We start from the raw sequence: 54,553 nt of genomic DNA on the forward strand, positions 1-54,553 counted from the left end.
ACAATCCCGGACGGACGAAGCTCAAGACCCTGTGATTGATTCTATGACACGCTCGTAAATATATCCAAAATCCAGCCAAGCCATCCGACCCACTTTGCAGCAAAGTAGTTCCGAAGATACGTATATTTCACAGACCATTTACGAGAAGTAGCCTGTTTGAAAATGGGGACTCTTTCCTGAAAATTAATATCATAATCATCTGAGCGGTTAGACATGGCTAATAACATTGTAGATTATGCTGCCTGATAAATACAGTTAAATTCGGATACCGTGGGTCAGATAGGTCAATAATTCTCCAATGACCGCTAGATGTTACTTAACACCCCTTTATGAAGTAACTGTATTCAGATAGTAATTCACCCCCACACCTCGCTCGCTTCCTCGTTCAACTGCACACCACTATATTCGATGTACGTATTCGCGCTCGACAGATCGGCGTGGCCCATTGTTTGCCGAATGTACTGCGGCGTCGCACCCTTCGAGGCGATTAATGTACCGTAGGTATGCCGAAGAACGTGCGGTGTCACCTTCTTCTGAATCCCAGTCTCGTCGGCGACGCGCGTCACTCGGTAGTAGACCGCCTGTCGGCCCACGCCCACGGCTTCGTTCCGCTTGAAGAACTCGCGGATCACTCGAAGCGTATCGGGATCCCGGACGGGAATCGTTCGAGCTGCGTGTTCGGTCTTGGGCGTCCACCCGTCCTGTTCGGCAGGCACTCGTAGCTGTTCGTTCTGCCAGTCCATCCAGTCGCTCCGGAGCTGCGAGAACTCGCCCGCTCGAAGTCCGGTGTGAACCAGCGTCCGGATCGTGAAGTCGTGGGCCAGGTCAAACGTCTCGACGATGTCGAGCAGCTCGGTCAGTTCGTCTTTCTCCAGGGGCTCGCGTTTCCATGTCATTGTACTTCGACGCGAGCGGTGTGCAAAACAATCTACAATGAAGCTTGGGATTCGGGGGTTTCGAGGGGGAATCCGGTGATCCGTTTAACAGATTAAGAAGACTGTAAAGCGATATTTCAAATACAGGGAGATGGGTTATGAGGATGAGAGTAGACGAGTCTCGTCAAGATAAACTCGATACTCTAATCCATCATCCACTTCAACGACTTGTTCATCAGCGGCCTCAAACCGATAAATACACTCCGTATCGTCCATTTTCTCATCATCAGTTATCTCATTGGCCAACTCGTCGGTGCTTTTAGCCACATTTTGGTATGATCGGAGAACAACCCCGTCGTGCTTATTTGGCGAGAGAGCGGCTTGATAATATCGGGCTTGCCCATCGATATCACTACTTGGCCCTACAAAAGCAGAGAGGTATTTTTGATCATCATGTTGCAAAATATCCGGGTCGTTATCTAGCTCACTCTCTGTCTCTTCAGGTTCCCGGCGTTCCTCAACACGACTATCAATCTCAGAACGGACCCATGAGGTTTGTTCCTGCATTTCCTCAGACCAGTCAGAGTCATTTTCGTCTGGAGAAATAGCAATTTTAAACTCTCGATCTCCATACCACTCAACCACACCCAGCATTGAGATTCGATACAAGTCTTGGTTTATAGATGACTCATCAGGGACGTCTTCAGGATCCTTGGCTCGTAGTAACTCTGTTTCTAGGTCACTGGCTGAGAAGCGTTCATAACCAAAATTTTCCCAAGCGTCTACGTAGCGGTTCGTAATCCTCTCAATATCTGGTCTCTTTCGACTGGGTGACATACAATATAAAAACTCACCACTATCATATAGTTCATTTCATTTGATAGATTATGGTTATGGTTGGTTTCCATATACCAGTCAAGCTCAAAGAACCGCCTGTATCGATATTTTTGCTTGTTCCGTACCGCGGTGGTCACCTCCACCATGCCACCGAATTAACTGAAGATCCCCCACTCTAACCATCTTATCGTCGAGCACAGTACATCCGGATCGTCCGTGTGGTCGGTACACAACGAAACAGTACCAGCCGTCGTGACGTCGAAGCTTCTCGTGGTACTTCTGATAGATCTTGAAATTACCTGGCTGGCCATCTGAGTGCTTGACCATCGTACTCTTAATCTCGACTGGCGTCCCGTTCTGAAACCGAGCATCGTGCCAGCTCGCCCGCTCCAGAGAGAACCGCCGCTTCTTCGCCATTCGCTTCTCACAGATCGTCCCGAAGTGATTCGCTCGCTTCGAGCGGTTCACGCACACCACGCGCCTCGCGCGCCGATATATATACTACTCCACTGGTTGCTCGACGTCGCGCCCATCGCTGGCGCTCGTCGCCCGACAGGGTGACGAGCGCGGCATGGGCTTTCAGCTATACTAAAGGGGGGCTGCCTGAAGTTGAAACGTTGAAAATCCCGACGCTGTCATCCAATCACCCGGTCGACTGTTTCAACCCACTCCCGCTTCTCCGGATCCCCGCTCTCGTAGGCATCCAGCCAGTCGTAAACGGTCGTGTGAGAGTACGGAACGTACTCTGCAGCCTGATTCGGGCTCATCCCCTGCTCGCGCACACACGTTTTGATAGTCCACATGGCGACGCGCTTCACGCCGCCGCTTTTACCGCCGTGACGCAGATGGCTGTGTCCACCTACACATCGCAGAAGGTGTAGCTACCAGTTGCGCAGAGGGCACACCATTATTGCTCGATGATATTGGGTTCCGGACTTTCCTGATGGTCTTCAGGACAATTACCGTCTTTCACCTCAAGGTCCCGCCATATGGACACAGGAGCGTCATTCTCCTCTGTATCAAACTTCTTTTTTTCCATATTCTTTCCACCACCAAGAACTAATACCCAGCCCATCGTGGCCGAAAATATGCAAGTCAAAGACTGTATGACCTCGCCCGTGGTGACCGTGTCTCCAACTGACACAGTCCACGATGCGATGGGAACGATGCTTGCAGAGCACGTCGGAAGCGTCGTCGTGGCGGATTCGGATCCGATCGGGATCCTTACTCGGTCGGACGTGTTGCGGGCTGTCTATCGTAACGGTGCAGACGTCACAGACCAGCGAGTAGAGGATAGGATGAGTGCTGATCTTGTGACCATTTCACCCTGTGATTCGGTCGACAAGGCACTCCACGAGATGGAGATACACGATATCAAAAAGTTACCAGTCGTAGGACAACAACTCGTCGGTATAGTTACCTTGACCGATATCGCCCGTAATCGATCGGAGCGGGTGGTCAGGGTCAAGGACGGTCGGACTAACTGAATGTTCTGAAACGGGGTCTCTGAGTCAGGTAGTGTCGTCGGCTCAGGCGAACGTCTTCGAGACGTCCTCGTCCTCGGTTTCCTTCTGGATCTTCTCCCAGGCGTTGCGGAAGTCGGCCATCCGAATGTCTGTGCGATCCTCACGGATAGCGAACATTCCGGCTTCGGTACAGATCGCTTTGACGTCCGCACCACTTGCTTCGTGGGCCATCTCGGCAAGCTGACCGAAGTCGACGTCCTCTGCAACGTTCATATCTCGAGTGTGGATCTGGAAGATGATCTCACGGCCCGTACGGTCTGGTTTCGGCACCTCGATAAGTCGGTCGAAGCGGCCGGGGCGGAGGATCGCACGGTCGAGCATATCGAAACGGTTCGTCGCTGCGATGATGCGGATGTCGCCGCGGTCCTCGAAGCCGTCCATCTCCGAGAGGAGTTGCATCATCGTCCGCTGGACCTCGGCGTCACCGGAGGTTTTCGACTCCGTTCGCTTGGAGGCGATGGCGTCGATCTCGTCGATGAAGAGGACGGCGGGCTGGTTCTCGCGGGCGACCTCGAAAAGATCACGGACGAGTTTCGCGCCCTCGCCAATGAACTTGTGAACGAGTTCGGAGCCAGCCATTTTGATGAAGGTGGCGTCGGTCTGGTTGGCCACCGCTTTGGCGAGCATCGTCTTGCCGGTTCCCGGTGGACCGTACAGGAGGACGCCGCTCGGAGGTTCGATCCCGACATCGTCGAATGCGTCGGGCTTTTTCAGCGGCATCTCGACGGTCTCGCGGACCTCGTTGATCTGCTCTTCGATGCCGCCGATATCCTCGTAGGTGACGTCAGGGGATTCGTCGACTTCCATCACGCGGGCGCGCACGTCGGTCTCACTGTCGAGTTTCTTGACGATCGACAGGGAGTTGTTCACCGCGACGCGGTCGTCGGGCTCCAGATCCGAGCGCATCTCCTGGGTCACCTCGGTGAGGGCCTCCTGATTGTTGCCGTGCTGTTTGATGATGACGCCCTCCTCGGAGAGCTCCTGGACCGTCGCCACGAACAGCGGCGACTGTTTGAGTTTCTTGTTCTCGTGAGTGAGCCGTTCGAGCTTCTGCTGGTATTTGTTGTTCTCTGCGTTCGCGTCGAGTAGCTTGTCCCGCATCTCCTCGTTCTGTGATTCGAGGACTTCGAGGCGTTCCCGAAGTGCCTCGATTTTCTCCCGCTGTGACGCCTCCTCCTCATCGTAGGGAAGGTCGACGTCCTCCACAGTGTCGGTCATTGTCGGTGTTAGGGCGTTGGTTCATAAGAGGCTTCGGGTCGGCAGAATCCGGGGCGGCAAAGCCATCCGGGGACGCAAAGGTGATATATCTCAGCCACAATTGATTCTTCACAGTAATAAATAGAAAGGAACAATATTATTACCCTGTATGTCCAAGCGTGGAGTACTATGAGTGCACCAGAGCCTGTTCAGATCGATACTCCCGAATCCGAAGCGAGCTGGGACGACGTTCGTGACCTGCCGCCGAGCGCCAAACTCGTCGCGAAAGTCCTGGAGTACAACGGGACGCTCACCCAGAGCCAGCTGGCGGAGGAGACGCTACTCCCTGCCCGCACCGTCCGATATGCGCTGAACCGACTCGAAGAGCGCGATGTTGTCGACTCGCGGTTTTCCTTTTCGGACGCGCGAAAGCGGATCTACACGCTCGATATCGAGTAGTCACCGCTCCCGAATCGGCACCTGTCCTCGTCGTTTCAGTTTCACTACGGTCGCGGAACCGTCTTAAGAACGCCAGTACAAGAGGCGTCTATGACACGGGTGATCCACACCGGCGACACCCACATCGGGTATCGGCAGTACCATTCGCCGGAGCGCCGTCAGGATTTTCTTGACGCGTTCCGACAGGTCGTTGAGGACGCTATCGCCGACGACGTCGACGCCGTCGTTCACGCTGGCGACCTCTTTCACGACCGACGGCCCGACCTCCCCGACATACAGGGGACGGTAGCCGCCCTACGAGAGCTCGACGATGCCGACATCCCGTTTCTCGCAGTCGTCGGGAACCACGAGACGAAACGCGACGGACAGTGGCTCGATCTCTTCGAGGATCTCGGCCTGACGATCCGGCTCGGGGCGACGCCGGAAGTCGTCGGGGATATTGCATTCTACGGCCTCGATTTCGTCCCCGAATCACAGCGTGATGAACTCGACTACGAGTTCGACGGGGCCGACGATGCCGACCACGCGATGCTGGTGGGCCACGGGCTTTTCGAGCCCTTTGCCCACGCCGACTGGGACACCGAACGTGTCCTGACTGCCGCCTCGATCGACTTTGATGCCCTGCTGCTCGGCGACAACCATGCGCCCGGGAAACGGGAGCTACTGGACACCTGGGTCACCTACTGTGGCTCGACGGAACGGGCGAGCGCGTCCGAACGGGACGAACGGGGCTACAACATCGTCACGGTCGACGGGGACGGGGTCTCTATCACCAGACGCGCCGTTGCCGATACCCGCGACTTTCGCTTCGTGGACGTAGAGCTGGCTGAGGGAGAGGGGACCGACAGGGTCCGCGAGCGCGTCCGCCAGCACGACGTCGAGGACGCGGTCGTCATCGTCACGGTCGAGGGCGAAGGTGAACCGGTGACGCCCGCGAGTGTCGAAGAGCTCGCGCTGGATAATGGCGCGTTGATCGCCAGAGTCAACGACCGCCGCGAGATCGACCAGGAGACGGATGTCAGCGTTAGTTTCGCGGATCCCGACGACGCCGTACGGGAGCGACTGGGTGACCTGGGTCTGAGTCCCGCCGCCCGAGATATCGACGAGACGGTCCGCGAGAGCAAGGTCGCCGACTCGAACGTCCGAGAGCGTGTCGAGTCGCTCGTGCGCGAGCGCGTGGACGAGGGGCTCGACGCCTTCGAGAGCGCCGAGACCGATAGTGGCGGCGAGGCGGCCGACCAGTCCGATGAGGACACTCAACCGGACGAAACCGACGACCACCCGGTCGAGGAGCCGGCCGCGGACGATGACAGCGCGGCTGAGGATCCGACCGGAATCGACGCCGACCGGACGGATACAGACAACGCCGGAGACACGGACTCACAGCGATCCATGGAGGAGTATCTATGAGGTTTCGGCAGGTTCGGATGGAGAACTTCAAGTGCTATGCCGACGCCGAACTCGATCTCGATACCGGCGTCACCGTGATCCACGGGGTCAACGGGAGCGGCAAGTCCTCGCTGCTGGAGGCGTGTTTCTTCGCCCTCTACGGTTCCAAGGCGCTTGACGACCGGACGCTCGACGACGTGATCACGAACGGCGCTGAGGACGCCGAAATCGAACTCGTCTTCGACCACGCGGGCGAGTCCTACCGGATCGAACGCCGCCTGCGACTGAGCGGCGAGCGCGCCCAGACGGCAAAGTGCGTCCTGGAGACGCCGGAAGGGAGCGTCGACGGGGCACGTGCGGTGCGCGAGCACGTCACCGAACTGTTGCGGATGGACGCCGAGGCGTTCGTCAACTGCGCGTACGTCCGGCAGGGAGAGGTAAACAAGCTGATCCACGCCTCGCCGAGCGATCGCCAGGACATGATCGACGATCTGCTCCAGCTCGGGAAACTGGAAGAGTACCGCGAGCGGGCGAGTGAAGCGCGGCTAGCGGTCAAAACAGTTCTCGACGGCCAGCGCGACGTGATCGAGAGCCTCGACACCCAGATCGAGGACAAGGAACAAAAGGAGTTACACGCACAACTCAACGAGCTGGAGACCGAACTGGAGGAGAGCAACGCCGAGATAGACCGGCTCGAAGACCAGATCGAGTCCGCGCGTGAGACGAAAGCCGACGCGGAGTCGGTGCTTGCGGAGTACGAGGAGAAACGTGAGCGGATCGACGACCTCGAAGCCGATATCGAGGAGCTCCGCGACAAAATAAGCGACACTGAGGAGGAACGCGACCGTCTCAAATCCGAGATCGGCGAGTATCGCGACCGACTCGACGACCTGCACGAGCGCCGCGACGAGCTGCTGGCCGACGCGAGCATCGGCGACGATGCGGACACCACGGCGGTCGAATCGACCCTCGACGACCTCGAAGCGCGAGATGACGAGCTCCGCGACGATCTCGAATCCATCCGGGGAGAGATCGGCGAGTACACCACTACGGCCGAGAACGCCCGAGAACGTGCCGAGGAACTCGAAGCGGAGGCCGAAACCGTACGGGAGGACGCCACCGATCTCGAAGCCGAACTCGACGAGGACGAGACCAAACTCGACGAGCGCCGCGACAAACTGGACGAGATCGACGACGAGATCGCGGCAGCGAACGAAACCCTTCAGGACGCACCGGTCGAGTTCGGTGAGGCGACCGACCACGCCGACACGCTTGAGGCCGAACACGAGGAGCTACGCGAGGAACTCACGGACGTCCGGACCAAACTCGAATCCGCCAGAGGGTCGGTCGAGGAGGCCGAAGCTCTGCTGGAGGAAGGCAAGTGCCCCGAGTGCGGCCAGCCGGTCGAGGACTCACCACACGTCGACACACTCGCCGACGATCGCGACCGTGTGGCGGAGCTGGAGGCAAAGCGCGAGGAACTGGCCGAAGAGCGCTCGGCGGTCCGCGAGCGCCGCGAGGCAGCCGAGGCGCTCGTCGAAGCGGAGCGACGTGTAGAAGAACTTCGTACGAACCGTCAGAATGTCGAGCAACTGATCGAGGAACGGGAAGCGACGCTATCGGACAAACGCGAGCGGGTCGACGACCTCGAAGAGCGTGCAGAAACCCTCGACGAGCGCGCGGAGGAAAAGCGGGCGGCTGCATCCGAGGCCGCGACGGATGCCGAGGAGCTTCGCGGGGAGATTGCCGAGATCAACGCCGAGCGTGCGGAGATCAGGGACCGCCGCGAGCGGCTCGAATCGCTCGAAGAAACCCTTGATGAGATCGAGGAGCTACAGGATGCCATCGAGGAGCACCGCGAGCGCCGTACCGAAAAGGACGAGTTGAACGACGAGCGACGCGAGCGGCTGGCCGAGAAGCGCGAGCGCAAAACGGACCTGCAGTCGGCGTTCGACGACGACCGCATCGAGGCGGCCCGTGAGGACCGGGAGCGTGCCGAGAAGTATCTGGAGCAGGCAGAACCGGCTGCCGAGGAAGAACGCGACCGTCGCGACGATCTGCTCGACCGGATCGGTGGCGTCAAAAACGAGCTGAGCGAGCTCGAATCACTGCGCGAGAAACGAGAGAGCGTCGCTGCACGACAGAGCGCCCTCGAATCGTTATACGACGAAGCTCAGCAGCTACAGGAGACGTACGGGGACCTGCGGGCTGAGCTCCGCCAGCAGAACGTCGAGACGCTCGAACGGATGCTCAACGAGACCTTCGATCTGGTCTACCAGAACGACTCGTACTCCCACATCGAACTCGACGGCGAGTACGAACTAACTGTCTATCAGAAAGACGGCGCACCGCTGGCCCCGGATCAGCTATCGGGTGGTGAGCGCGCCCTCTTTAATCTCAGTCTCCGGTGTGCGATCTATCGCCTCCTCGCCGAGGGGATCGATGGGGCCGCGCCGATGCCGCCGCTGATCCTCGACGAACCGACCGTCTTCCTCGATTCGGGACACGTCTCACAGCTTGTGGAACTGATCGGCTCGATGCGTGATCTCGGCGTCGAACAGATCATCGTCGTGAGCCACGACGACGAGCTGGTGGGTGCAGCCGATAGCGTTGTCGAAGTACGGAAGGATCCGACGTCGAACCGCTCGTCCGTGGAGCGCCGCGAGGAGGTCGGGGCGGCAGCGCTCGCCGAGTAAGCGGGTGATTAGTCCTCAGCGCGGAGGGTTGCGAGCGCCTCGACAGTAAGCTCCGTGGCGTCGTAGCCCCGCTCGCCCGCCACCCGACATTCTTTGATAAGCCCTGCCGCGCGCAACTCGGCCAGACGACCGTGGAGATCCGATTCGCACTGATCGTACTCATGCATCATGTCCCGAACTGGAACGGGCCCGCGATCGGTAAGATCCGCGAGCAAACCGAGTCCGACGTCGTCGTGGACACCTGCGAGAAGCTGCCGGACAGGTGCCGAAACGCCGCTTGCAGCCGTTTCCAGGGCTGATGCTCCGTCGATCGGTTCGAGCCGATCGTTGTCGATGTAGCGCTCGCTCCCGTCGTCGGGATCACGAACCAGACTACTGTCCGTCGAGGACTTCACGACGACGTAGTATTTCCCCGAGCTGTCACGGACTGTTCGCATGGCTCAGTGTAGCTGGGGGCCGGTGATAACCGCAACGATCAGTCGATCGTTGGGTTTCCCGTTAACTATACTTCGACCGTCGATACTTCACGTACGCGTGGGCAAGCGAGAACAGACCGAGGGCAAGTGCAGCAGCGCCAACCTGTCGGTAGGGCGTAAGCGCGAGGAGGAGCGCACCGATGCTCCCCGACAGGAGACCGACCTTCACCAGCAAGAACACACCCCAGAACGTCCTCTTGACCTCGGACGGCGCGTTCGACCCGTCCGGAACCTCCGGTCCGAGGTTCTCCTCGGTATCCAGGACGCCGAAATCCAGTTCGTCCTCGGGATTAGGTTCGTTGGGTTCGATGTCGAGTGGGTCGTCGAGGTTCACTGTGGATGGCTTGGGGATACGAAGTGAAAAAGTCGGCGTCCGGGGCTGTCGATGGGAGGAAGCTCAGACCTGGTTGTCGAGTTCGACTGTCCGTGTCGCCTCTACCCACGCGAGCGGGTTATCGGCATCGAAGAAAACGACGCCCTCGTCCGTCTCATACCGCTCGACAGTTTCGACACCGTCCGCTCGTTCCGTCGCGCTATCCTGCCAGTCGGTTGTTGCGTGGTCGGACACGTTCGTCATCTCTACAACCTTGTTATGTGTTACCACGTTATATGCTTTGTTGCTGCGGCCATACTGGACTCAGTCGAGACTACCGCCCGTATTTTAGTACTCCGCGAAGCATATGTCGGTATGACACGACGGAGCGTGCTGTTCTCGCCGGGTAATCGGCCGGAGATGCTCCGGACGGCAGCGGACTCGGCAGCCGATGTACTCGTGTTCGATCTGGAGGATGCAGTCGCACCGGATCGGAAAGACGCCGCCAGAGAGACGGTCACTGACGTCCTCTCCGATCCGGAGTTCGATCCAGCGTGTGAAGTCTTCGTCCGGGTGAACGAACTACCGGACGGCAAAGATGACCTCGCTACAGTTCTGAGTGAGGACACACGGCTCGACGGACTGGTCCTCCCGAAAGTCAACGAGGCGGAGGAAGTCAACGCGTTTGTGAGCGCGATGCGGGCGCACGGGAGCGAGCTACCGGTGTTCGCGCTCGTCGAGACGGCTGCTGGCGTCTTGCACGCCGAGTCCATCGCCGCGGTCGATGCGACCGACGCCCTCGTGTTTGGGGCAGAAGACCTGACAGCGGACATCGGTGCAACACGATCCAGATCCGGTGACGAGATTATGTACGCCCGTCAGCACGTCGTCCTCGCAGCCCGCACAGCAGGTGTCGACGCGATCGACACACTCTGTACGGCGGTCGACGACACCGAGCGAGTTTACGCGGACGCAGAGCACGGTGTAACGCTTGGATACGACGGAAAATTAGCGATCCATCCCGCCCAGATCGACCCGATTCACGAGGCGTTCGTTCCTGGCGACGACGAGATTGAATGGGCGCGTCGCGTCCTTGCAGCCAGTGAACATCACGACGGTGTCTTCAAAGTCGATGGAGAGATGATCGACCAGCCGTTGATTCGTCGTGCCGAACGGATCAAGGACCGGGCTGGCCGGCAGTTCCATGAACACTGACCAGAACTGACCGTTCGTCGGTATCGGTGTTGAGTATATTCTTCGTTCGTCATCTGCAGTGATCATTCGTGAACCGGAGCTGGGAAAGATCCCATACAACACACACTTTTACGATATCCATCACGTTCTATATTTACGTTTAATCGGCCATTGTACTTGTTTAATGTCTTTCAATCTCTTTGAATATCGCTACACTTAAACTACCGCTGTGAAAAGGCACGGGTATGTCTGACGGTGTCAACCCTTTTGAAAGCCTGCAGGAACAGATCGACGACGCCGGAGCGTTCATCGACATCGATGACGATGTTCTTGCGCGGCTCAAACAGCCCGAGCGTGTACTGGAGACGAACCTTTCCGTCGAGATGGACGACGGTTCCATCGAGACGTTCACCGCATTTCGCTCGCAGTTCAACGGCGACCGCGGTCCCTACAAGGGCGGCATCCGATACCACCCAGACGTCTCCCGCGATGAAGTCAAAGCACTCTCCGGGTGGATGGTGTACAAGTGTGCGACCGTTGGAATTCCGTTCGGCGGCGGTAAGGGTGGCATCATCATCGATCCAGCAGAGTACTCCGAATCCGAACTCGAACGGATCACGCGGTCGTTCGCCCGCGAACTCCGACCGATGATCGGCGAGGACCGGGATATCCCCGCACCGGACGTCAACACCGGTCAGCGGGAGATGAACTGGATCAAAGACACCTACGAGACGCTCGAAAACACGACCGAGCCCGGCGTCATCACCGGCAAGGACATCTCCAGTGGTGGGAGTGAAGGGCGTGTCGAAGCGACTGGTCGATCGACCGTCGTTGCGGCCCGCGAGGCGTTTGATTACCTTGACAAGGACCTCAACGGCGCGACCGTCGCAGTGCAGGGCTATGGAAACGCTGGCTGGATCGCCGCAAAACTCATCGACGAGATGGGCGCATCTGTCGTCGCCGTCAGCGACTCCAGTGGCGGCATCTACAACGCCGAGGGCTTCGACCCCGTCGCCGCAAAGGATCACAAAAACGAGACCGGTAGCGTTGTCGGGTTCGAGGGCGCCGATGAGGAGCTCACGAACGACGAACTCCTGACGCTCGATGTCGACCTGCTGATTCCGGCCGCGCTGGAAAACGCTATCGACGAAGCGATCGCCCGAGATATCGAAGCAGATGTCATCTCCGAGGCCGCGAACGGTCCCATCACTCCAAAAGGTGATGCCATTCTCGAAGACAAGGACGTCATCGTAATCCCGGATATTCTGGCGAACGCGGGCGGCGTCACCGTCAGCTACTTCGAGTGGGTTCAGAACCGCCAGCGATTCTACTGGTCCGAAGAGCGTGTCAACGAACAGCTAGATGAGATCATCGTCGACTCGTTCGACACACTCATCGAAGCATACGAGGATCACGACCTGCCAAGCCTTCGCGTTGCAGCCTACGTCGTCTCGATCCAGCGCGTCGCTACCGCCTTCGAAGAAGGCGGCGTCTGGCCCTGAGGACGGTTCACTGTAGTCGCTCTATCGTCTCTACGAGTGGATGTCGTGCGTAATCGACCACTTCGACATCGTCGAGCCCATCGAGTCCATCTTTCTCCGCGGTCTGTTGCATGCCCAGGTCCAGCTCCTGATCGATGACGATGACGTAGGCATCCATCTCCTCGGTCCCGAGTTGATCGGCCGCAAGGACGCGGTGGTGGCCGTCCGCCAGCAGATACTCCCCAGCGTTGTCGATCACAACGAGCGGTTCCGCCAGTCCGTGCTCCAGTTCGTACTGTCGTCCTTTTAGCTCGTCGGCATAGACCTTCGACTGCGTTGGCATGAGTTTCACCAGCGGGACCGTCCGGCGTTCTTGACGGAGTTCGACACCATGGATGTTCTCCAGAGTTCTGAGCAACTTGCCGACCTTCTTGGGAGTAGCCCGTTCGATCTGACTGCGGATCACGTCCGTGTTACTGATGATCCCGACGAGGTTCCCCGCGTCGTCGACGACGGGCAACTTCTGAATCCCCGATCGCAGAATTACGCGAGCGGCATCCGTGACCTTCATGTCGGGGTGGGCGACGACCAGATCGGTTGTCATCACCTGAAAGATCGGCGTGGAGTCGTCCACCAACAACAGGTCACGCGCGGTGACAAAGCCCTCAACACGTCTGCGTTCACAGACTGGGAACCCATTATGTTCGTCAGTCCCGGCTATCTTCCGGGCCACTTCCGCGACGGTATCGTCCGGTGCGACCGTCTCCACGTCCCGGGTCATGTACTCTCTGACCTGTGCCGACCCACTGACTCCGCTCACGTCCATACTACTCTATGGAGTCACCAGCGGCAAAAAACTGTCTCGGAACTACCGATCTTCGGTCGGGGGGGAGCTATTGGCGGAGAGCAACGGAAATTCGAACTCCGAGACTTCGTCAACGTACTCGTCGGGCAGGTCGAAAGGGCGCTCGTGTAACGCCTCGAAAAAACGGTCTCTGACAACGTCCTCGACGACTGACTCCCTCGTCTCGTTGGTATCTTCGACGGTCCCAAGTACGCCAATTGGAATCTGTGCCCCTGCCATATCGGAATGGCCTCCGGCGCTGCCAATTCGGTTGAACGCCTGCCGCAAGGTCTCACCGAGATCAAGTCCGCCACCGCGTGACCGGGCCGAGACGTAGATCGTATCATCGATGACCCCCCAGACAAGCGTCGCGGAAACGCCGTCCATCTCGAGCAACTGATCGGCTGCCTGGGCCAGTGAGTCCCGATCCGAGATCTCGCCGACGCTCGTCGTCAGTATCGAGCCATCGACCTGACGGCTCTCGATGGCCCGTGCAACGGTATCGAGCGTCTCTCCGGACACGCTGGGCGATTCGACCCGTTCGAGCAGGGACGTATTGGCATGCTTGATCAACTCACTTGCCGCCCGAAAGTCGAGGTCCGATACTTCACGCTCGAAGTCGTCGGTGTCGATGCGAATGCCATACAACAATGCGCTTGCAACTGTCTCGTCGAGATCCAGATCGAACTGTGAAAAATAATCGACCAGCAAGGTACATGTGGCTCCGGCATCGCTCCGAATATCGACGAATCGACCGTCAACCGGCCCCCGTGGTGGGTGGTGATCAATTACAATATCGATGGCCAGTTCTTCCGGGAGCTGATCGTTGATGCCTGGTCTGCTGTGATCGACAAGCGCGACCCCCGAAAACTCACCCAGTTCCTCAGGATCGTTGGGATCTAGCTGTCGAAGGTCGATATCGAGCAAGTTCACCATCGCCTGATTCTCCTGGTGGTTGATGCTCCCATAATGACATGGGACGGCATCGACCCCGACATGCTCCGCCAGACGAGTGAGCGCTACCGCGCTTCCGATCGCGTCCGGATCCGGATTGTCGTGTGCGATCACGGCGAGTCGCCCGTCGATGCTCTGTAACGTCGACCGCAATCGACGCGAGCGCATCGCTTCTGGACCCGTAGCGAATCCGAGCACGTGGCCTGCGAGTTCCGCACTCGGTTCCATCATGCGGTCCGTGAGTTCACGTAGCGTCGACAGTTCGCTGTCGGTTGGACCGGTTCCGGAATACGCCAGAACGAAGGCATTGGGATAGACGTCGCGTGCTGTCTTCGCCATCTGGACGTTGCGCTTCGAGTCGTCATCGGCGATGATGACAACATCAGCAGTCGCTGTAACCTCTGCAAGCAACTTCGGGTTCGTCGGATCTCCTTCCGTTACACTCCTATCCGGACCCCGGAGCGCATCGATCCGGTCCGGATCGTCCGCAATGACCTGTAGAGTACCATCCTTCCCGGCGATACGGCTGGCCAGTGTCTGCCCGACCGTCCCACAGCCCAGCAGTAGCCGGGAAACCATACCGATCCATACCGATCCGTCGGAGTAAAAGCTACCGTCTTCGATCCGTGGAAACAACGTCAGACGCGGGCGGAGAACGCCCGAGTTGCCGATGTCAGGCCAGCAGCGATGCGGCGGCGTTGACGGCCGTGTCGGCGACGGGACCGAATGCGGCCAGCAGCGCAACCGTGACGACGGCCGCGGCGATGATAGCGACGTACAGCCCAGTTGGCGTGTCCGGGAGCGAGAGGTCGTCGGCCGGCTCTTCGAGCCACATGGCCTTCATCAGCTTCGCGTAGTAGTACAGCGAGAGCGCGCTGGCGGCCGCACCGATCGCGGCGAGCCAGACGAAGCCGTTGTTCACTGCACCCGCAAAGAGGACGTATTTGCTCCAGAAGCCGCCGCCAAGGGGCAGTCCGGCGAGGTTTACGAGGAACACCGACATCGCGACCGAGGCAATCGGTGCCTGCGTTGCGAGGCCATTGAAGTCCTCGAACGTCCGACCGATCTCCCAGTGCTCGGTCATCGCCAGGAACAGGAACGCGCCGGTGTTCATGAAGCCGTAGACGAACAGGTGCATCAGGGCACCGCCGAGCACGAGTTCGTTCGCACCACCAGTGTTCGACAGCGCAGCAAGTCCGATCAGCGCGTAGCCAGCGTGGCCGATCGAGGAGTACGCCAGCATTCGCTTGACGTTGTTCTGGACTGCAGCGGCGAGGTTACCGAGGATCATCGTCACCACGGCCAGCACCTGGAAGGCGATCATCCACTCAATGCCCAGATCGACCATCGCCGCGATCGGGAACGCATCGACGAAGATGCGGAACGCGATCACGAATCCGGCAGCTTTCGAGGCCGACGAGAGGAATGCACTTATTGGGGCAGGTGCGCCCTCGTATGCCTCCGGAGCCCAGAAGTGGAACGGAACGGAGGCGGTCTTGTACGCCACCCCACCGATCATCATCAGAATGCCGATACCGAGGATCCCCTCATCGAGAACGTTGTCGAGCGAGCCCGCGATTTCCGGGATCAGCAGGGAGCCTGTCGCGGCGTACACGAGGCTGATGCCATACAGGAAGATCGCCGAGGAGACTGCCCCGATCAGGAAGTACTTCAACCCGGCCTCGACGCTGCCGCGGTTGTGCTTGAGGTACGCGACAAGTGCGTAGGATGGCAGGCTGGCGAGTTCGAGCGCGATGAAGACGGTGACGAGGCTGTTTGCCATCGCCATCGTGACCATCCCGGTCGCCGCGAGCAGCACCAGCGAGTAGTACTCGCCGCGGTGGTGCATGTCGTGGACGTAATCGTAACTGCCGATCAGCACGAGCGAGGTGACGCTGAGGACCACGAACGTGATAAACAGCGCCATCTCGTCGACGACGAGCGCCGAATCAAACAGCAGGAACGGCGTCTCGCCGACGCCGTCGAGTAGATACCACGCTGTAAAGGCAAGCGAGAGGAGCGTGCCGCCGATCGCGGTGCCGGCGATCAGCTCGTGACTCGTCGAGTCGGGATCGATACTATCGATTACGAACGCCAGCAGCGCTGTCCCTGCGAGGAGCAGTAGCGGTGCAAGCGCCTCGTAGGTCGTCACGTCGAGTACGCCGAATTCAGCCATTAGATATCACCTCCGGGAAGGATCGGGTCGACCGCGTCGGTGATCATCTCGAAGATCAGGTCCGGCGCGACGCCGAGCAGGATGATCAGCCCGAGCAGGACGAACAGGGGCAGGACATCGTGTACCGGTGCACGCCCGACCTCGTAGTCCGTATCGAGGTCGTACGGGCCAAAGAGCGTGCGCTGCATCGCGTACAGCAGGTAGCCCGCTACGATGACGATCCCGAACATCGCCAGCGCGGTGAACAGTGGCGCGAGCGAGCCGATGGCGTCGACCGCGCCGAAGGAGCCGAGGAAAATGAAGAACTCGGCCGCGAAACCGCTCATCAGCGGCAGCCCCATGTATCCGAAGGCACCGGCGATGAAGATACCGACCACGACCGGCATCCTGTCTGCCATACCGGACATGTCGGTGACCATCCGCGTGTGCGTCGCGTTGTAGATGACGCCGACCGCCATGAACATCAGCCCGGAGATCAGACCGTGGCTGATCATCTGGAAGGTCGCGCCACCGACGCCGTAGACGGTGTACGCGATCAGCCCGAGGATCACGTAGCCCATCGAGGACACCGACGAGTACGCGACGATCCGTTTGAGATCCTGCTGAGCCAGCGCCAGCATCGCGCCGTAGATCACCGAGACCACGGCGAAGACGGCGATCAACACCGCAAAGTCCGTGGCGACGTCCGGCAGCATCGTGAAGTTGAATCGGAGCAGTGCGTAGGTCCCCATCTTCAGCAGGACGCCTGCCAGCAGTACCGACACCGGGGTCGGCGCTTCGACGTGAGCGTCAGGCAGCCACGTGTGGACCGGAACGACCGGCACCTTCACGGCAAACCCGGCGAACATCGCGAAGAACGCGAAGATCTTCAGCGTGTTCGCGTCGATCCACGGTGCAGCATCGGGTTCAGCGCCATCCAGCACGAGTGCCTGTGCGGTGTCTGCGAGGTTGAACGTGTCCAGACCGAGACCGAACACGAGCGCCACGAAGCCGATGAACATCACCAGGGACGCAACGTTGGTGTAAATGAACATCTTGATCGCGGCGTACTTCCGCCGGGAGCCGCCCCAGACGCCAATCAGGAAGTACATCGGGATCAGCACGGCCTCCCAGAAGACGAACCAGAGGAAGAAATCGAGCGCCGCGAAGACGCCGATCAGTGCCGCCTCCAGGAAGAGGACGAGCCCGTAGAACTGGGACTGACGCTCGTCGATCGGCGTCCACGCGCTGACGATCGCCAGCGTGGTCAGGATCGTCGTCAGGACGACCAGCGGCAGGCTGATCCCGTCCAGCCCGACGTGCCAGTCGATCGTGTACAGGCCACCGAGTTCGATCCACGTCTCGCGCGTGTAGAAGGCGATCTCGGCTGGATCAGCCAGTAGGGCGTTACCGCTTGCATCGAACGTACTGAACATCCAGAGGCTCCCGACTACCGGCAGCAGACTGACGCCGAATGCCAGTTTCCCAGCGTACCTGTTTGGGGCCGCGAGCACGGCCAGCGAGCCGATCAGACAGACTGCAATGAGCGCTTCAATCATCATAGTAACCACCCTCCGTGGAGTCCGAAGCCAACGAGAAGCAAGACGAGTGCCAGGGCAAGCATCGCCGCATAATCAGTGACGACACCGGTCTGGACGCGCCGGATGCGGTCGCCGCCGAAGAGACTCACACTTCCCGAACTGTTGACGACGCCGTCGATGACGCTCTGGTCGAACGTGTTCGCGGCACGGGCGACCGGCATCGTGACGCGCTCGGCGAGTGCGACCTGGAACTCGTCGAGGTAGTAGTTGCTGTACAGGACGTCGCGCACGGAGCCGAGGTTCTCGACGTGGGGCTCGGGTCGCGGGACGTTGTACAGGTAGTAGGCGAGTCCGGCACCGGCGAGCGCGAGACCGAGCGCGAGCGCACCGGCGATCAGCACGGTGACCTGCTCGGACTCCGCAATGAGCGTCGTATCGAGGTCTGCGGCCGCGGTGTAGGCGTCGTACGTCAGCGCCTCGTAGCCACCGACAGAACTCCCGTCGGTGCCCCCGTTGAGCCAGTCGGCGAGGAACGTCGCGTTCCCGACACCGGTCAGTTTCTCGACCGGCGCGAGGTTGGCGACACCGGCGACGGTCGCCAGTCCACCGAGCGTGATCAGTGGCACCTTGACGCTCCAGCCGACCGGATGCGGATCCTCCGCGTGTTCCGAGCGCGGCTCACCGTGGAAGGTGAGGAAGACCATCCGGAAGGTGTAGAAGCCGGTGAAGAACACGGCCGTCAGCCCCATCGCGTATGCCATGAGGAAGACCGGCTCGTTCAGTCCGAGAATGACCGCGTCGTAGAGGATCTCGTCTTTCGACCAGAAGCCCGAGAACGGGATGATCCCTGCAAGCGCGAGCGCGCCCGCGAGGAACGTGTAGTAGGTGACGGGCGCTTTGTCTTTGAGACCGCCCATCTTCCACATGTCCTGTTCGTGGTGCATCAGGATGATGACCGCACCGGCACCGAGGAACAGGAGCGCCTTGAAGAAGGCGTGGTTCATCAGGTGGAAGACACCAGCGACGTAGCCGCCGACGCCCAGTCCGAGCATCATATAGCCGTACTGGCTGATCGTCGAGTACGCCAGCACCTGCTTGACGTCGTTTTTCACACAGCCCATCGTCGCCGCGAACAGGGCGGTAAACGCCCCGACGAAGGCTATAATTCCGAGCGCGGTGGGGCTGAGCGCGTAGAAGCCGAACATCCGTGCGACGAGGTAGACACCTGCTGCGACCATCGTCGCGGCGTGGATGAGCGCGGAGACAGTGGTTGGCCCTTCCATCGCGTCAGGCAGCCAGGTGTGCAGCGGGAACTGCGCGGATTTGCCGATCACACCACCCAGTACGAGCAGGGCGAGACCGGTGATCCACTGGCTCTCGCTGAGGCCGCCGGGTGTCCAGAAGTCACCGGCTTCAGCGACCGAGACGAACGACTCCATACCGCCCGCGGAGACGAACTGTGAGGTGCCAAAGGTCGCGATAATTCCGACGACACCGATGAGGAAGAAGTAGTCCCCAAAGCGGGTCACCAGGAACGCCTTCTTTGCTGCGCTGGCTGCACTGTCTGTGCGGAACCAGAAGCCGATCAGCAGATATGAACAGAGCCCGACGAGCTCGAAGAACATAAACGCCATCAGCAAGTTGTCCGCGTAGACGAAGGCGAGCATGCTGAACGTGAAGAGACCGAGCTCGGCGTAGTACCGGGGGAGCCCCGTTTCGCCCTCGGCGTTCATATAGCCGAGACTGAAGATGTGAACGAGGAAAGCGACCAGCGACACGATCACAAGCATCAGGGACGATAGGGGATCGATCAGTATCCCGAAGGTTAGGTCAACCGGTGCAGAGTCGGTCCAGACCCAGTACGTTTCCTGATGCTGTTGACCGCCCGCAACAGCGATGAATGCCCAGATCGACAGGAGCAAGGAGCCACCGGTGGCGACGATGCCACCGATCGCACCCCTTTTGGGCATATACTTGCCCGCAGTAAGCGCGAGCAGGAACGATACGAAGGGAAGCAACGCGATCGCCGGTGAGAGTTCGAATATCGCCATCTATTACCACCTCATCGTTGTTGCGTTCTCGACGTCCAGATCGCCGTAGTTCCGGACCAGTACCAGGATGATTCCGATCCCGATCGCGACCTCCGCGGCCGCCAGACCGATCGTGAACAGCGCAAACACCTGCCCCGTCACGTTCCCGTAGAAGAACGAGAACGCGATGAGGTTGATGTTCGCGGCGTTAAGCATGAGCTCGACGGAGATGAGAAACATGATCGCGTTCCGGCGAGTCAGGACGCCGAACAGCCCGATACAGAACATCCCCGCCGACAGGAGGAGATAGAACTCGATCGGAACTGTCATTCGTCACCACCCTTCCGTCGGTCGTTCCCTTCGGAACGGAGATCCGTCACGTTCTCGTCTTCACGTCGGGCCAGCATGATCGAGCCATCCAGCGCGGCGTCGAGTGCAAACGCGATGAGGATGAACGCGGCCAGGAACCCTTCCGTCGGGACAGTGCCCTCGGCGTCCGCGATATTGAGAAGCGAGAACCCAATACTTTCGATCACCGATGCATTGCCGAACCCGGCTGGTTCGCCGATCGATGCGGTGAGGAAGACGGCAGCCATCACGCCGAACAGCGCGACGGCGATGACGCCTGGCAACAGATGCCGGCCGATGCGGAAGGATGAGTTACTCATGAATACCCCCCGTAACCGTGTTCCGGCGCTCAGCTACCATGCTGAGTCACCCCCTCAGTTGTTTCGCCGCCACGTGTCAGCATCACGCCGAACGTGATGAGGACCAGAACCCCGCCGATGTAGACGAGTATCTGGATCACTGCAAGGAACTCCGCTTGCAGCATCACGTAGTGCGCCGCGACGCTGGTCAGCGCGACGCCGAGCAGAAGTGCGGCGTGCCAGACGTCCCGTGCCAGCACGGCCCCGGCGCTGCTCGCCAGCGTGACGAATGCAAACAGCGCGAACGCGATGTATTCAAGTGCCATTAGTATCCCCTCGTTGTGGATACCCTTTGAAGATTTCGAGACTGTTCCGTCAGAACGGCTGATTTGCCGCTACTACTGGAAATGACCAGTCAGCGAACGCAATCAAGGCACTGGATAGCCAATTTCCGGGATAATTGTTATACGAATGGGGCCAGTAGCTGCATCCATGGCAGTCCAGAGCAACGAGACGACAGTCAACGAGAGCTATGCTGTAACGATTCCTGCTGCTGTTCGGGAGGACCTAGATCTGGAGCCCGGAGACCGTCTCCAGTGGGAGATTGACGACGGCGCGCTCGTCGCGACGATCATTCGCGAGCGCCACGGTGGCGCGGCCGATCTCGATCCTGTCGATATGGGGAAGACCGACGCGGTTGCGGTGACCGAAGAGTACGAGTGGTCCTGATGGGTGCTGCGCTCGTCGATGCGAACGTCGTATTTGCGTTTCGAAGCGCCAGAGACCAGTACCACGACCAGGCAACCGCAATCGTCCGAGCTATGGATGCAGGCGAGCTTCCGAGAGGCATCATAGCGAACTACACACTACCCGAGATCCTGAATCCGATCACCAAGCGAGCAGGACACGATCACGCCGTAGAAACGCTCGAATTTCTCGAACGGAGCGGGGGGTTCGAGCTACGACATCTCGCGAACGAGGACCTCGCGCGTGGCCGGTCCGTCTTCCGTGAGCAGGCTGGTGTCGAAATAACCGATGCGGTGCTTGCTGCGTATATGGACCGGACGGAAACCGAGTACATCTACAGCTTTGATGACGACTTCGACAGGTTCGATCATCTGACACGGCTGACCTCACCAGAAAATCCGTTCGAGCCCTGACGACTCCGAGTAGCAAGTTCGCCTACTGATAATCCGCTTCGCCTTCTCCCTCAGGCCGCCACCTTTTTTTCGCTTCGGGATGGCCTCGCTACGCTCGGCCACCGCTCACCGAAAAAAATCTGGGCCAAAAAAGTCAGCCGCTCACTGCGCTCGCGGCCGGTTAACTACTGATAGTCCGCTTCGCCTTCTCCCTCGCCGATCCAGGCGTCCCGATCGGGTTCGCGGGAGGCGAGTGGGTCGATGTCCTTGTACCACGGGACGGACTTGAGCTGCTCTTTGTTGTAGACGAGGTCGTCTTTTGTGTCGCCAGTGAACTCGAAGTTCTGGGTCAGCAGGATGGCGTCGACGGGACAGACCTCCTCACAGAGACGGCAGTAGATACACTGGCCGATGTGGAGGTTGTACTGTTCGCCCTGCCGCTGTTCGTCGGTGACGATCTGGATCGTGTCGTTCGGGCAGACGTTCTCGCACTGCCGACACCAGATACACCGTTCCTGGCTGAACTTGTGAACGCCACGGAAGCGTGGGCTCACTTCGGGCGCTTCGTCTGGATACTCGACGGTGAATGTGTTCCCGTCGAGTGCGTGTTTCATCGTCGTCGCCATGGATTTCATGATTCCGATCATAGTGCTAGCACCCCCACGATGACCGCAGTGAGGATCAGGTTAGCAAAGGAAAGGACGAGCAATCCTTTCCAGCCGATCTCGATCAGTTGATCGATCCGAACGCGCGGGATCGCCGAGCGTGCCCACTGGGTGAACAGGAACACGGCCCACATCTTGATCAGCATCCAGAACAGCCCGGGCAGTACAGGGCCATCTGGGCCGCCCAGGAAGACAACGGCGACGATCGCGCCGCCGAGGAAGATGTGAACGAACTCTCCGAGATAGATCAGCACGAAGTACACCGACGAGTACTCGGTCTGGTATCCCGCGACGATCTCGGTCGGGGCTTCCGGCGTATCGAAGGGGTTCCGACCGACTTCTGCGAGGTTTGCCGCCAAAAACAGGACGAACGCGAACGGGTTGACGAAGGCGAACCACGTCGGGATCGCGACGCCAGCGACCGTCACGAGCGTCTCCTGCTGTGCGGCAACGATCTCGGAGAGCTGGAGCGTCCCAGCGAAGATCACGACCGACATCGCGGTGACAATCAGTGGGATCTCGTAGGCGAGGTTCTGGGCGACTGCGCGCAGTCCACCGAGCATCGAGTATTTGTTGTCCGAAGCGTAGCCACACATCACCAGCCCGAGGCTGGCAATTGAGGCGACCGCGAACACGTAGACTAGCCCGATCTCCGGGTCAGCAAGCTGGAAGTTCAGGGGCCCGAGCGATCCCATCGGGATCACCGCGAACCCACCGAGCGCGGAGAGCACGACCAGCAGTGGGCCGATGTCGTACGCCGGACGGTCCGCGCCTTCCGGAATGATGAGCTCCTTCGAGAGCAGACGAACGGAGTCAGCGATGATGATGAACAGCCCAAACGGACCTACCCGGTTTACTGCGATCCGATCGGTGAACGCGGCGGTGATCTTTCGCTTCGCCCACGGTCCGGCGAGCGCAGCGTTGCCCAGCATGATCGACGCGATTACCACTGCGCCGATCAGTGCACCGACGAAGTCACCAGCGACACCAAGCGCGTCAAGCCCAAGCAGGTCGACGAGCTGGTCTGGCATCAACGGGACTTCAGTCTGCAGTGGAACCGAGCTCATCGATCCACCTCCCCGAGGACGATATCGAGGCTACCGAGCGTCGCGACGAGATCCGCGATGTAGCCGCCCTCGGACATCTCCGGAAGCGCCTGGAGATTGGAGAAACACGGACTCCGGATCTTGAACCGGCCGGGTTTGTCCGTCCCATCAGCGCGAATGTAGATTCCGAGTTCGCCTTTTGCACCCTCGACCGCGCGGTAGATCTCCGTATCCGGATCGGGTTTGAGCGTGCGCGGTACGTTGCTCTGGATCGTCCGGTCCTCCTCGGGCCAGTCCTCGAGCAGGTCGACACACTGGTCGATGATTTTCGCGGACTCCTCGACTTCCTGCATCCGGACCAGCAGTCGGGCGAAGTTGTCACAGCCGTCCTCCGTGATGACCTCCCAGTCGAGTTCATCGTAGTAGCCGTAGGGATCGTCACGGCGGAGATCGTAGTCGACGCCCGACCCCCGAGCGACGGGACCGGTCGCGCCGTACTGCTTTGCGACGTCGGGGTTGAGGACTCCGGTTTCGATCGTCCGGGCCTGCAGTACCTCGTTGTTGGTCAGCAGGTTGTGATACTCCGCGACGGATTCGGGCAGGTCGTTAAGGAAGTCCCGGGTCTTCTCGAAGAACTCCTCGCGCGGTTCCGGCAGGTCCCAGGCGACCCCACCCAGTCGGAAGTAGTTGAACATCAGCCGCTGGCCGGTCAGGTCTTCGAGCAGGTTCTGGACCCGTTCGCGGTCCTGAATCGCGTACATGAACGTGGCCGTGAAGTCGCCGTTGATGTCCAGTGCAAAGGTCGCCAGCGCGAGCATATGCGAGGCGATCCGGCACATCTCGGCGGACATCGTCCGGATGATCTGTGCGTACTCGGGGACCTCCAGATCTGCGAGGTCCTCGGCGGCACGAGCGTACGCCCATTCGTTGAGCAATCCGGCCGAAATGTAGTCCCACCGGTCGGGATACGGCATGATCTGATGACGATACGTCCCCTGCTGACACATCTGCTCCTCACAGCGGTGGAGATAGCCGATATCGGGTTCGACATCCGCGACCTGCTCCCCGTCAAGGACGGTTTTCAGGTGGAGCACACCGTGGGTCGCAGGATGGTGTGGGCCGATGTTGAGGAACATCGTGTCCGATTGCTCGCCATCGCCGCGATGGTCGTCCTGCAGCGGGTTGGCGTGTTCGGTCAGAGAGACGATCTGGGGCTTGTCCTGATCGTAGCTCTCCCGGAGTGGGTGTCCCTGCCACGTTTCGGGGAGGAGAATACGGCGGAGGTCGGGATGGCCCTCGTACTCGATGCCGACGAGATCGTAGGCTTCGCGTTCGTGCCACGCTGCGGTCCGATAGACCGGTTCCGCGGTCTGACTGACCGGGTTGTCGGTAGTCGTCGGCACGACGACGTTGACCTCCTGAGTGGGGTCGTCGAACTTCTTGAGATGATAGATAGACTCGAAGCGATCGTCGTACTCCTGAGCGGTGACACAGGAGAGGTGATCGAAGTCGGCTTCATCACGCAGGCGGAACAACGCGTCCTGTACCTCGTCGGGGCGGACGACGAACCCCTCGGCGTTTATATGCTCCTCGCGATCGAGGACCAGGTCTCCGAGCAACGCTTCGAGTTCGTCGTAGTCGACCTTGCCGGCGTCGTTGACGCCGATGTCGGCGGGGACTGGCTTTTCTTGCTTGCTCATGGCGAATCAGCCCAGTTGTACCGCATCACGAGGTCGTCTTCGTCGATCTGTTCGGCGAGCTTGTCGACGATTTCGTCCTGTGGAAGATCGTCGAACTGCTGAAGCTCGTATGGTTTGACCGTCACCGGCGCTGTCTCGCCGTTGGCAACGCGCTCCTGGAGCTTGACGACACCGTAGACGAGCGCCTCGGGGCGGGGCGGGCAACCGGGAATGTGGATGTCCACCGGGATAACCTCCTCGGCACCCTTGACGACGTTGTATCCCTCCTGGAACGGGCCGCCGGAGATCGTACACGAACCCATCCCGACGACGAACTTCGGTTCCGGCATCTGGTCGTAAACCCGCTTCATGCGCGGGGCGAACTTGGAGACGATCGTTCCGGGCACGATAATCACGTCGGCCTGACGCGGCGACGCGCGGGGCACACCGGACCCGAATCGGTCCAGGTCGTGTTTGACGGCGTACGTGTGCATCATCTCGATGCTACAGCAGGCGATCCCGAACTGGAGCATGAACATCGAGGAGCCCCGCACCCAGTTCATGAACTTGTCGAACTTCGTGAGGATAAACGGCGATGCGCCAAAGGCCTCGCGAAGTTTCGAGTTGAACCGGTCGTCCGCGCCGGGCCCGGTCCGGGCCTCGCGTGTCTCTGTTACCGGAACTGTACTCTCCGTAATCGCGTCCCGTGGGTTGTCGCTACTCATTGTTCTATCCGTTTGGTCCGTTCTTGTACGCGTGGACTCTTTGCCCACTCGACTACGCCACTGCGCCATGCCCACGCGAGTCCGACGACGAGGATACCGACGAAGACGAGCATCGGAACCAGCGCGTGTGCCAGCCCGACCAGCTCGATGGCATCCGTGTAGACAACAGCCCAGGGGAACAGAAGCACGGTCTCGACGTCAAAGACGACAAACAGGAGTGCGACCATGTAGTACTGGATGTTGAATCGGATGCGCGTCCCACCCGTCGGAACCTCACCGCTCTCGTAGGTGGCGCGTTTACTGTCTTCTGGCACACTGGGTCGGAGCAACCACGATGCCGCCATCATCACGAGCGGGATCCCGATTGCGACCAACGCCAGCGCGCCGACTGCTATCCATGACATACCGTATTCTCCGTAACGTGCTGAGGTTGGGAACCCACCCATATAAGGGTTGATTCTTGCGATTCGACCGTTACAATGGCTGCTTCGGCGTGCTGTAACAATTGCTACTCGTATTGCTCACGAAATCCGGGCGTTCCGAGTTCGTGGAGATCTCGGGATATCTCACCGACATCCGCCTGCAGCCGCTCGTGGTATTCGACGAGCCGGTCGCGTAGCTCTTCGTTCTCGCGCGCGAGGATCTGTGCCGCCGAGAGCGCGGCGTTAAACGACTTCCCAGCGTCGACGGCGACAAGCGGCGCGCCGGTCGGCATCCCGATCACGGAGTCAACCGACTTCTCCTGAACTGGGACGCCGATCACCGGCAACGGATAGGCGATCGAGGCCGTCATGTTCGGCAGGTCTGCGGACTTGCCGCCCGCTCCAGCGATGATGACGTCGATACCCCGATCCGCAGCAGTCTCGGCGTAGGCGTACATCAACTCGGGCGTCCGGTGGGCCGAGACGACGAACGTCTCGAAGGTGTATCGGCTCTCCGGCGGATTCTCGTAGTCGGTCTGCTCCTCGAAGCCGAGCTCGTCGACGAAGGCGTCGTATGCGCCCGCCCGCCCCTCCTCGCTGCCTGCCATCACGTCGAGATCGGAGTCGCTTCCCATGACGATGCCGATGTCCGGTGTCGTTTCCGGGTCGCGGTCCTCTCCAGCCTGTGCCTCCAGTTGCTCTATCAGCGCGTTGACTTCGTCTACCATTACCTACTGCGACGGAGAAGGGACCAATGTGTGTTTTGGAACGAGCTGCCGATCCGCGAATTGAAACCCGTTGGTTCTGATAGGAACCGAGTGTTGAATAGAGGGCACAGATCTCGCACCAAGACTTTCCTGAACGCGACATCACGATTAAATGGCGGATGACACCACGAGTGCAACTCAACGAGTGGGAGACACTGATTGATGAACTACGTCGATTCGGTCGCGGGGGAGATGTGACGGCTACTGATGATCGGATTCACATCGACTTCGGCTCTGCACGTGTCGAATTGTCCCGCAATGGGACGCTCCAGACTGGGATGCCGTTACACGATTTCACGCACGATAACACCGTTGCGGTTGTTGTGGATCACGACGCCGGCGCCCTCACAATTGACGCAGATACGGTAAACTACACCTTCAGGCGGCCAGGTGGGTGATGAAGCCTCTGCGTGTGTCACGATGTTTCTGAACGCATTCTGGTAGGACATCTGGACGCTGCTGAATGCAGGGCGCGAGTCTCGTACGGGTATTCCACCGAAAGACCAGTTATTCAGATCAGTCAATACAGAGCATTACTGCAACACAACGGCCCAATTTATTCCGAAAGTTATATTAGGACATAAATTCTTACTAATAATTATATTAACTTAGATATAAATAGATACTATGGTATATAGCTGGGAAGATATTAAACCAGGCGAGCCCACTCTAACGGTGCTTTCTTCAATTTTTGGGATACTACTCGGTTCTCTCGTTTCACTCACGTTCGGTGTTATCGTAGTAACTGTTTACTCATCAGTGATTGTAACGATACTCATTGCACCAGTAGTTGGTGGCATGAGTGCAGGATGTTTTTCACGAGGGAACCTACCGTTGGGCGCATTCAACGGGGTCGGTGTTGGAACTATCACTGCGGTTGCAATACTTGGAACCGCTTGGACTATCGCAACAGATACACCGGTGACTGGTGGAGCAGGACTTGCTATAGGAATATTACTGTTGATGGCGGTCGTCGCCGCGGTGACATCGGTTGTACTTGCAGTAATCGGTGGACTTGTGGGTGCCGGTGGAAGCAAAATGTTCGAGAACTACCGGGCCGAGCAATCTGGAGAACAAAGCCACGATTAGTTCACAGCCGATATCTTTTACCCACTTGTATCGACTGATCACAGCGATCCCAAACAGACCGATCCGTCATGCAACATACGCAAGCAGGTTCTGACAGCTGACTCAATTGCTTCTACATGAATAGAACATCCGTCGGCTGCTGAGTAGAACCCCTGTATCTTGCACGACCACGAAAACACATCACTCTCTATGTATTTTAACAGAGCCGGGCAACCGGATCACGCCTTGTCAAACGTTACCCCGTCCCGCAAGTCACGCGAGCGCGCGAGCAGTTGGTCAAGATCTTCTGCGGACCCGTCGGCGTTGACGCCCTGATCGGTCAGCGTGATATGGCCCATCTTCCGGAGCGGCCGGACATCCCGCTTGCCGTACCAGTGCAGCGCCGCCCGTGGCGTCGAGAATACGGTGTCGAGTCCGTGAAGTTCGGCAGGCTGGGTCTCTTCGACATCGCCCAGAATATTGGTCATCACCGTGGGATCACGCTGTTCGGTCGATCCGAGTGGTCGACCGGTGACCGCACGGACGTGCTGCTCGAACTGGCAGGTAACCGCGCCCTCGATCGTCCAGTGGCCCGAGTTGTGTGGGCGCGGTGCGATCTCGTTGACCAGGATCTCACTCTCCGCCGTTTCGAAGAGTTCGATTCCGTAGACACCGCGGCCGTCCATCAGTTCGAGGACGTCCCGGGCGACCGAACGCGCGCGCTCCAGAACGTCCTCGGGCGCACGAGCAGGGACGATCGTCTCCCGCAGAATCTCCTCGCGGTGGACGTTCTCGCCGGTCGTGAACGTTGCTATCTCACCCTCTCCTTTGACGCCGATCACGGATAGCTCGCGCTCGAAATCGACGAACTTCTCGACCATCGCGGGCCCGGCGACGGAGTCAAGCACGGATTCTGCGTCGTTGGGGGACTCGATCGGTGCGTTGCCGCGACCGTCGTAGCCCCCTTCGCGGGCTTTCACCATCGCGGGTGTCCCGAACTCGTCGAGGGCCGCGCGCAGTTCCGCGGCGTCGTCGACTGCGCGATACTCGGGGACCGGGATCCCGGCATCAACCAACGCGTCCTTCTGGACGAGTTTGTCCTGGATCGTCCGGAGCGTATCGGGCGATGGATGGACGGGAACGCCCGTCTCCGTCTCGACGCGTTCGAGCAGGTCCGGATCCGCGAGTTCGATCTCGAAAGTGAGGAAGTCGGATCGTTCGGCGAGTTCCCGGACAGCGTCCTCGTCGTCGAACTCGCCGACGATCTGGTCCCTGACGACCGGTGAGGCGGGACAGTCAGGCGTCGGATCCAGTACGATCAGTTCGATTCCGAGCGGTCCGGCAGCCTCGCCGAGCATTCTGCCGAGCTGTCCTCCTCCGACGACGCCCAGCGTCGGACCGGGCGTGGAGAGTGGTGACGTCATCTTGCTCGCCGGTTCTCCGCGGCCGGGGTTAAGCGTTACCTGTTGTATCGGTTCCTGACGCACCTGTTGTATCGGTCACTGACGAGTGTCGGCAGCGCCCGCCACCACAACTGTCAGAAACACAATTAAAGTTCACGGCCTGGCCAGCCTGTCGTCGAGGACCTGGAAAGCGAGATACGCGGTGTCGACGACGAAAGGGCGGATCCGGGTGCTCAGATCGTTAATGATCGAAAATTATAAAGGTCTTTGAATTGACACCATGGATATGTCAGGGGGGTTACGATACGTTGTCCCGGACTTCGTCCGGCGGCGATACACGGTGAAGTTCGGCATCGCACTACTGATTCTCGGGCTGTCGGTCGCGGCCATCGGGTTCGTCGCGACAGCCGAAATCGAGGCCGGCGTCGAGGACAACGTCGAAGACGAGTACGCCACGATGGCAGCACAGGAGGCTGACGCCCTCGAAGCCTGGGACGACCAGCAACGACTCGTCACCGGGATGTTGACCGAGTCGGCGATCGTCCGTTCGGGCGACATCCAGCAGATACAGCCGTACGTTGAACGCTGGCACGTCGCGTTCAACGATCGCAACGAGGAGGATTACGTCGCCGCGATCCACTACGTGAACGTCGATGACGGGGAGATCCTCGCGAGTTCGGCAGGACTGGAGGGCGAACCCGTCGAAGCACTGGAGGTCCCCGAGGATGAACGGGCGCAGCTGGACGACGTGCCACGCGAGCAGGCCTATCGGACCGATCCCTACCAGACGGATGACGGCCTGCCCGCGATGACGTACATGCGACAGGTCGTCGACGACCCCGACCATGCGATGGTGGTCACGATTGACCTCGCGGAGTACTCGCCGAATTTCCAGAGCGCCGGTGAGGACAGGACGACGCTCGTTCTCGACGGGGGCGACAACGTCATGTTCGACGACGCCGGCTTCGGTGAAGACGGCGCGGCGTTCCTGACAGCCTACGACGGCCACGGCGACCTCGGAGTCACTGCGCGTGAAGCAGGTCCGGGTACTCCATCCGTCGAGCGTGTCGACGACTCGCCGACCGGCGCGCTCGCTGGCGACGCCTACGGGTTCCCCGATGAGGGCTACGTGGTCGGCTACTCACAGGTCGAGAACGCCGACTGGGTCGTCCTCGTTCACCAGCCCGAAAGCGACGCGTACGGATTCGTCGACGCGGTCTCGACGTGGGGAACCTATGCAACCGCAGGTGGCGTTCTGCTCGTTGCCCTGATCGGTGCGGTGCTCGGGCGCAACACCGCCCGGTCGATCGACCGACTGACGGAAAAAACGGAGGCGATGGAGGCTGGCGACCTCGACGTCGAGTTCGAGACGACTCGAATCGACAACATCGGACGGCTCTACGGCGGTTTTGCCAACATGCGCGATGCGCTCCGGGCACAGATCGAGGAGGCCCAGGAGGCCCGTGCCGCAGCCGAGAACGCCCGGACGGAGACCGAGCAGATGAACGATCATCTCGAACGGAAAGCCGCGGAGTACAGCGAGGTCCTGCAGGCCGCAAGCAACGGGGATCTCACCGCCCGCATGGATCCGGACAGCGATAGCGAGGCGATGAGTGAGATCGCAACGGCGTCGAACGACATGCTGGCTGAACTGGAAGCGACGACGGCACAGCTCAAATCGTTCGCCGGCGAGGTCGCTACGGCAAGCGAGGAGGTGACGGCCTCCAGCGAGGAGGTCCGGGGCGCGAGCCAGCAGGTCACGGAGTCCATTCAGGAGATTTCGGACGGCGCAGAGCGACAGAACCGCTCCCTGCAGACGGTGACCGGCGAGATGGACGGCCTCTCGACGACGACCGAGGAGATCGCCGCATCCTCGAACCAGGTCGCCGATATCGCCGAGCGCACGGCCGCAACCGGGCGTGAAGGGCGTGAAGCTGCTCAGCAGGCGATCGAGGGGATGAACCGGATCGAAGCCGAGAGCGAGGCAGCAGTTGCGGAGATCGAAACCCTGCAAGAGGAGGTCGCCCAGATCGACGAACTGCTGGAGTTCATCACCGAGGTCGCAGAGCAGACGAACATGCTCGCGCTCAACGCCAACATCGAGGCGTCCCGTTCGGCGGACTCCGACGAGGGCTTTGCGGTCGTCGCCGAGGAGGTCAAACAGCTCTCCGCGGATACGAAGGACGCAGCCGAAGATATCGAAGACCGGCTCGAACGGATCAAGGCCCAGACCGACGACACCGCGGCGGAGGTCCGAACCACGAGTTCCGAGATCACCGACCACACCGACTCGGTTCGGCGGGCTGCGGATGCACTCGACGAGATCGCCGAGTACGCCCAGGAGACCAACACCGGCGTCCAGGAAATCTCGGCGGCGACCGAAGAGCAGGCTGCCGCTACACAGCAGGTCGTCGCAATGGTCGACGAGGCCGCGACGATCTCAGAAGAGACGACTGCCGAAGCCGAGAACGTCGCCGCCGCAGCCGAACAGCAGACAACTGCACTGACCGAAGTATCCGGATCGGCGTCAGATCTGGCCAATCAGGCTGCACAGCTTTCCGAAGCCCTCGACCGCTTCGAGACGGATACTGATGACGACCTCGATGGGGGACTTCCCGGGAGCGATACTACAGAGCCCCCACTCGATGCTGCCGAGTCGGAGGTCAGTGGTGAGCAGCAGTACGACGATACGGGTGGGGGCGACGACTCGGGGGAGTTCGAGGGCGGAGAGGCGACGATGACGGACGACGTGACCGCAGAGACCGCCGGGGACGATCCCGATGGGGACGAACCGAACGCGACCGACAAGGGGACTCCTGACGGGTTCAGCTTCGGGCAGGTCGTCGACGAACCGGATGAGCGGTAGTTGTCGACCGACAGAATCTAACACGATCGAGTGTGATTCACACATATGACTCCACGGATCCGCGTGCTGGCGACGGGCGGCACGATCGCGTCGACTTCGGGAGACGGTGGTGCCACGCCGTCGCTGACCGGCGACGACCTCGTCGACGCAGTCGGCGACATCGAGGCGTACGCCGACATCGAGGTCGAACGCGTCTGCGACGAGTTGAGCTTTCACCTCGGCTTCGATCAGGTCGCCGACCTCGCACGCGCCGTCGAGCGTGCGGCTGCGGATGGAATCGACGGTGTCGTCGTCACCCACGGCACCGATACGATGGAAGAATCGGCGTACTATCTAGATATGGTGCTAGACGTCGACGTACCGGTCGTCTTCACCGGTGCGCAGCGTCCGGCAGACGCGGTGGGTGCTGATGGTCCCGCCAACCTGCTTGCGGCGATCCGCACGGCGGCGGACGACCGCTTCGAGTCGGGGGTCTACGTCGCGTTCAGCGATTCCATCCACGCCGCCCGGTGGGTTACGAAAGCCCACGCCAGTGCCCCCGCTGCCTACGCGTCGCCGGGGGCAGGGCCGGTCGGTGAACTAACTGCGAACGGGATTTCGCTGCGACGCTCCCCCCGAAGCGAGTCGGTCACGATCCCGACGACCGAGTTCACGACGACGGTGAAACTGCTCCAGAGCGGGCTTGACGTCGAGGATACCCTGCTCAGACACGCGATCGTCGACGGTGTCGACGGCGTCGTCCTCGGCGCCAGCGGGATCGGTAACACCTCACGACGCGTGAGTGACACTATCGCCGAAGCTATCGAACGAGGACTGACGGTCGCGCTGGCGACACGATGTTTCCGGGGGGAAGTCGCACCAAAGTACGGTGGCCCGGGTGGAAGCTACACGCTCCACGATCACGGTGTCATCCCGGCGGGCGATCTCCCGCCATGGAAAGCCCGGATTAAACTCGGACTCGCCCTATCGGCGTTTGACGACGAGAAAGCGGTTCGTGACGTGTTCTGAGTCTTCGCTACGCTTTCTGATAGATCCGCATCCGGCCGTCGAGGATCGTGAAGTCGGATTTTAGATCCGGCGGGATCGTCTCCGCTTTCCCGATAACGAGATAGCCACCGGGTCGGAGTGATTCGGAGATCGTCTCTAGCATCTCCTCCTTGTAGCCGTTGTCGATGTAAATGAAGAGGTTGCGACAGACGACCAGATCGAAGCCGGATTTCGCGCCGTCGTTGATCAGATCGTGGTGCTCGAAAGTGACCATCCGCCTGACCGGTTCACGGATTTCGAAACGGTCGCCTGACTGGTCGACGTACCGATGGTAGTTCGAGAGGAAGGTGAGCTGATCGCCGATATCGATCGTTTTGCTGCTTTCGTAGACGCCCTCTCGTGCCGTTTCGAGTGCCGGATCGCTGATATCGGTCGCAAGAATCGAAAGCTGATCGCCTGCCGTTCGTGGATCGTCGAGACCGAGCATCGCCATCGAGTAGGGCTCGCGGCCGTCCGCACAGGCAGCGCTCCAGACGTGAATCCGCTCTTGCTCGTCGCTCAACGTTCGCAGTACCGACCGGATACCCTCCCAGACATCCGGATTACGGAAGAACCCGGTGACGTTGATCGAAAGAGCGTCAAGCAGTGCAACCTGTTCGTCCGGATCCTCCCGGACCAGTTCCAGATACTCCTCGAAGTCCTCCGAGCGAGTTCGGCGGAGACGAGAGGAGAACCGCCGGTTCAGGTAGCTGTTGTTGTAGTGGCTCGTCGCAAAATCGAGTTCGTTCTCGACGAACGTCGTCAGCGCCTCGAAGCCGGGTGCGAGCTCACTGCTCACAGTTCCTCGACTGTCCCCTCGCCGTCGGCGGTCCGGATCGAGAGGACACCGGTTCCAGTGTCGAACTCGACGGTTCGGCCCTCCTGCCCACCGACTTCCTCGGCGGTGATCGGAACGCCGAGCTTGTCGAGTTCCTCCCGTGCGGCGACGACGTTTCGGTGGCCGACGCCGTCGCCGAAGCTCTCGAACTCGAACATGTCGCCACCGCCAGCGAGTTTCGCTTCTACGTCAGTGTAGCTGGCTCCGGTTTCGACCATCTGTCGAAGCATTGCCCGGATGGCCGTATCGGCAAACTTGCCGGGCTTTCGCTCGCTCATATCGTCGTTCTCGTCGCCGTTTGGCAACATGACGTGTGCGAGTCCGCCGACTTGCGACTGGTCGTCGTACAGCGCGACGGCGACACAGGAGCCCAGTCCAAAGGACTTGAGACACTGCCCGCTATCGCTGATCTCGAACTCGGAGATACCGACTCGGACCGGATCCGACTCGGGCGCACCCGGCTCACTTCCGTAGGTCTTCATTGGTCGGTCTCGACCTCTTCGAGGGTCGCCTTTGTGGGCACTTCTTCGATCCGGTCCATCGGCAGGTCGTTGATCGCCCGTTCCAGATCCGACTCGTCGGGGATCGCGTAGATGTTGCAGTCAAACTCCCGATCGGCAGCCTGTACCGAGGTGTCGAAGACGAACGCGTACTCCTGGTTTTCACCGAGCTGGATGACGACCGGATCGATCACGGCCGCACCCATGTCGTGGTTGTACTCGGGCGGGGAGTGATCGATCGTTGTATCGAGTACGTTCGCCCAGCCGTCAAGGAACCCACTGGCCATGATGTTTCCGAGCTCCTTGATCGCGCTCTGTCCCATCTCGTCGAACTCGTCGTCCGGTGCCATCGGCAACATCGCATTGACGATCTCCCGGGCGGACGATTCATCGAATGTGAAGAGGAGATAGCCGCTTGGCATCCCGTCGAACTCGAACGCGACGCCGATCAACATCTCGTCGTCGATCTCCTCGGGGAGCACTTCTAGCGGAACGAAGTTGAGCCGCCGAATCTCCACATCGGTGTCGATCCCGGTCATCGTGGTGACGTTCGAGGCGACCTCGTCCGCACCGCGCTGTGCAAGTCGATCGAATCCGGCGAGCTTGTCGTACTCGATCCCGTCGTCGCTCGATGCACCCTGCTGGGCCAGCACATCCTCCATCGAGTCGTGGTCGGGGAACAGGTAGTACCGGAACTGGATCTCGGTGTCGATCGCCTCGATCTGGCTCTGGAAGAGCAGTGCCAGGTCGTCCGCACCGGGTGCCGTATCGATCCCCGCGAGAAACGGCTCCGCGGAGTCGCCATCGACGTATTCGGGCGTCGAAACGTCGATTGCAGTACCGAGGACATCCGCCCAGCCATCGATAAAGCCGCTGTGCATGATCTGTCCGACCTCGGTGATTGCGCTCCTGTTCATCTCGTCGAACTCCTCGTCGGGGCTGTCGGGAAGCGTATCCTCCGGGTCGACGGAGGGCTGTAACGTGCGGACGAGATGCGTTGCGCTTTCCCAGTCAAAGACGATTACGGCGTGACCGTCGAGTGCGCCGGTCAGTTCGACCCGAACGCCGACTTTCCGGACGCTGTCTCCAAGCTCCGCACGAATATCCGACCCGCGCATGAAGTTCAGCTTCGTCACGCCGACGCGCGTGTCGACGTCAGTCATCCGTGTGAGTCGGCCGGCGGCGAGACCGGCACCTTCCTGGGCCATCTGATAGAACGTTCCGAGTGCAGTAACGTCGAGTTTCATATGGATTACTCGTAGGAGGTTTCGATGCTGTTGACCATCTCGACGAACTCCTGCAGGTCAGGGAACGCGTAGATCTCGGCTTCGATCTCGTAGCTTGGGACGTTGAGACTGGAGTCGAAGAACAGTGCGAGATCCTCCTCGCCGAGGCTTGCCGTCCGGCCGACGATCTCTGCTGCTGGCGCGTACACCAGCTGTGGCGTCGCGATATCGATCGTCGTCCCGAGCACGTCGGCCCAGCCGTCGATGAAGCCACTCGCCATCATATTGCCCAGCTCCTCGACAGCGCTCCGGGCCATCTCACCGGACACAGAGGACATATCGTCGACCATGTCGTTCAGCATGAGCGCCGTGATCTTCTTTGCGCTCTCCTCGGGGAAGAGAATGAGGATGTGTCCGTGTGGCGGCTCCATAAGCCGGACTCGAACCCCGACGCGCTTGCCTTCATCGAGCTGGGCAGTAAGGTCCTCCACGTCGATGAAGTTGGTCTTGGTGACCTCCATCTTGGCGTCCTCACCGGTCAGCTTGCTCATGTTGTCGGCCACGCCGTTTGTCCCGACTTTCGCCATTTCGTTAATGAAACTCAACTTCCGAATGTCGACCATTAGACTCATAGTATCACCTGTCTCTCATAGCGTCTCGATGTCGAGAATGTTCACCACGTCACCCTCTCCGAGCACGGTCGCCCCGCTGAGCCCGGGAATATCACCGATGAACCCCTCGAACGGTTTGACAACGACTTCCTGTTGGCCCCGAACGCGGTCACAGTGGACCGCAACCGGACGCACATCGTCGCGTACCTGTACTAGCATTCCGTCGCCGTTCTGCCCGCGTTCCGGCGTCTCCAGCGCTTCGTCCAGCCGGATCAACGGATAGGACGTCTCGCCGCGCCTGACGACCTCCTGGCCGTCCTCGAGTTCTACTGCGCCGGACGGACCGATCTCGCTGACTACCCGGGTCGGGATGCCGTACTCTTCTCCGCCGGATTCGACGAAGAGCACGTCGGCAATCGCCAGCGAGATCGGCACCTCGATCCGGACTGTCGTCCCGTCGCCCGGCTCGCTTTCGATGTCGACGGACCCGTCGAGGTCGTTGATGGTCCGGGCAACGACGTCCATCCCGACGCCACGGCCGCTGACGTCAGTGACCTCTTCACTCGTCGAGAAGCCCGGATGAAAGACGAGTTCGTAGATCTCTTCGTCATCCATCGTCACCAGGTCCTCACGCTCGACGATCCCCTCCGCGACTGCAGCATCACCGAGGTCGTCGACATCGATCCCGCGCCCATCGTCCTCGACTTCAATGACGACAGTGTCTCGCTCGCGGTGGGCCCGGAGTTCGATCGATCCGCTGGGATCTTTCCCCGCTTCCTCACGTTCCTCGGGCGGCTCGATACCGTGATCGATCGCATTCCGGACGATATGCATGAGCGGATCGCCGATCTCGTCGAGGATCGACCGATCGACCTCGACGTCTTCGCCTTCCATGTCGAGGGTAACCTGCTTGTCCTGGTCGCGGGAGATATCCCGCACCAGCCGCGGAAGCTTGTTGACGACGTTTCGCAGGGGAACGAGACGAACGTCCATCACCGTATCCTGGAGTTCGGAGGTGAGCGCGTCGAGCTCGTCGACCTCGTTGTCGATGACCCGGCGCGGCTCGTCAGCCTCGACCGCCCGGCGCAAGCGCGCCCGAGTCGACACGAGCCCCTCGACGAGACTCATCAGTTGGTCCACCTGCTCAGTGTCGACCCGGACCGACTGGATCGTTTCCGAATCGACATCCGTTCCGGCCGCGGCTGACGGGCGCTCGTAGCCCACATCCGGCGGTTCCGTTCCCGAATCCAGGTTCACCGATTCGACGGATGCCTCGACGGCCTCGTCGGATGGCTCGTCATCCGCTGTCCCATCCCCGGCGGTCGTTCCGGGATCCGATTCCTGAAGCGCTTCGCTGGGATCGGTGTCTTCGAGTGTCGAGTCGGGATCCGCTTCGAGTGTCGAGTCGGGATCCGCTTCGAGTGTCGAGTCGGGATCGATGTCTTCTGGTGTCGAGTCGGGATCGATGTCTTCTGGTGTCCCGGCAGGCTCCGCTTCGAGCGTCGAGTCGGCATCTCCACTCGATTGGTTCTCTTCGGGACTCACACTCTCATCGTCCGCTGCTTCGAGATCCATCGACAGGTCCAGCTCGTCCGCCGAGCCGAAGCCACCGGCGTCGAGTTCGCCCGGTTCCGCTTCGGGATCCGCAGGATCGCCGAAGTCGATGTCGGAGAATGCGCCCGCTTCGCTGATCGCTGAGTCGTCCTGGACGTCATCAGTGTCGTCGAGGCTGTCACCGTCCTCAGCAGTGGCGGTATCCGCGTCCGGCTCGTCGATAGACTCCGAACCGGCGAAGGGATCTTCGAGGTCGAGTTCCGGACTTTCGTCGGCGTCGTCGACGTCCTGGATCTCCGCATCATCCAGATCGAGGGCTCCTGGCGCTTCCTCCTCGGGAACGTCATCGATTGTGTCGTCACCGAACAGCTCGTCGTTCCCGGCAGGGAAGTCGAGGTCGTCGGCCTCGGAAGTCTGCTCTGTGCTGCCGGTCGTGTCGGCGGCTTCCGTCTCATCGTCGTCCGCTTTGACAGCAGTGGCGGTAGTCGGCTCATCGGATTCGACGTCCGGCTCGTCGGATTCGACGTCCGGCTCGTCGGATTCGACGTCCGGCTCGTCGGGAGTGGTGACATCCTGATCGCCCTCACCAGCTTCGACGTCTGGGTCGGCCGGATCGGCTTCCTCGGCCTCGTCGAGCAGTTCGTCGACACCGATTTCATCACCCTCGTCGCCAGCGCCGAATGGGTCGTCCTCGGTGAACTCACCGGCAGCGAACGGATCGTCACCGCCGAGTTCGTCCTCCTCGAGCAGTTCGTCGAAGCCGACCTCGTCGTCGTCGAGTTCCTCGAACTCCAGTTCGTCGAGTTCGGCCTGTAGCTCGTCGAAGCCGACCGGATCGACTTCCTGTTGCAGCTCTTTGAACGTATCCGAGGCGTCTTCGACCTCGTCGTCATCAGCCAGTTCAGTACTCGCCTCGACGGCGTCGTCGCCCGCCTCTTCCATGTCCGCCGGGTCCTCGTCGACGGGATCGATGTCACCGACCTCGATATCGTCGAACGATCCGGCATCGCCGAGGTCGTCGAACCCTTCCACATCGTCGACCTGTTCGACCATTTCGTCCAGATCGTCGTACTCGCTGAACTCGTTGAGCAGGTCGTCGACTTCCATCTCTTCGGGGTCCTGTCCGTCGTCGGTATCGACATCAGTAGCCTCACCAGCGTCGTCGGTCGAAGGAGAGACCTCCCGGTCAGTCACCTCCTCGATGAGTGCGTCCTCGACGGCATCAACGGGATCGAGCGCGGCCGATATCGACTCCTCTCCGACCGCGCTCGCGAACACGGCGTCGAAGTTGCCGCCGTATTCGCCCTCGCTGATCTCTGCTTCCGGTGGGGAGGTGCCGAGGAGATCGAACGCGTCTTCGAGCGCTTCGACAACGAGCATCCCGTGCTGTTCCCGTTCCTCGGCCACGTTCAGCCGGACGTGAAACCGGTTGTGACGATCGTCCGCTGGCTCGTCGGCAGCGGCCAGTAACTCGTCTATCTCCGCATCCGTCGGTATGGAGATGGCTGCGGCCGCTTCGAGCTCCTCGCGAAGCATCTCGATCGTCTCCTCTGGCTCCGTTTGCGGTGAGCCGTGCTCGGGGATCTCCTCGATCATCGCCTCTAGCTGATCAACAGCATCGAAGATTCGGTCCATCAACTGGGCGGATACCTCGATCTCGCCACGCCGGACAGCGTCAAGCAGGTCTTCGAGTGCGTGCGCGAGCGCTTCCGCACGATCGAATCCCATCGCACCGGCGTTGCCCTTGAGGGTATGTGCGGTACGGAAGATCAGATCCATCGCGTCGTCGTCGTCAGGATTCTGCTCCAGCGTGAGCAAGGCGTTGTTCAATTCCGTGATCCCTTCCTCGCTTTCCCGCACGAACTCCCGTACGTACTCATCCATGAGTTGTCACCTCCGTCGAAAGACTGTCGAGCACGCCATCCGTAATCCTCTCTGCAGGAAGCACGTGGTCAACTGCACCAGTCGCTATCGCCTGTCTGGGGATACCGAACACGGGGCTTGTCCCCTCATCCTGTGCGATCGTCGTACCGCCCGCATCCTTGATCGCGCGGATACCTGCCGCGCCGTCTTTCCCCATTCCCGTAAGCGCAATACCGACAACTGGTTGTTCGACAGTCTCCGCGACCGACTCCATCGTAACATCGATCGACGGTCTGACACCGTTGACCGGGTCATCGTCGGTCAGGCGCACTTTCGACCGCCCGGCAACCGAGTGGGCGACCACCATGTGCCGGTCACCGTGGGCAACCAGCACCTCACCGCCCGATATCCTGTCGCCATCATCGGCTTCTTTGACGCGATACGCACAGCGATCGTCGAGGCGTTTGGCGAGTCGCACCGTGAACTCGGGGGGCATGTGTTGAATGATCAGAACGCGAGCATCGAGATCGAGCGGCAACGAACAGAGCAGTCGCTCGATGACTTTCGGCCCACCGGTCGACGCTCCGATGACGATCGTGGGGTGCTCCAGATACGTCCGATCCTCATCGGCGGTGGCATCGCTCCACGTACTCGACCTCCGGTCGTCCCGCATATCGGCGGGATCCGCAGATCGTGAGGACGTCCCTGTCGGCGTCTCTACGCCACCAGCGACACGTCGTGCCGATGCGGCCGTTCGTGAGCGTGCCAGCGAAGCGACATGGGCATCTTCGACAGCGGTGATCGCGTCGATCAGCCGATCCTCGAGTCCGGCGATATCCGTCGAGACTTCACCGCTCGGTTTTTCGAGGAAGTCGATCGCGCCGGATGCGAGAGCCCGAAGCGTCGCATCAGCACCATCCTCGGTATGTGCACTGAGCATTAGTATGCGGGTCGGATACTCGGTCATGATACGATCGACGGCCTCGATCCCGTCCATTTCCGGCATCTGGACGTCCATCGTCACGATATCCGGACTGTGCTCTCGGACGGCTTCAACCGCCCGCTCGCCGTTACTCGCACGGTACACCTCGTAGCCGTGATCGGCGAGGATGTTGCCGATGACTGTCCGCATGAACTGCGAGTCATCGACAACGAGCACGCTCGTCATGCCGGAATAACGTCCCTGAGCGCCTTTCTGACGCTCGGTTCCTCGAACGGTTTCGTTACATAGCCGTCCGCACCGGCTTTGACGGCCAGTTTCATCTTCTCGCGCTGTCCCACGCTCGTACACATGATCACGCGGGAGTCGGGATCGAGCTTCTTGATCGCCGCGGTGGCCTTGATCCCGTTACATTTGGGCATCACGATGTCCATCATCACGATGTCCGGTTCCTGTTCTTTGTACAACTTGACCGCTTCAGCACCGTTGGACGCCTCTCCCACTATGTCGTAGTCTTCTTCCAGAATCTGTCTGAGTAGATTCCGCATAAAATGAGAGTCGTCCACGATGAGCACCCCTGTCGACATTCAGTTGATACACCACGCACGGCTTGGCGAACTACCAACATAAATGCTGTTCTTATATTATCAAATCTGATATTCTCGGTCTCGGCCGGACGTGCACGGGACAGACATCGGTAACATTCGGTCAACAGGCCAGAGATTGGAGTCGGAATACGCGAGACGGTGCTTGAGACTGTCAGCGAGGCCCGATCAGGCGTTCCCGGCCGCCTGCACCAGTCCGCCGAGATCGATTACTGAGACCTGTCTGTCACTGTTGTCCTGCTCGGGCCTGACAACCGCACGGACCAGCGCGTGAGAGAGAGCGCTCGGGTCGATATCCTGCTGTGGTGACGGTTTGTGGAAGATGCTGCTCACGGGGATGGACTCGACCCCGAGCACCTCGTCGACTTTGAGCCCAACACCCTGCTGATCGCTCGGTCTGTTGAGGACGACGACTTGCTGCTCGTCGGGCGAATCGTCGTCGCGACTGGCCCCGAGATAGGTCTGGGGGTCGATCACCGCCGTGATTGCCCCACGGAGATCGATCAGCCCTTCGATCGCGTCCGAGGTCCGGGGGAGTCGTGTGTACTCGGTCTCTTCGACAACGCTGAGCACCTGATCGACTTCCAGTCCGTACTCGGTATCTCCGATGCGAAAGACGACGAAGCGCTCCCGTTCTTCCGCTTCCTCGTCGTCGCCGTCAGGATCTGGATCCCGGTCGTCAGTCCCCTCACTATCGATATTCAGTAGCTTATCCGGCAGTTCCGTCGACATTCCTTGCTTGGTATCTACACCGGAGCAACAAAAACATTGACCACGGTTGCTTGTTGGCTACTTGTACGTGCCGCAAGCTTCAAATCTGATAACGCGATACTATCCGGATATGCTCTCAACGGAGACGGTCGATGGATCTACAGTTCCGGCGGAGACACTGCTTTCGGCACTGGGTGGGAAGTACAGCGCAGAGATATTGAGCGAGACACGAACGCCGACCTCCGCACAGGAGCTGAGTTCCCGGATCGAGATCCCGATCGCAACCTGCTACCGCCGAATCGAAGAACTCGAAGACGCCGGGCTGCTTCGCTGTGAGGGGCGACAGCTCTCGGAAGAAGGTCGACGCACCAACGTGTATCGGCGGACGGTCGATACCGTAACGTTCGATTTTACCGGTCAGGCCCCGAGTATCGAGTCCAAAAAACGCTCAGAGGCGAAAAATCAGTTGCAGGACCAGCTCGATGAGTGATCGAAGACGACTTTTATTCCACTCCCCGTAATCCACGTCGACCGCTGGAACGACGCCCCCGAAACCCCAGAATGACGTCCCTGCAACCTGATCATGACCCAACAAAACACCCCAACCGACCCCGAGAAGTCGACGCGCGGAGCCGTCGTCCTGGCCTCCGGCGGCATGGACAGCGCAACTGCTGCCTACGAGGCGCGCGAGCAGGGCTACAATCTGTACCTGTTGCACACCTCGTACGGTCAGCGGACCGAAGACCGTGAACTGGAGTGCGCTCGCAGACTCGCCGACGAGATTGATGCTGCCGGCTTCCTCGCAGTCGAAACCAGCCACCTCGAACGTATCGGCGCGTCGAGTTTGACGGACGACGACATAGATGTCGAGGACGCCGTTGACGCACCCGACGACGAGATCCCCGATACGTACGTCCCGTTTCGGAACGCAAACCTGCTCTCGATGGCGGTCTCCTACGCCGAAGCGAACGACTGTACGGCCGTGTTCATCGGTGCCCACAGCGAGGACTTCTCGGGCTATCCGGACTGCCGCCCCGCCTTCTTCGAGGCGTTCCAGTCAGTTGTCGAGACGGGGACGAAACCGGAGACCGACATCTCGATCGAAGCGCCGTTCGTCGAGTGGTCGAAAACCGAGATTGCAGAGCGAGGGGTGGAGCTCGACGTTCCCTACGAGGACACATGGAGCTGTTACCGGGAGAATGCCCCCGCTTGCGGCACCTGCGACGCCTGCAAGTTCCGGCTCGAAGCGTTCCAGCGCATCGGCGTCCGCGATCCGATCGAGTACGAACAACGCCCCGGATACACCGACTAGTTCAGTCGACTTTCGCCGTTTCTGGATCGGGGTCCTCCCCACCGCCGTCACTCCTACGGACCTCCCCAGTGCCGTCACTACTCCGGGACGTACTCGCCAGATAGATCCCGCCGAGAACAATCACTCCGCCGAGTGCAGTTCCCGTCCCCGGCACCTCGGCGAGCAGGAGGACCGCCAGGATTGTTGCTCCGACCGGCTCGCCGAGCATCGTGATGCCGACGACGGTCGAGCGAACGTGTTCGAGCGCCCAGTTGACCACCGTGTGGCCCAGAAGTCCCGGCCCGGCTGCGAGCGCAACAAAGAGCACCCACTCACGCGGCGGATAGCCCAGTAGTGCAGCATCCTGCGCCCCGACGACCACAAGCAGCGTGAGGGCACAGCTCGTGTAGACAACCGTGACATAGGGGAACACCGACACACGCTGGCGGATCGAGCGCCCGGCAAGGACGTACGCACCGGCGGCGACTGCACCGACGAGCGCGAGCGTGTTGCCGAGTCGGGCGTCCCCCTCTACAGCGATCGCCGCGCCGGGGTCAGCAAGCGTCATCGCGGCAGCACCACAGACCGTCAGGACGATACCGCCGACGATTCGCCGGTCGATCCGCTCGTCAAGCAGGAGATACGCACCGATGGCGACGAAGACGGGCTGGGTCTGGACGAGCGTAACCGAGGCAGCGACGCTCGTCCACGCCAGGCTCTCGAACCATGCGGCAAAGTGGATGCCCAGCGCGATCCCGGCCGCCGTCGCTGACAGGAGGTCCCGGCGGGATAGCGTCCGAAACTCCGACCGGCGTTGGCCGAGGACGAAGGGGCCGACGAGTGCGAGCGTAAACAGGACGCGATAGAACGCGACGACGCTCGACGGCGCGGCGCTCCAGCGGATCAGGATCGACGCGGTGCTCATCGCGATGACGGCTCCGGCGAGCGCTAGCATCGGCGAGACGTGCTCGCGTCCCCACTTGCGCAGGCTCCGTGGCACGCTCGAAGGGGCGGTATCGAGTGGCTTACCGATTTCGGCTCCGACTGTGGCCTCGTAGATTCGTTTTTGTCCCGCTGTTAGCAGCTGTAGTCCAATACTACAATCCTTGTAGTGTATTGCTTCGAAAGTTATACCGTTGGGGCTACACCCGACAGTCGGGTCGCTTACCGCTGTCGCCGCCAGCTACCGCTCTCCAGTAGCTCCGTTGTTACCTGATGGCGTTTGCGAAACATCGGGGCGAAGCCGATTCTCGACAGCGGTGCGACAGCCCGCCCCAGCGCGCCGAAGGGGAGTTCGTACTTGACGTGATCCCGGAGCAGCGTCGTCTCGCCATCGGCGTAAAACGAGTGGGTGTGCTCCCACGACGCGAACGGGCCGTTTTCCATCACGTCGGTGAACCATGCGACACCGTCTCCCTCCTCACGTTCGGTAATCACAGAGGTCCACGACTGTCGCGGCCCGACGCCGAACGGTCGGACCGACATGTGGAGTTTCGAGCCTGCTTCGAGCACAGTGGGATCAGGCTCGCCGTCCGGTCCGACCACGGACTCGACCTCAAGGCCCATCCAGTCGGGGGTCAGCGCTTCGAGACCCTGTTCCGTCGAGTGAAACTCCCAGACATCGGAAAGCGACGCGTGGATCTGCGTCTCACGTCGGTACTTTGCCATACCCATGGTTTGGCGTCCGACAGCAAAACAGCCGTGGTCGACGCAGTGGTCTTCGAAATCGGCGCGGTAGTCCTCGGAGTCGGCGCGGTAGTCCTCGAAATCAACGCCGGCCGCCTTATTTCAGCCGCTCCTGCAGGAAGGATGGATGTGCTGCGGTGACTCCCTCGATATCGACCAGTTTGTCACTGATGATATCCGCGAGGTCGTCACCGTCGGCCGCCCGAACCTCCGCCATCAGCATGTGGTCGCCGCTCGAACTGTACAGCGACTCGACCTCGTCCAGTTCTTTGATCTCGCGGGTCGCCCTGACGTACTCGTCACTGGCGACATCGAGACCGACGAGCGCGATGGACTTGCTCGCCAGTTTCTTTGGATCGACATCGGCGGAATAGCCAATGATAACGCCATCCTCTTCGAGCTGTTCGATATATTTGCGGACGGTGGGCTTCGAGACGTCCGCTCGCTCCGCGATCTCCGCGTAGGACGCTTTGGCGTCCTCTTCGAGAACAGAGAGAATACGGTTTGCCGTCGACTCGCTACTCATACGTACTAATTTTGCGGCAGAGGGAAAATATCTTTTGAATCAGTTAAGCTCGGCTACTGGACAGTAGCTACCACGTTCACGAGAAAAATACGATGTCGGCTACCCGCTCAGACGTGTCGGTCGAGCAGGTCGTAAGACCGCTTCTGGTCCCAGTCGTAGTCGTCGTCGAAGTACCGCTCCGCGAGCGGCTCCTCGGGCATTTCGCCGATTGCCTTCTTTTCTTCCTGGTAGGACGGTCGGTCCTCGTCGACGTAGAAGCGACCGGTGAGGACTTCCCCCTCGTGGAGGGCGTCCTCGGCCTCGTACATCATCTCGCTCGCCTCGCGACGATCCGTGATGTCGAAGTCGTAGTCGTCGCTGTCCTGAATATCGACGTATGGGACGTACTGCTTGGCGTCCTTGTTCCAGGTGGGACACTGGGTCAGGAAGTCGACGTGAGCGAAGCCGTCGTGCTCGATGGCTTCGACGAGGATCTCCTTGGCCTGGTTCGGGTTGACCGCGGCCGTCCGGGCGACGTAGGACGCACCCGACGTCAGCGAGAGGCTGAGCGGCCGGATCGGCGTCTTCGCGCTACCCGAGGGCTGGGTCTTGGACTTGTGGCCTTTGGGGCTGGTCGGGGACGTCTGTCCCTTCGTCAGCCCGAAGATCTCGTTGTTGAACACGATATACGTCATATCGTGGTTCTCGCGGGCCGTATGCATGAAGTGGTTTCCGCCGATCCCGTAGCCGTCACCGTCACCGCCGGCGGCGATGACTTCGAGGCCGGGGTTGGCCAGCTTCGCCGCGCGGGCGACCGGTAGCGATCGGCCGTGGATCGTGTGGAAGCCGTACGTGTCCAGATAGCTGTTCAGTTTTCCGGAACAGCCGATCCCGGTACAGAGCAGCGTTTCCTCGGGCGTTCGGCCGACTTCCGGCAGCGCCTGTTTCAGCGCCTTGAGGACGCCGAAGTCACCACAGCCAGGACACCACGTCGGCTGGGGCTCGATGCCGGGTGTGTACTCGTCTCGGTCGATATCGCGTTCTTCACCGATTGCGTTGAATGCACTCATATGTGAATCTCCTCGATTAGTCCCCCGCGGCAGGGCGAATCTCGGTTCGAGTTACCGGCGATTCGTCCGCGCCGTTGATCTGTGCTTCGAAGGCCTCGACGACCTCCTCGGGCTCGAACGGGTTCCCGTCGTACTTGAGGAAGCTGGTCAGTTTCTCGCCGAACTGGCCGAGCTCCTTCTGGGTGAGCCCGCGGAACTGTGCGGTGGCGTTCATTTCGACGATCATGGCTTCCTCGACGCTCTCGAGGAACTCCGTCATCTCCTGTTCGGGGTACGGCATCATATCGCTGACACCGATCGACTTGACGGAGACGCCTCTCTCGTTGAGTCGGTCGACCGCTTCCTCGACGGTCCCCTGCTGGGACCCCCAGGTGATGAGACCGTACTCGGCGTCCTCCGGGCCGCGGTAGGACTGCTGAGACTCGTGTTCTTCGTCGAGTTCCTCACGGATCGAGACGAGCTTGCTCATCCGGCGGCTCATCTGTGCGACCCGGTTATCGGGATCCTCGTCGATGTGACCCGCCTTGTTGTGCTCGTTACCGGTTGCGAGATAACGTCCATCCTTCTGTCCGGGGAGCGAGCGCGGCGCGACACCGTTTTCGGTCTCGTGGATGAATCGGTTGAACTTGCCGGACTCGTCGTGTGCTGCCTCGGCGAGTTCCTCCTCGGTAAGGACGCTGCCGGGGTCGGCGTCGACCGGGCGGTCGAAGAAGCTCTTGGGAACGTTGCGGTTCTCGCCGGAGAGCTTCTGGTCGATGATGACGATGGCCGGGATCTGGTAATCGTAGGCCAGCTTGAACGCCATCCTGGTCTGGTCGTACGCCTCGGCAGGATCCGCCGGTGCGAAGACGACGCGGTTCGAGTCACCCTGACTGGAGTACAGGATCGATTCGAGGTCGCCCTGCTCGGGTTTGGTCGGCAGACCCGTCGAGGGACCTGCTCGCATCGCTTCGATCAGGACGATCGGGGTCTCGGTCATCTCCGCGAGGCCGAGTGGCTCGCCCATCAGGGCGAAGCCACCGCCGGAGGAACCGGACATGGACTTGACGCCAGCGTGGCTCGCACCGACTGCGAGCGCCGCCGCCGCGATCTCGTCTTCGACCTGCTCGGAGATACCGCCGAACTTGGGCAGGTTCTGGGACATGATCGCGAAGACGTCGGTCCACGGTGTCATCGGGTAGCCCGCAATGAAGCGACAGCCAGCGTCGAGGGCACCGTATGCGACGCCGTTCGAGCCGGAGACGAGCACCTGCTCTTCGTCGTGGTCGCCCGTCGGAACGCGGAGGTCGTGCTCGAACTCGTACTCCTCGTTGGTCATCTCGTAGGCGTCGTGGAGTACGTTCAGGTTGGCTTCGAGCATATCGCCCCCCATGGCGTCCTCCATGAGGTTCTCGATCTCGCCGAGTTCCATATCGAGCAGCGCCGCGGTGACACCGACACCGGCGGTGTTACGCATAATCTCGCGGCCGTGCTCTTTGGCGAGCTCCCGGAGATTGATGTCGAAGACGTGCCAGTTGTTCTCCTCGGCGCGCTCGTCGAAGTTCGGAACGTCATCCGTGTCGAGCATCCCCGAGTCGTAGACGATAATTCCGCCCTCGCGGAGTTCATCAAGGTTCTCGTAGAGGGGCTTGATCTCCTCCTCGCCGTAGTAGGCGTTCTCCTTCGGATTCCGGGCGAAGGAGTCGCCAAGTGCGAGCAGGAAGTTATAGCCGTCACCACGAGATTTGACGGTGTCCTCTCGCGCGCGAATCTCGACGTAGGTGTGGCCACCACGGATCCGCGACGGGTAATGGCGATGCGTGAATACGTTCAGCCCCGAGCGCATCAGGGCCTTTGCGAAGTTCTGACTTGTCGAGTCGATTCCGTCACCGGAACCGCCTGCGATTCGCCAGATGAGTTCGTCATCAGTCATAATTTATACCCGGCCCAGCGTGGGCCAGCAGTATCTGAAAGTTTGGTGTGACCCGAACTAAAGCCTTTGCTATCCTTTGCCAAGAAACTATTATGAAGATTATCTTAAACGCCTATTTTCTTAATAATCGTCCATAACTAATTGGCCGAGAACGGTGGCTGACTGGGTCCGAGCCGGCGACGACGATCCGTCAAGCAGCAGGTCCCTGGACAGTTGCTCAATCATTTGCTCGGAGCCACTACTCGCTTCGAAGGCCGCCTCCCCGGCCATCGTCTGACGTTCTCGGGTGAGTGAGTTTCCAGACCCCCCACGGATTCCCGGACTGTGACGATGTCGAGGGGTCGACTGCTGGCGGCTCGAGTTCAGCGGTGTTCGTAGTCGCCGACGAGCGTATCCAGCGCGTCGTGGTGCTCGGTCGTGTGTGGTGCAGTCAGCGGCGAGACGCTAATATTCCCGTGGACGACGGCGCGTCGATCGGTCCCATCGGGATCGTTGATCTCGGCCGTAGCCATCCGCTCCCAGATCCGGTCGTGGAGTGTAATCGAGTCCCCGTTGTGGGTTGCATCCATGTCGTAGACGTGCGATGGGCTGGTAATCGTCATCCCTGCTGGCTCGTCGTCCGGGACCGGTGCGTTGACGTTGAGATAGTCGGCGTCATCGAACACCCCCTCGCTGAGTGCCCGCTCCGCAAGATACTCGGTTGCTCTGACTGCTTCCGCGTAGTCCTCGCGCGTAACCTCTATTTCGTGGAACGCAAGATCACCTGTTGGCACGTACAGCGAGACGGCGATCGCTGGGACGCCAAAAAATGCCGCTTCGACCGCCGCACTCACCGTCCCCGATCGTCCGAGGACGTACTGACCCAGATTTGCACCGCGATTACAGCCCGAAACGACGAGATCGGGATACGGGCCGATCGCCTCCAGTCCTGCAACGACACAGTCGGATGGGGTACCCTGAATCGCATAGCCCAGCTCGTGTTCTTCGATTTCGACCTCGGTTGAAATCGCCCGCCCAACGGCACTCTGATCGTCCGCTGGCGCGACGACTGTGACGTTACCGACCTCGGTCAGTGCGTCGTGTAAGGCTCGAATTCCGACACTGCCGATCCCGTCGTCGTTTGTCAGGAGGATCTCGAGGTCCTCAGTCTCGTCCATGCACCACCGTCGAACGCGGAAGCGAAAAACACACCGATACCGACAGCCATTCTGGATCGTCCCGCTTCGTCACACTGGTAAATCCCGCCTCGTCACAGCAGTGTCACGGCGAGATATGGGAGTGCGAACAGGACGACGAATACCACTGTGAGGATGATTCCCCACGCGATGAGCGTACTGACAGCAGTGATCCATGCCGGATGATCGAACCGGGAGAGACGCTCGGTTACCATATGCGGGTGAATGAGTGGTGTCGTGTTAATTCTATGCACACGAGGAACAACTGACATATCGTTTTCGTGTCCCACGATCGCGCATTTCCCGCCATACTGGGCGCATTCGGACGGCTTTTATTCGCCGCGTGAGTAGCGCCTGCCAATGACGAAGATCGACGTGGTCGACAACCACGGCCAGTTCACCCACCTGGAGCAGCGTGCGCTCCGGGACATGGGCATCGACACGGAACTGATCGACAACGAGACGCCACCAGAAGAGATAGACGCTGACGGACTCGTCCTTTCGGGCGGGCCGGATATCGATGACATCGGCCGGTGCTCGGAGTATCTCGATCTCGATATCCCGGTGCTCGGAATCTGTCTCGGGATGCAGATCATCGCCGACGAACTCGGCGGGCGCATCGGCGGCGGCGAGTACGGCGGCTACGCCGATGTCACGGTCGAACTGCTCGAAGAGAGCGATCCGCTTACGGGGTCACTGTATCCTGAAACGCGCGTGTGGGCGAGCCACGCTGATGAGGTGAAGGAACTGCCCGAAGGCTTCGAGCTAACCGGCAAAAGCGACGTCTGTGGTGTCGAGTCGATGAGCAACGCCGATCGCGACCTCTACGGCGTCCAGTGGCATCCCGAAGTTGCCCATACCGAAGAAGGCGAGGAACTGTTCGAGAACTTCCGCGCGATCTGCGAGGAGTGAGGCAGGTCAGGCGGGGAATTGTGGCAGGGGTCGGTGTATTTATTTCCCGTCAGGAAGAGTTCAACGTATGAGGACGTCGACTGAGCAGTATTCGATTGCCACTGCCGTCTGGATCGGCTCGTTGATCCTGGTCGGTATCCCTGTATTTCTGCTACTGAGTTATGTGTTTGAGCCTCTGCCAGACCGTCTTGGTATCGCTTCGTATCCGATCGCCAGTCTCGTGGTCGTGGTAGTGATCCCTGCGGCGGTCGCTGTCGAGGTTGCAACCGCTATCGCCGCGGTTCGACTTGCGGAGTCCAGGCCTTTTGCCCGGTTCGGAACGGTCCAACGTCTCTCACTGATTTGCGCCCTGGGTGCCGCCTGTGTGCTCGGTCTCGCCGTCATCGCCTGGATCTTCCATCGGATCTTTTATTCGGGACTGTTGGACGGTATGCCCGGACAGACTGCAGTCGGCGTCGTGCTGGCTGGGGCATTTCTCGTGTTTGTCGTACTGGCGGTTCACGGGTTCGTAGCGGGATATCAGTCGACAGACGCCTGACTCCGAAAGGTTGCATGGAACCTGAGACGGTTGTCTCCACAGGGATATGGCTTGTCTCCGTGAACCCGAAGAGGCTGGTCACCGCGAACTGAGAGTGGAGACGATAGTAAAGCCAGTGATCAACAGGAACCCGAGCAACGCCATGTTCGGAATGCTAAGCCCGAGCAGTTCGTACTGTACAGCGGTACAGCCACCGCCAACTGTGCAGGAGCCGACGCCGCCGGTCGCATACTGGATATAGGAGTGGTACGCCGCCAGGAGCGCCCCCGGAACGGAAAGCGAGAGGACGATCGGTGCGAGGCTGTCGTTGCGCTGGTACGCGCCGATGACGAGGATCACGACCAGCGGATACATGAAGATCCGCTGGTACCAGCAAAGGTCACAGGGCGTCAACCCCATGCCGCGACTGAAGTACAGGCTCCCGGCTGTCGAGATCGCGGCGACAAGGGTGCCCGCGGCGAGGTACTGTCGCGTCTCGACTGCCGGACGACTCATTACCCGAGTTGACGGCCGACACCTCGAAAAAGCTTCTGACAGGGCGCTATCTGATACTCTGACACTGGACTACTTCTGACAGGATGCCAGCTGATACGCGAAACTGGTCACTTGTGATGTCGTGTTACAGGTAAAAAGTGGTGGGCGCGTCAGCGCGTTACGACGCGTCCTCGAACAGGTCGTCGACAGCGGACTGGGCCGCAAGTGCGGCGTCGTCGGCGACCACCTGCTCGTCCTCGTCGGCCTCGGGTGCGTTGAGGTAGACGTCGACATCGAGCACGCCGTCCTCGAAGGTGACCGTCACGTCGACATCCTCGACGTTCGAGTTCTTTACTCGTGAGAGGATCAACCCCTCAGCGGCCTCGGCGGCCGTCTGAACCACTTCCTCGTCGTCTGGCATCGTCTCCTTATGCGCCGCCGGGGCCGCCCATCGGCGCGCCGCCGGGGCCGCCGCCGAGCAGCTCTTCGAGCTCGCCCTGCAGGTCCTCGAACTGCTCCTGAACGCGCTCTTCCTGTTTGGTCAGCGTCTCGACACGGATTTCGAGGCTGTCGACCTTCTCGTCGAGGTCGTCGTTCGCTGTCTCGTAGTCCGTCTCGACGAGCAGTTCGCCGACCTCTCGGTACATGACGGTGTCCTCGTCGATGTCTTCGAGCTCGTCGAGCGCCGTCTCGGCTTCGTTGAGCTGCGTTTCGGCCTCGTTCTTCTGGGCCGCGACCTGCTGTGCGGTCTCCTGAAGGTCCTGAAGCTGTTCGAGTTTCTCCTGTGCTTCCGGCGGTAGGTTGCCTTGCATACTTCTCAGGTGGAGGTCCGGACGGAAAAACCCCGTCATTATAGTTGCGACCCAGCATCGTGGGTCGTCCTGTGTCCTCCGATAGCCGACAGGGACAGTACGTATCCGCAGATCGTATCCGTTGATCGGCCGTAGTCAGCGAGATTCCCTGCCGTAGTCAGCGAGATTCCCTGCCGCAGTCAGCGACATGCCCGGCCGCAGTCAGCGACGGACTCGGCCACGTCGACCAGCGTTAACCAGGTGTTCGAGGCCGCACGGAGTGCAACCAGATCAGTCGCTTCAACGGTAACCTCTATTGTTGATTCCGAGCGAGAGAGGGAGACCTGCGAGCGCTCGTCATCAATATCACCGACCTCTGGACGGACGCTCCGCTCGATTATCCGTGCAACAGTAGCCGAGTCGTACGCAAACGTGTAGGTCGCTCCGTGTACGAACGCGTCCATACGGAGGCGGTCTACTCGACGCTGACTTCCTTTACGTCCCGGCTCCGTTCTTTGAGAAGTACACGGTGCCCGCAGTAGGGACAGCGGACGCCCCCGTACTCGTCGAGTTCGACGTCACGCTTGCAGCGCGAGCACTTGTACGACATCGTTACTCGTCCTCGGAGAGTGCGGCGCGGATCGATCGTTTGACGCTACGTCCGGCGGGGGTGTCCGGTCGGTACGCCCCACCAGCGAACTTCTCGCCGGTCTCCTCGTTGATCCAGATCCCGGTTCCGACGCGTTTGACGTCGTCACCGTCGACGGTTGCGTTCTGCATGTCACTCTCGATCTCGGAGACGCGTTTCCGTGCGACGCGACCGTAGCGAGCACCGAAGCGGCCCGAACTCCCGGTCTGTCGTCGTTTGCCTTCGGCCATAGTACCGATTAATAATTCGAGCGACCTGATAAACCCTTTGAGTTGGTCCGGTACGGAGTCTATCGAAGGTATCCGTGCGGGGGGCTGGTCGTTCGGCGTCTCATCGTGAAGTGTGTTCGTAATCTGCGTTTTGCGGGACGGCAATCAGTAGTGTTCAACGGGTGGTTGGATGAACACTTCGTGGCACACGACCAGCACGGCAGCCAACAGTCCGGCGAGTATCAGCGGGAGCTCTGGAAGTCCCACGTGGATTCCGAGTACCGCCGTGAACAGTGAAGCAACGTACTGAACGACGACACCACTGACCGCCAGAACTGGCAGGAAAGCGAGTACGATATCGTGTCGTGAGGTCATCGTTCTAATTATATGTAATTACCACGTGGCACGTAAACGTCGGGGGGTGCTTTCGAGGGAAACAGAGTCTCCCCACCATGTCGAGTGTTCGCACTTCGACGGGGGTGTCGGTGAATGGGACCCTCCCACCCCACTGTGTCCAGTGTTCCACCGGTGAGGTGGGTGGGGGTAGCTTGTGCCAGCTATCTTCTTACAGCGAGAGAATCCCGCCGTTCACGGCGAGGAGGATGTCACCCAGAAGACGACGCAAGTGAGCATACTTTGCAATGTATCAACACCCCACCCCACTCTGTCGAGTGTTCTCGGAGAATCTAGTGGGGGAGTCTACTGAGGGTGTTTCCATGCGACAGAGAAGCGTGATCACGGAGCGTGACGCAACACGTCGGGCGGAAGATCGACCGTCTCCAGATCTTCGATGACGTCAAGCACCATGTCGACGGCGACGTCGAGATCGTATACGTAGTACTTGCCACCAGCGCGTCCCTCGTTGCGAGTATTTCGGGAGAGAATCCCCTGCATCGCAAGATCCGAGAGGTGGTCGTGCATCCGCCGACGGACGAGTGGGTTCGTCCCCACGTATTCCGCAGCCGAGCGGTATCGCGGATAGATCTCGCGGACACGTGCAGGTGTCTCCTCTTCAAGGGCGAGACTCAACACGGCGACCAGCGACAGATGGCCGTGCTGGGTAAGATCAACCA

At 60.3% G+C, this 54,553-nt stretch carries 61 protein-coding genes (1 of these 61 cut by a window edge); 15 read left to right on the forward strand and 46 right to left on the reverse strand.

The features are described from left to right. Positions 1–356: 356 nt before the first annotated feature. The 4 genes from AArcSt11_RS15665 to AArcSt11_RS15675 form a co-directional block, all read right to left on the reverse strand. Entirely contained in the window at positions 357–896 is a 540-nt protein-coding gene (locus tag AArcSt11_RS15665) for a tyrosine-type recombinase/integrase (RefSeq protein ID WP_250598474.1), read from the reverse strand. 135 nt (positions 897–1,031) lie between these two features. Further along, a complete protein-coding gene (locus AArcSt11_RS15670) occupies positions 1,032–1,712 on the reverse strand; it encodes a hypothetical protein (RefSeq protein ID WP_250598476.1) in 681 nt (226 codons plus the stop codon). A gap of 84 nt (positions 1,713–1,796) precedes the next feature. After that, a complete protein-coding gene (locus AArcSt11_RS17155) occupies positions 1,797–2,180 on the reverse strand; it encodes a PD-(D/E)XK family putative nuclease (protein WP_353617819.1) in 384 nt (127 codons plus the stop codon). Between the two features lie 167 nt (positions 2,181–2,347). Beyond that, positions 2,348–2,515: a helix-turn-helix domain-containing protein gene (locus tag AArcSt11_RS15675; protein ID WP_250598478.1), complete on the reverse strand. Its 168-nt coding sequence runs from the start codon at positions 2,513–2,515 to the stop codon at positions 2,348–2,350. Positions 2,516–2,701: 186 nt separating this feature from the next. Between AArcSt11_RS15675 and AArcSt11_RS15680 the strand changes: the two genes are divergently transcribed. After that, a complete protein-coding gene (locus AArcSt11_RS15680) occupies positions 2,702–3,199 on the forward strand; it encodes a CBS domain-containing protein (RefSeq protein WP_250598480.1) in 498 nt (165 codons plus the stop codon). Positions 3,200–3,241: 42 nt separating this feature from the next. On the opposite strand, the gene pan1 is transcribed toward AArcSt11_RS15680, so the two are convergent. After that, on the reverse strand, positions 3,242–4,456 hold the full coding sequence (pan1, locus tag AArcSt11_RS15685; protein WP_250598482.1) for a proteasome-activating nucleotidase Pan1: 1,215 nt from the start codon (positions 4,454–4,456) through the stop codon (positions 3,242–3,244). 168 nt (positions 4,457–4,624) lie between these two features. Between pan1 and AArcSt11_RS15690 the strand changes: the two genes are divergently transcribed. The 3 genes from AArcSt11_RS15690 (at position 4,625) to rad50 (ending at position 8,979) form a co-directional block, all read left to right on the forward strand. Next, entirely contained in the window at positions 4,625–4,894 is a 270-nt protein-coding gene (locus AArcSt11_RS15690) for a MarR family transcriptional regulator (protein ID WP_250598484.1), read from the forward strand. A 90-nt stretch (positions 4,895–4,984) separates the two neighbouring features. Beyond that, entirely contained in the window at positions 4,985–6,304 is a 1,320-nt protein-coding gene (gene mre11 / locus AArcSt11_RS15695; protein ID WP_250598485.1) for a DNA double-strand break repair protein Mre11, read from the forward strand. After that, a complete protein-coding gene (gene rad50 / locus AArcSt11_RS15700; protein ID WP_250598486.1) occupies positions 6,301–8,979 on the forward strand; it encodes a DNA double-strand break repair ATPase Rad50 in 2,679 nt (892 codons plus the stop codon). The genes mre11 and rad50 overlap by 4 nt, the downstream gene beginning before the upstream one ends. Positions 8,980–8,987: 8 nt before the next feature. Here the strand turns inward: rad50 and AArcSt11_RS15705 are convergent, their stop codons facing one another. The 3 genes from AArcSt11_RS15705 to AArcSt11_RS15715 all read right to left on the reverse strand — a co-directional run bounded on the left by AArcSt11_RS15705 (position 8,988) and on the right by AArcSt11_RS15715 (position 10,032). Continuing rightward, positions 8,988–9,416: a DUF7346 family protein gene (locus AArcSt11_RS15705; protein WP_250598487.1), complete on the reverse strand. Its 429-nt coding sequence runs from the start codon at positions 9,414–9,416 to the stop codon at positions 8,988–8,990. Between the two features lie 61 nt (positions 9,417–9,477). Beyond that, complete coding sequence (locus AArcSt11_RS15710; protein WP_250598488.1) at positions 9,478–9,789, reverse strand: DUF7322 domain-containing protein; 312 nt, start codon at positions 9,787–9,789, stop codon at positions 9,478–9,480. Between the two features lie 63 nt (positions 9,790–9,852). Continuing rightward, complete coding sequence (locus AArcSt11_RS15715) at positions 9,853–10,032, reverse strand: DUF7331 family protein (protein ID WP_250598489.1); 180 nt, start codon at positions 10,030–10,032, stop codon at positions 9,853–9,855. 111 nt (positions 10,033–10,143) lie between these two features. Between AArcSt11_RS15715 and AArcSt11_RS15720 the strand changes: the two genes are divergently transcribed. Both AArcSt11_RS15720 and AArcSt11_RS15725 read left to right on the forward strand, forming a co-directional pair. Next, on the forward strand, positions 10,144–10,983 hold the full coding sequence (locus AArcSt11_RS15720; protein WP_250598490.1) for an HpcH/HpaI aldolase/citrate lyase family protein: 840 nt from the start codon (positions 10,144–10,146) through the stop codon (positions 10,981–10,983). Between the two features lie 224 nt (positions 10,984–11,207). Beyond that, positions 11,208–12,464, forward strand: coding sequence for a Glu/Leu/Phe/Val family dehydrogenase (locus AArcSt11_RS15725; protein ID WP_250598491.1), 1,257 nt, complete (start codon positions 11,208–11,210; stop codon positions 12,462–12,464). 7 nt (positions 12,465–12,471) lie between these two features. On the opposite strand, the gene AArcSt11_RS15730 is transcribed toward AArcSt11_RS15725, so the two are convergent. From AArcSt11_RS15730 to AArcSt11_RS15765, 8 genes are all read right to left on the reverse strand, one after another. Further along, positions 12,472–13,269, reverse strand: coding sequence for a CBS domain-containing ParB/RepB/Spo0J family partition protein (locus AArcSt11_RS15730; RefSeq protein ID WP_250598493.1), 798 nt, complete (start codon positions 13,267–13,269; stop codon positions 12,472–12,474). 42 nt (positions 13,270–13,311) lie between these two features. Then, positions 13,312–14,820 carry a DHH family phosphoesterase gene (locus tag AArcSt11_RS15735; protein WP_250598495.1) on the reverse strand — a complete coding sequence of 503 codons (1,509 nt, stop codon included), beginning with the start codon at positions 14,818–14,820 and terminating at the stop codon, positions 13,312–13,314. 94 nt (positions 14,821–14,914) lie between these two features. Next, positions 14,915–16,417, reverse strand: coding sequence for an NADH-quinone oxidoreductase subunit N (locus AArcSt11_RS15740; protein WP_250598497.1), 1,503 nt, complete (start codon positions 16,415–16,417; stop codon positions 14,915–14,917). Then, positions 16,417–17,958 (reverse strand): complex I subunit 4 family protein, encoded by a 1,542-nt coding sequence (locus AArcSt11_RS15745; protein WP_250598499.1) that lies wholly within the window; start codon positions 17,956–17,958, stop codon positions 16,417–16,419. The genes AArcSt11_RS15740 and AArcSt11_RS15745 overlap by 1 nt, the downstream gene beginning before the upstream one ends. Next, complete coding sequence (gene nuoL / locus AArcSt11_RS15750) at positions 17,955–19,988, reverse strand: NADH-quinone oxidoreductase subunit L (RefSeq protein ID WP_250598501.1); 2,034 nt, start codon at positions 19,986–19,988, stop codon at positions 17,955–17,957. Before nuoL ends, AArcSt11_RS15745 begins: the two co-directional genes overlap by 4 nt. Positions 19,989–19,991: 3 nt before the next feature. After that, complete coding sequence (gene nuoK, locus AArcSt11_RS15755; RefSeq protein WP_250598503.1) at positions 19,992–20,297, reverse strand: NADH-quinone oxidoreductase subunit NuoK; 306 nt, start codon at positions 20,295–20,297, stop codon at positions 19,992–19,994. Beyond that, positions 20,294–20,635, reverse strand: a complete 342-nt coding sequence (locus tag AArcSt11_RS15760; RefSeq protein ID WP_250598505.1) for a proton-conducting membrane transporter — start codon at positions 20,633–20,635, stop codon at positions 20,294–20,296. The genes nuoK and AArcSt11_RS15760 overlap by 4 nt, the downstream gene beginning before the upstream one ends. 29 nt (positions 20,636–20,664) lie before the next feature. Continuing rightward, on the reverse strand, positions 20,665–20,940 hold the full coding sequence (locus tag AArcSt11_RS15765) for an NADH-quinone oxidoreductase subunit J (RefSeq protein ID WP_250598507.1): 276 nt from the start codon (positions 20,938–20,940) through the stop codon (positions 20,665–20,667). A gap of 166 nt (positions 20,941–21,106) precedes the next feature. Between AArcSt11_RS15765 and AArcSt11_RS15770 the strand changes: the two genes are divergently transcribed. Both AArcSt11_RS15770 and AArcSt11_RS15775 read left to right on the forward strand, forming a co-directional pair. Then, entirely contained in the window at positions 21,107–21,343 is a 237-nt protein-coding gene (locus AArcSt11_RS15770) for an AbrB/MazE/SpoVT family DNA-binding domain-containing protein (RefSeq protein ID WP_250598509.1), read from the forward strand. Next, positions 21,343–21,774, forward strand: a complete 432-nt coding sequence (locus AArcSt11_RS15775; RefSeq protein WP_250598511.1) for a type II toxin-antitoxin system VapC family toxin — start codon at positions 21,343–21,345, stop codon at positions 21,772–21,774. The genes AArcSt11_RS15770 and AArcSt11_RS15775 overlap by 1 nt, the downstream gene beginning before the upstream one ends. Before the next feature lie 164 nt (positions 21,775–21,938). Here the strand turns inward: AArcSt11_RS15775 and AArcSt11_RS15780 are convergent, their stop codons facing one another. The 6 genes from AArcSt11_RS15780 to AArcSt11_RS15805 all read right to left on the reverse strand — a co-directional run bounded on the left by AArcSt11_RS15780 (position 21,939) and on the right by AArcSt11_RS15805 (position 27,018). Beyond that, positions 21,939–22,400 carry a NuoI/complex I 23 kDa subunit family protein gene (locus AArcSt11_RS15780; protein WP_238477268.1) on the reverse strand — a complete coding sequence of 154 codons (462 nt, stop codon included), beginning with the start codon at positions 22,398–22,400 and terminating at the stop codon, positions 21,939–21,941. After that, complete coding sequence (locus AArcSt11_RS15785; protein ID WP_250598513.1) at positions 22,397–23,485, reverse strand: complex I subunit 1/NuoH family protein; 1,089 nt, start codon at positions 23,483–23,485, stop codon at positions 22,397–22,399. The genes AArcSt11_RS15780 and AArcSt11_RS15785 overlap by 4 nt, the downstream gene beginning before the upstream one ends. Beyond that, entirely contained in the window at positions 23,482–25,164 is a 1,683-nt protein-coding gene (locus AArcSt11_RS15790; protein ID WP_250598515.1) for an NADH-quinone oxidoreductase subunit D, read from the reverse strand. Before AArcSt11_RS15790 ends, AArcSt11_RS15785 begins: the two co-directional genes overlap by 4 nt. Next, positions 25,161–25,868, reverse strand: coding sequence for an NADH-quinone oxidoreductase subunit B (locus AArcSt11_RS15795; protein WP_250598517.1), 708 nt, complete (start codon positions 25,866–25,868; stop codon positions 25,161–25,163). Before AArcSt11_RS15795 ends, AArcSt11_RS15790 begins: the two co-directional genes overlap by 4 nt. Continuing rightward, on the reverse strand, positions 25,865–26,272 hold the full coding sequence (locus tag AArcSt11_RS15800; protein WP_250598519.1) for an NADH-quinone oxidoreductase subunit A: 408 nt from the start codon (positions 26,270–26,272) through the stop codon (positions 25,865–25,867). Before AArcSt11_RS15800 ends, AArcSt11_RS15795 begins: the two co-directional genes overlap by 4 nt. A gap of 104 nt (positions 26,273–26,376) precedes the next feature. Further along, positions 26,377–27,018, reverse strand: coding sequence for an AIR carboxylase family protein (locus AArcSt11_RS15805; protein WP_250598521.1), 642 nt, complete (start codon positions 27,016–27,018; stop codon positions 26,377–26,379). Between the two features lie 666 nt (positions 27,019–27,684). Here AArcSt11_RS15805 and AArcSt11_RS15810 point away from each other — a divergent pair. Beyond that, complete coding sequence (locus AArcSt11_RS15810) at positions 27,685–28,146, forward strand: hypothetical protein (protein ID WP_250598523.1); 462 nt, start codon at positions 27,685–27,687, stop codon at positions 28,144–28,146. A gap of 218 nt (positions 28,147–28,364) precedes the next feature. On the opposite strand, the gene AArcSt11_RS15815 is transcribed toward AArcSt11_RS15810, so the two are convergent. Next, positions 28,365–29,549, reverse strand: coding sequence for a 5-(carboxyamino)imidazole ribonucleotide synthase (locus tag AArcSt11_RS15815; RefSeq protein WP_250598525.1), 1,185 nt, complete (start codon positions 29,547–29,549; stop codon positions 28,365–28,367). Between the two features lie 265 nt (positions 29,550–29,814). On the opposite strand from AArcSt11_RS15815, the gene AArcSt11_RS15820 reads away from it, so the two are divergent. Beyond that, positions 29,815–32,394 carry a methyl-accepting chemotaxis protein gene (locus AArcSt11_RS15820; protein ID WP_250598527.1) on the forward strand — a complete coding sequence of 860 codons (2,580 nt, stop codon included), beginning with the start codon at positions 29,815–29,817 and terminating at the stop codon, positions 32,392–32,394. A gap of 45 nt (positions 32,395–32,439) precedes the next feature. Continuing rightward, positions 32,440–33,402 (forward strand): asparaginase, encoded by a 963-nt coding sequence (locus tag AArcSt11_RS15825; RefSeq protein ID WP_250598529.1) that lies wholly within the window; start codon positions 32,440–32,442, stop codon positions 33,400–33,402. A gap of 7 nt (positions 33,403–33,409) precedes the next feature. Here the strand turns inward: AArcSt11_RS15825 and AArcSt11_RS15830 are convergent, their stop codons facing one another. From AArcSt11_RS15830 to AArcSt11_RS15865, 8 genes are all read right to left on the reverse strand, one after another. Then, a complete protein-coding gene (locus AArcSt11_RS15830; RefSeq protein WP_250598530.1) occupies positions 33,410–34,219 on the reverse strand; it encodes a CheR family methyltransferase in 810 nt (269 codons plus the stop codon). Next, positions 34,216–34,740 carry a chemotaxis protein CheD gene (locus AArcSt11_RS15835; RefSeq protein ID WP_250598531.1) on the reverse strand — a complete coding sequence of 175 codons (525 nt, stop codon included), beginning with the start codon at positions 34,738–34,740 and terminating at the stop codon, positions 34,216–34,218. Before AArcSt11_RS15835 ends, AArcSt11_RS15830 begins: the two co-directional genes overlap by 4 nt. Then, positions 34,737–36,005, reverse strand: a complete 1,269-nt coding sequence (locus AArcSt11_RS15840) for a chemotaxis protein CheC (protein ID WP_250598532.1) — start codon at positions 36,003–36,005, stop codon at positions 34,737–34,739. Before AArcSt11_RS15840 ends, AArcSt11_RS15835 begins: the two co-directional genes overlap by 4 nt. Before the next feature lie 5 nt (positions 36,006–36,010). Beyond that, the gene (locus AArcSt11_RS15845) at positions 36,011–36,616 is read right to left on the reverse strand and encodes a chemotaxis protein CheC (RefSeq protein WP_353617820.1); all 606 of its coding nucleotides are present in this window, start codon (positions 36,614–36,616) and stop codon (positions 36,011–36,013) included. A 15-nt stretch (positions 36,617–36,631) separates the two neighbouring features. Further along, the gene (locus AArcSt11_RS15850) at positions 36,632–40,033 is read right to left on the reverse strand and encodes an ATP-binding protein (protein ID WP_250598534.1); all 3,402 of its coding nucleotides are present in this window, start codon (positions 40,031–40,033) and stop codon (positions 36,632–36,634) included. Further along, positions 40,026–41,180 (reverse strand): chemotaxis-specific protein-glutamate methyltransferase CheB, encoded by a 1,155-nt coding sequence (gene cheB, locus AArcSt11_RS15855; protein WP_250598536.1) that lies wholly within the window; start codon positions 41,178–41,180, stop codon positions 40,026–40,028. The genes AArcSt11_RS15850 and cheB overlap by 8 nt, the downstream gene beginning before the upstream one ends. Next, on the reverse strand, positions 41,177–41,539 hold the full coding sequence (gene cheY, locus AArcSt11_RS15860) for a chemotaxis protein CheY (protein WP_238477254.1): 363 nt from the start codon (positions 41,537–41,539) through the stop codon (positions 41,177–41,179). The genes cheB and cheY overlap by 4 nt, the downstream gene beginning before the upstream one ends. 186 nt (positions 41,540–41,725) lie before the next feature. Beyond that, complete coding sequence (locus AArcSt11_RS15865; RefSeq protein WP_250598538.1) at positions 41,726–42,289, reverse strand: chemotaxis protein CheW; 564 nt, start codon at positions 42,287–42,289, stop codon at positions 41,726–41,728. 109 nt (positions 42,290–42,398) lie between these two features. Here AArcSt11_RS15865 and AArcSt11_RS15870 point away from each other — a divergent pair, with 109 nt between their 5' ends. Together AArcSt11_RS15870 and queC are read left to right on the forward strand one after the other, a co-directional pair. After that, positions 42,399–42,758, forward strand: coding sequence for an ArsR/SmtB family transcription factor (locus AArcSt11_RS15870; RefSeq protein WP_250598540.1), 360 nt, complete (start codon positions 42,399–42,401; stop codon positions 42,756–42,758). 93 nt (positions 42,759–42,851) lie between these two features. Further along, positions 42,852–43,580 carry a 7-cyano-7-deazaguanine synthase QueC gene (gene queC / locus AArcSt11_RS15875; RefSeq protein WP_250598541.1) on the forward strand — a complete coding sequence of 243 codons (729 nt, stop codon included), beginning with the start codon at positions 42,852–42,854 and terminating at the stop codon, positions 43,578–43,580. A gap of 1 nt (position 43,581) precedes the next feature. On the opposite strand, the gene AArcSt11_RS15880 is transcribed toward queC, so the two are convergent. The 7 genes from AArcSt11_RS15880 to AArcSt11_RS15910 form a co-directional block, all read right to left on the reverse strand. Next, complete coding sequence (locus AArcSt11_RS15880; protein ID WP_250598562.1) at positions 43,582–44,514, reverse strand: DMT family transporter; 933 nt, start codon at positions 44,512–44,514, stop codon at positions 43,582–43,584. A 209-nt stretch (positions 44,515–44,723) separates the two neighbouring features. Then, positions 44,724–45,227, reverse strand: a complete 504-nt coding sequence (locus tag AArcSt11_RS15885; RefSeq protein WP_250598542.1) for an SRPBCC family protein — start codon at positions 45,225–45,227, stop codon at positions 44,724–44,726. Between the two features lie 115 nt (positions 45,228–45,342). Then, complete coding sequence (gene lrpA1 / locus AArcSt11_RS15890; RefSeq protein ID WP_250598543.1) at positions 45,343–45,771, reverse strand: HTH-type transcriptional regulator LrpA1; 429 nt, start codon at positions 45,769–45,771, stop codon at positions 45,343–45,345. Between the two features lie 107 nt (positions 45,772–45,878). Then, the gene (locus tag AArcSt11_RS15895) at positions 45,879–46,820 is read right to left on the reverse strand and encodes a thiamine pyrophosphate-dependent enzyme (protein ID WP_250598544.1); all 942 of its coding nucleotides are present in this window, start codon (positions 46,818–46,820) and stop codon (positions 45,879–45,881) included. A gap of 16 nt (positions 46,821–46,836) precedes the next feature. After that, positions 46,837–48,732, reverse strand: coding sequence for a 2-oxoacid:acceptor oxidoreductase subunit alpha (locus AArcSt11_RS15900; RefSeq protein ID WP_250598545.1), 1,896 nt, complete (start codon positions 48,730–48,732; stop codon positions 46,837–46,839). 362 nt (positions 48,733–49,094) lie between these two features. Next, entirely contained in the window at positions 49,095–49,889 is a 795-nt protein-coding gene (gene surE / locus AArcSt11_RS15905) for a 5'/3'-nucleotidase SurE (protein ID WP_250598546.1), read from the reverse strand. Between the two features lie 92 nt (positions 49,890–49,981). After that, a complete protein-coding gene (locus tag AArcSt11_RS15910; protein WP_250598548.1) occupies positions 49,982–50,122 on the reverse strand; it encodes a hypothetical protein in 141 nt (46 codons plus the stop codon). Positions 50,123–50,267: 145 nt separating this feature from the next. Here AArcSt11_RS15910 and AArcSt11_RS15915 point away from each other — a divergent pair, with 145 nt between their 5' ends. Both AArcSt11_RS15915 and AArcSt11_RS15920 read left to right on the forward strand, forming a co-directional pair. After that, positions 50,268–50,819: a GMP synthase subunit A gene (locus AArcSt11_RS15915; RefSeq protein ID WP_250598549.1), complete on the forward strand. Its 552-nt coding sequence runs from the start codon at positions 50,268–50,270 to the stop codon at positions 50,817–50,819. 67 nt (positions 50,820–50,886) lie between these two features. Next, positions 50,887–51,357, forward strand: coding sequence for a hypothetical protein (locus AArcSt11_RS15920; RefSeq protein WP_250598551.1), 471 nt, complete (start codon positions 50,887–50,889; stop codon positions 51,355–51,357). A gap of 78 nt (positions 51,358–51,435) precedes the next feature. Here AArcSt11_RS15920 and AArcSt11_RS15925 read toward each other — a convergent pair whose 3' ends face one another. From AArcSt11_RS15925 to AArcSt11_RS15960, 8 genes are all read right to left on the reverse strand, one after another. Further along, positions 51,436–51,852: a disulfide bond formation protein B gene (locus AArcSt11_RS15925; protein WP_250598552.1), complete on the reverse strand. Its 417-nt coding sequence runs from the start codon at positions 51,850–51,852 to the stop codon at positions 51,436–51,438. Between the two features lie 157 nt (positions 51,853–52,009). Next, a complete protein-coding gene (locus tag AArcSt11_RS15930) occupies positions 52,010–52,252 on the reverse strand; it encodes a DUF3194 domain-containing protein (RefSeq protein ID WP_238477242.1) in 243 nt (80 codons plus the stop codon). A 7-nt stretch (positions 52,253–52,259) separates the two neighbouring features. Next, positions 52,260–52,643, reverse strand: a complete 384-nt coding sequence (locus AArcSt11_RS15935) for a prefoldin subunit beta (RefSeq protein WP_250598553.1) — start codon at positions 52,641–52,643, stop codon at positions 52,260–52,262. A 179-nt stretch (positions 52,644–52,822) separates the two neighbouring features. Further along, complete coding sequence (locus tag AArcSt11_RS15940) at positions 52,823–53,086, reverse strand: KEOPS complex subunit Pcc1 (RefSeq protein WP_250598554.1); 264 nt, start codon at positions 53,084–53,086, stop codon at positions 52,823–52,825. 11 nt (positions 53,087–53,097) lie between these two features. Further along, positions 53,098–53,232: a DNA-directed RNA polymerase subunit P gene (locus tag AArcSt11_RS15945; protein WP_129114797.1), complete on the reverse strand. Its 135-nt coding sequence runs from the start codon at positions 53,230–53,232 to the stop codon at positions 53,098–53,100. A 2-nt stretch (positions 53,233–53,234) separates the two neighbouring features. After that, on the reverse strand, positions 53,235–53,501 hold the full coding sequence (locus AArcSt11_RS15950; RefSeq protein ID WP_238477239.1) for an eL43 family ribosomal protein: 267 nt from the start codon (positions 53,499–53,501) through the stop codon (positions 53,235–53,237). Positions 53,502–53,645: 144 nt separating this feature from the next. Continuing rightward, on the reverse strand, positions 53,646–53,855 hold the full coding sequence (locus tag AArcSt11_RS15955; protein ID WP_250598555.1) for a hypothetical protein: 210 nt from the start codon (positions 53,853–53,855) through the stop codon (positions 53,646–53,648). A gap of 360 nt (positions 53,856–54,215) precedes the next feature. Beyond that, a protein-coding gene (locus AArcSt11_RS15960) for an orc1/cdc6 family replication initiation protein (RefSeq protein WP_250598556.1) crosses the window boundary here: on the reverse strand, positions 54,216–54,553 show its 3' end. 874 nt of this gene lie beyond the right edge of the window; 338 of the gene's 1,212 nt are visible here — the last part of the coding sequence; its start codon lies off the right edge, out of view; its stop codon occupies positions 54,216–54,218.

Source organism: Natranaeroarchaeum aerophilus, assembly GCF_023638055.1.
Lineage (GTDB): Archaea > Halobacteriota > Halobacteria > Halobacteriales > Natronoarchaeaceae > Natranaeroarchaeum > Natranaeroarchaeum aerophilum.

Excerpts from the sequence above, each read along its gene's own strand:
- AArcSt11_RS15665 (WP_250598474.1), bottom strand. The coding sequence starts at position 896 with ATGACATGGAAACGCGAGCCCCTGGAGAAAGACGAACTGACCGAGCTG.
- AArcSt11_RS15670 (WP_250598476.1), bottom strand. The coding sequence starts at position 1,712 with ATGTCACCCAGTCGAAAGAGACCAGATATTGAGAGGATTACGAACCGC.
- AArcSt11_RS15675 (WP_250598478.1), bottom strand. The coding sequence starts at position 2,515 with ATGTGGACTATCAAAACGTGTGTGCGCGAGCAGGGGATGAGCCCGAAT.
- AArcSt11_RS15680 (WP_250598480.1), top strand. The coding sequence starts at position 2,702 with ATGGACACAGGAGCGTCATTCTCCTCTGTATCAAACTTCTTTTTTTCC.
- pan1 (WP_250598482.1), bottom strand. The coding sequence starts at position 4,456 with ATGACCGACACTGTGGAGGACGTCGACCTTCCCTACGATGAGGAGGAG.
- AArcSt11_RS15690 (WP_250598484.1), top strand. The coding sequence starts at position 4,625 with ATGAGTGCACCAGAGCCTGTTCAGATCGATACTCCCGAATCCGAAGCG.
- mre11 (WP_250598485.1), top strand. The coding sequence starts at position 4,985 with ATGACACGGGTGATCCACACCGGCGACACCCACATCGGGTATCGGCAG.
- rad50 (WP_250598486.1), top strand. The coding sequence starts at position 6,301 with ATGAGGTTTCGGCAGGTTCGGATGGAGAACTTCAAGTGCTATGCCGAC.
- AArcSt11_RS15705 (WP_250598487.1), bottom strand. The coding sequence starts at position 9,416 with ATGCGAACAGTCCGTGACAGCTCGGGGAAATACTACGTCGTCGTGAAG.
- AArcSt11_RS15715 (WP_250598489.1), bottom strand. The coding sequence starts at position 10,032 with ATGACGAACGTGTCCGACCACGCAACAACCGACTGGCAGGATAGCGCG.
- AArcSt11_RS15720 (WP_250598490.1), top strand. The coding sequence starts at position 10,144 with ATGACACGACGGAGCGTGCTGTTCTCGCCGGGTAATCGGCCGGAGATG.
- AArcSt11_RS15725 (WP_250598491.1), top strand. The coding sequence starts at position 11,208 with ATGTCTGACGGTGTCAACCCTTTTGAAAGCCTGCAGGAACAGATCGAC.
- AArcSt11_RS15730 (WP_250598493.1), bottom strand. The coding sequence starts at position 13,269 with ATGGACGTGAGCGGAGTCAGTGGGTCGGCACAGGTCAGAGAGTACATG.
- AArcSt11_RS15735 (WP_250598495.1), bottom strand. The coding sequence starts at position 14,820 with ATGGTTTCCCGGCTACTGCTGGGCTGTGGGACGGTCGGGCAGACACTG.
- AArcSt11_RS15740 (WP_250598497.1), bottom strand. The coding sequence starts at position 16,417 with ATGGCTGAATTCGGCGTACTCGACGTGACGACCTACGAGGCGCTTGCA.
- AArcSt11_RS15745 (WP_250598499.1), bottom strand. The coding sequence starts at position 17,958 with ATGATGATTGAAGCGCTCATTGCAGTCTGTCTGATCGGCTCGCTGGCC.
- nuoL (WP_250598501.1), bottom strand. The coding sequence starts at position 19,988 with ATGGCGATATTCGAACTCTCACCGGCGATCGCGTTGCTTCCCTTCGTA.
- nuoK (WP_250598503.1), bottom strand. The coding sequence starts at position 20,297 with ATGACAGTTCCGATCGAGTTCTATCTCCTCCTGTCGGCGGGGATGTTC.
- AArcSt11_RS15760 (WP_250598505.1), bottom strand. The coding sequence starts at position 20,635 with ATGAGTAACTCATCCTTCCGCATCGGCCGGCATCTGTTGCCAGGCGTC.
- AArcSt11_RS15765 (WP_250598507.1), bottom strand. The coding sequence starts at position 20,940 with ATGGCACTTGAATACATCGCGTTCGCGCTGTTTGCATTCGTCACGCTG.
- AArcSt11_RS15770 (WP_250598509.1), top strand. The coding sequence starts at position 21,107 with ATGGCAGTCCAGAGCAACGAGACGACAGTCAACGAGAGCTATGCTGTA.
- AArcSt11_RS15775 (WP_250598511.1), top strand. The coding sequence starts at position 21,343 with ATGGGTGCTGCGCTCGTCGATGCGAACGTCGTATTTGCGTTTCGAAGC.
- AArcSt11_RS15780 (WP_238477268.1), bottom strand. The coding sequence starts at position 22,400 with ATGATCGGAATCATGAAATCCATGGCGACGACGATGAAACACGCACTC.
- AArcSt11_RS15785 (WP_250598513.1), bottom strand. The coding sequence starts at position 23,485 with ATGAGCTCGGTTCCACTGCAGACTGAAGTCCCGTTGATGCCAGACCAG.
- AArcSt11_RS15790 (WP_250598515.1), bottom strand. The coding sequence starts at position 25,164 with ATGAGCAAGCAAGAAAAGCCAGTCCCCGCCGACATCGGCGTCAACGAC.
- AArcSt11_RS15795 (WP_250598517.1), bottom strand. The coding sequence starts at position 25,868 with ATGAGTAGCGACAACCCACGGGACGCGATTACGGAGAGTACAGTTCCG.
- AArcSt11_RS15800 (WP_250598519.1), bottom strand. The coding sequence starts at position 26,272 with ATGTCATGGATAGCAGTCGGCGCGCTGGCGTTGGTCGCAATCGGGATC.
- AArcSt11_RS15805 (WP_250598521.1), bottom strand. The coding sequence starts at position 27,018 with ATGGTAGACGAAGTCAACGCGCTGATAGAGCAACTGGAGGCACAGGCT.
- AArcSt11_RS15810 (WP_250598523.1), top strand. The coding sequence starts at position 27,685 with ATGGTATATAGCTGGGAAGATATTAAACCAGGCGAGCCCACTCTAACG.
- AArcSt11_RS15815 (WP_250598525.1), bottom strand. The coding sequence starts at position 29,549 with ATGACGTCACCACTCTCCACGCCCGGTCCGACGCTGGGCGTCGTCGGA.
- AArcSt11_RS15820 (WP_250598527.1), top strand. The coding sequence starts at position 29,815 with ATGTCAGGGGGGTTACGATACGTTGTCCCGGACTTCGTCCGGCGGCGA.
- AArcSt11_RS15825 (WP_250598529.1), top strand. The coding sequence starts at position 32,440 with ATGACTCCACGGATCCGCGTGCTGGCGACGGGCGGCACGATCGCGTCG.
- AArcSt11_RS15835 (WP_250598531.1), bottom strand. The coding sequence starts at position 34,740 with ATGAAGACCTACGGAAGTGAGCCGGGTGCGCCCGAGTCGGATCCGGTC.
- AArcSt11_RS15840 (WP_250598532.1), bottom strand. The coding sequence starts at position 36,005 with ATGAAACTCGACGTTACTGCACTCGGAACGTTCTATCAGATGGCCCAG.
- AArcSt11_RS15845 (WP_353617820.1), bottom strand. The coding sequence starts at position 36,616 with ATGAGTCTAATGGTCGACATTCGGAAGTTGAGTTTCATTAACGAAATG.
- AArcSt11_RS15850 (WP_250598534.1), bottom strand. The coding sequence starts at position 40,033 with ATGGATGAGTACGTACGGGAGTTCGTGCGGGAAAGCGAGGAAGGGATC.
- cheB (WP_250598536.1), bottom strand. The coding sequence starts at position 41,180 with ATGACGAGCGTGCTCGTTGTCGATGACTCGCAGTTCATGCGGACAGTC.
- cheY (WP_238477254.1), bottom strand. The coding sequence starts at position 41,539 with ATGTCGACAGGGGTGCTCATCGTGGACGACTCTCATTTTATGCGGAAT.
- AArcSt11_RS15865 (WP_250598538.1), bottom strand. The coding sequence starts at position 42,289 with ATGTCGACGGAACTGCCGGATAAGCTACTGAATATCGATAGTGAGGGG.
- AArcSt11_RS15870 (WP_250598540.1), top strand. The coding sequence starts at position 42,399 with ATGCTCTCAACGGAGACGGTCGATGGATCTACAGTTCCGGCGGAGACA.
- queC (WP_250598541.1), top strand. The coding sequence starts at position 42,852 with ATGACCCAACAAAACACCCCAACCGACCCCGAGAAGTCGACGCGCGGA.
- AArcSt11_RS15880 (WP_250598562.1), bottom strand. The coding sequence starts at position 44,514 with ATGCTAGCGCTCGCCGGAGCCGTCATCGCGATGAGCACCGCGTCGATC.
- AArcSt11_RS15885 (WP_250598542.1), bottom strand. The coding sequence starts at position 45,227 with ATGGCAAAGTACCGACGTGAGACGCAGATCCACGCGTCGCTTTCCGAT.
- lrpA1 (WP_250598543.1), bottom strand. The coding sequence starts at position 45,771 with ATGAGTAGCGAGTCGACGGCAAACCGTATTCTCTCTGTTCTCGAAGAG.
- AArcSt11_RS15895 (WP_250598544.1), bottom strand. The coding sequence starts at position 46,820 with ATGAGTGCATTCAACGCAATCGGTGAAGAACGCGATATCGACCGAGAC.
- AArcSt11_RS15900 (WP_250598545.1), bottom strand. The coding sequence starts at position 48,732 with ATGACTGATGACGAACTCATCTGGCGAATCGCAGGCGGTTCCGGTGAC.
- surE (WP_250598546.1), bottom strand. The coding sequence starts at position 49,889 with ATGGACGAGACTGAGGACCTCGAGATCCTCCTGACAAACGACGACGGG.
- AArcSt11_RS15910 (WP_250598548.1), bottom strand. The coding sequence starts at position 50,122 with ATGGTAACCGAGCGTCTCTCCCGGTTCGATCATCCGGCATGGATCACT.
- AArcSt11_RS15915 (WP_250598549.1), top strand. The coding sequence starts at position 50,268 with ATGACGAAGATCGACGTGGTCGACAACCACGGCCAGTTCACCCACCTG.
- AArcSt11_RS15920 (WP_250598551.1), top strand. The coding sequence starts at position 50,887 with ATGAGGACGTCGACTGAGCAGTATTCGATTGCCACTGCCGTCTGGATC.
- AArcSt11_RS15925 (WP_250598552.1), bottom strand. The coding sequence starts at position 51,852 with ATGAGTCGTCCGGCAGTCGAGACGCGACAGTACCTCGCCGCGGGCACC.
- AArcSt11_RS15930 (WP_238477242.1), bottom strand. The coding sequence starts at position 52,252 with ATGCCAGACGACGAGGAAGTGGTTCAGACGGCCGCCGAGGCCGCTGAG.
- AArcSt11_RS15935 (WP_250598553.1), bottom strand. The coding sequence starts at position 52,643 with ATGCAAGGCAACCTACCGCCGGAAGCACAGGAGAAACTCGAACAGCTT.
- AArcSt11_RS15940 (WP_250598554.1), bottom strand. The coding sequence starts at position 53,086 with ATGGACGCGTTCGTACACGGAGCGACCTACACGTTTGCGTACGACTCG.
- AArcSt11_RS15945 (WP_129114797.1), bottom strand. The coding sequence starts at position 53,232 with ATGTCGTACAAGTGCTCGCGCTGCAAGCGTGACGTCGAACTCGACGAG.
- AArcSt11_RS15950 (WP_238477239.1), bottom strand. The coding sequence starts at position 53,501 with ATGGCCGAAGGCAAACGACGACAGACCGGGAGTTCGGGCCGCTTCGGT.
- AArcSt11_RS15955 (WP_250598555.1), bottom strand. The coding sequence starts at position 53,855 with ATGACCTCACGACACGATATCGTACTCGCTTTCCTGCCAGTTCTGGCG.